The organism is Dactylosporangium sp. NPDC050588 (genome assembly GCF_040654975.1).
GTDB lineage: Bacteria > Actinomycetota > Actinomycetes > Mycobacteriales > Micromonosporaceae > Dactylosporangium > Dactylosporangium maewongense.
The window spans coordinates 1-56,494 of the sequence record NZ_JBFAJA010000036.1; the positions used below are offsets into that span (position 1 = coordinate 1).

General features: G+C 72.0%; 51 protein-coding genes and 1 pseudogene (1 of these 52 cut by a window edge). 33 read left to right on the top strand and 19 right to left on the bottom strand.

Going from position 1 to position 56,494, the window contains the following annotated elements:
- Positions 1-1,643 precede the first annotated feature (1,643 nt).
- Entirely contained in the window at positions 1,644-3,395 is a 1,752-nt protein-coding gene (locus AB0I21_RS24865; RefSeq protein WP_360564552.1) for a biotin carboxylase N-terminal domain-containing protein, read from the bottom strand.
- A 124-nt stretch (positions 3,396-3,519) separates the two neighbouring features.
- On the opposite strand from AB0I21_RS24865, the gene AB0I21_RS24870 reads away from it, so the two are divergent.
- From AB0I21_RS24870 to AB0I21_RS24885, 4 genes are all read left to right on the top strand, one after another.
- Complete coding sequence (locus AB0I21_RS24870) at positions 3,520-4,134, top strand: PadR family transcriptional regulator (RefSeq protein WP_360564554.1); 615 nt, start codon at positions 3,520-3,522, stop codon at positions 4,132-4,134.
- Between the two features lie 84 nt (positions 4,135-4,218).
- Complete coding sequence (locus tag AB0I21_RS24875; RefSeq protein ID WP_360564556.1) at positions 4,219-5,178, top strand: ATP-binding cassette domain-containing protein; 960 nt, start codon at positions 4,219-4,221, stop codon at positions 5,176-5,178.
- A gap of 6 nt (positions 5,179-5,184) precedes the next feature.
- Positions 5,185-5,940, top strand: coding sequence for an ABC transporter permease (locus AB0I21_RS24880; protein ID WP_360564558.1), 756 nt, complete (start codon positions 5,185-5,187; stop codon positions 5,938-5,940).
- A gap of 78 nt (positions 5,941-6,018) precedes the next feature.
- The gene (locus AB0I21_RS24885; protein ID WP_360564560.1) at positions 6,019-7,221 is read left to right on the top strand and encodes an MFS transporter; all 1,203 of its coding nucleotides are present in this window, start codon (positions 6,019-6,021) and stop codon (positions 7,219-7,221) included.
- Here AB0I21_RS24885 and AB0I21_RS24890 read toward each other — a convergent pair.
- Positions 7,199-7,858 carry an O-methyltransferase gene (locus AB0I21_RS24890; RefSeq protein WP_360564562.1) on the bottom strand — a complete coding sequence of 220 codons (660 nt, stop codon included), beginning with the start codon at positions 7,856-7,858 and terminating at the stop codon, positions 7,199-7,201. The two genes, AB0I21_RS24885 and AB0I21_RS24890, sit on opposite strands and share 23 nt — an antisense overlap.
- Positions 7,855-8,469: a nucleoside triphosphate pyrophosphatase gene (locus AB0I21_RS24895; protein ID WP_360564564.1), complete on the bottom strand. Its 615-nt coding sequence runs from the start codon at positions 8,467-8,469 to the stop codon at positions 7,855-7,857. Before AB0I21_RS24895 ends, AB0I21_RS24890 begins: the two co-directional genes overlap by 4 nt.
- A gap of 27 nt (positions 8,470-8,496) precedes the next feature.
- Between AB0I21_RS24895 and mscL the strand changes: the two genes are divergently transcribed.
- Positions 8,497-9,213, top strand: coding sequence for a large conductance mechanosensitive channel protein MscL (gene mscL, locus AB0I21_RS24900; RefSeq protein ID WP_360564566.1), 717 nt, complete (start codon positions 8,497-8,499; stop codon positions 9,211-9,213).
- Here the strand turns inward: mscL and AB0I21_RS24905 are convergent.
- Entirely contained in the window at positions 9,122-9,337 is a 216-nt protein-coding gene (locus AB0I21_RS24905; RefSeq protein WP_360564695.1) for an acyl-CoA carboxylase subunit epsilon, read from the bottom strand. The genes mscL and AB0I21_RS24905 overlap by 92 nt on opposite strands.
- 93 nt (positions 9,338-9,430) lie before the next feature.
- Here AB0I21_RS24905 and AB0I21_RS24910 point away from each other — a divergent pair, with 93 nt between their 5' ends.
- Positions 9,431-11,587 (top strand): hypothetical protein, encoded by a 2,157-nt coding sequence (locus AB0I21_RS24910; protein WP_360564568.1) that lies wholly within the window; start codon positions 9,431-9,433, stop codon positions 11,585-11,587.
- 65 nt (positions 11,588-11,652) lie between these two features.
- Positions 11,653-13,527 carry a serine/threonine-protein kinase gene (locus AB0I21_RS24915; RefSeq protein ID WP_360564570.1) on the top strand — a complete coding sequence of 625 codons (1,875 nt, stop codon included), beginning with the start codon at positions 11,653-11,655 and terminating at the stop codon, positions 13,525-13,527.
- A 1-nt stretch (position 13,528) separates the two neighbouring features.
- On the opposite strand, the gene AB0I21_RS24920 is transcribed toward AB0I21_RS24915, so the two are convergent.
- Entirely contained in the window at positions 13,529-15,109 is a 1,581-nt protein-coding gene (locus tag AB0I21_RS24920) for an acyl-CoA carboxylase subunit beta (RefSeq protein ID WP_360564697.1), read from the bottom strand.
- Between AB0I21_RS24920 and AB0I21_RS24925 the strand changes: the two genes are divergently transcribed.
- Both AB0I21_RS24925 and AB0I21_RS24930 read left to right on the top strand, forming a co-directional pair.
- Positions 15,108-15,971 (top strand): biotin--[acetyl-CoA-carboxylase] ligase, encoded by an 864-nt coding sequence (locus AB0I21_RS24925; protein ID WP_360564572.1) that lies wholly within the window; start codon positions 15,108-15,110, stop codon positions 15,969-15,971. The genes AB0I21_RS24920 and AB0I21_RS24925 overlap by 2 nt on opposite strands.
- 66 nt (positions 15,972-16,037) lie before the next feature.
- On the top strand, positions 16,038-16,586 hold the full coding sequence (locus AB0I21_RS24930) for a PH domain-containing protein (protein ID WP_344503794.1): 549 nt from the start codon (positions 16,038-16,040) through the stop codon (positions 16,584-16,586).
- A 7-nt stretch (positions 16,587-16,593) separates the two neighbouring features.
- Here AB0I21_RS24930 and AB0I21_RS24935 read toward each other — a convergent pair whose 3' ends face one another.
- Both AB0I21_RS24935 and AB0I21_RS24940 read right to left on the bottom strand, forming a co-directional pair.
- Positions 16,594-17,151: a GtrA family protein gene (locus AB0I21_RS24935; protein ID WP_360564574.1), complete on the bottom strand. Its 558-nt coding sequence runs from the start codon at positions 17,149-17,151 to the stop codon at positions 16,594-16,596.
- A 190-nt stretch (positions 17,152-17,341) separates the two neighbouring features.
- Positions 17,342-17,827: a GtrA family protein gene (locus AB0I21_RS24940; RefSeq protein WP_360564576.1), complete on the bottom strand. Its 486-nt coding sequence runs from the start codon at positions 17,825-17,827 to the stop codon at positions 17,342-17,344.
- A gap of 287 nt (positions 17,828-18,114) precedes the next feature.
- Between AB0I21_RS24940 and AB0I21_RS24945 the strand changes: the two genes are divergently transcribed.
- Together AB0I21_RS24945 and AB0I21_RS24950 are read left to right on the top strand one after the other, a co-directional pair.
- On the top strand, positions 18,115-19,941 hold the full coding sequence (locus AB0I21_RS24945; protein ID WP_360564578.1) for a phosphoenolpyruvate carboxykinase (GTP): 1,827 nt from the start codon (positions 18,115-18,117) through the stop codon (positions 19,939-19,941).
- 118 nt (positions 19,942-20,059) lie between these two features.
- Positions 20,060-20,830: an isoprenyl transferase gene (locus tag AB0I21_RS24950; protein WP_344503790.1), complete on the top strand. Its 771-nt coding sequence runs from the start codon at positions 20,060-20,062 to the stop codon at positions 20,828-20,830.
- Positions 20,831-20,991: 161 nt separating this feature from the next.
- On the opposite strand, the gene otsB is transcribed toward AB0I21_RS24950, so the two are convergent.
- Positions 20,992-21,795 carry a trehalose-phosphatase gene (otsB, locus tag AB0I21_RS24955; RefSeq protein WP_360564580.1) on the bottom strand — a complete coding sequence of 268 codons (804 nt, stop codon included), beginning with the start codon at positions 21,793-21,795 and terminating at the stop codon, positions 20,992-20,994.
- A 431-nt stretch (positions 21,796-22,226) separates the two neighbouring features.
- Between otsB and AB0I21_RS24960 the strand changes: the two genes are divergently transcribed.
- From AB0I21_RS24960 to AB0I21_RS24995, 8 genes are all read left to right on the top strand, one after another.
- Positions 22,227-23,507 carry a PhoH family protein gene (locus AB0I21_RS24960; RefSeq protein ID WP_360564698.1) on the top strand — a complete coding sequence of 427 codons (1,281 nt, stop codon included), beginning with the start codon at positions 22,227-22,229 and terminating at the stop codon, positions 23,505-23,507.
- 229 nt (positions 23,508-23,736) lie between these two features.
- Positions 23,737-24,387, top strand: a complete 651-nt coding sequence (locus AB0I21_RS24965; RefSeq protein WP_360564582.1) for a lytic transglycosylase domain-containing protein — start codon at positions 23,737-23,739, stop codon at positions 24,385-24,387.
- Positions 24,388-24,390: 3 nt separating this feature from the next.
- On the top strand, positions 24,391-25,074 hold the full coding sequence (locus AB0I21_RS24970) for a lytic transglycosylase domain-containing protein (protein ID WP_360564584.1): 684 nt from the start codon (positions 24,391-24,393) through the stop codon (positions 25,072-25,074).
- A gap of 26 nt (positions 25,075-25,100) precedes the next feature.
- Positions 25,101-25,754 carry a rhomboid family intramembrane serine protease gene (locus tag AB0I21_RS24975; RefSeq protein ID WP_360564586.1) on the top strand — a complete coding sequence of 218 codons (654 nt, stop codon included), beginning with the start codon at positions 25,101-25,103 and terminating at the stop codon, positions 25,752-25,754.
- A gap of 92 nt (positions 25,755-25,846) precedes the next feature.
- Positions 25,847-26,815, top strand: coding sequence for an NAD(P)/FAD-dependent oxidoreductase (locus AB0I21_RS24980; RefSeq protein WP_360564588.1), 969 nt, complete (start codon positions 25,847-25,849; stop codon positions 26,813-26,815).
- Between the two features lie 45 nt (positions 26,816-26,860).
- Positions 26,861-29,374, top strand: a complete 2,514-nt coding sequence (locus AB0I21_RS24985; RefSeq protein ID WP_360564590.1) for a PAS domain S-box protein — start codon at positions 26,861-26,863, stop codon at positions 29,372-29,374.
- Positions 29,371-29,799, top strand: coding sequence for a response regulator (locus AB0I21_RS24990; RefSeq protein ID WP_344503782.1), 429 nt, complete (start codon positions 29,371-29,373; stop codon positions 29,797-29,799). The genes AB0I21_RS24985 and AB0I21_RS24990 overlap by 4 nt, the downstream gene beginning before the upstream one ends.
- A complete protein-coding gene (locus AB0I21_RS24995) occupies positions 29,796-31,307 on the top strand; it encodes an ATP-binding protein (RefSeq protein ID WP_360564591.1) in 1,512 nt (503 codons plus the stop codon). Before AB0I21_RS24990 ends, AB0I21_RS24995 begins: the two co-directional genes overlap by 4 nt.
- Here the strand turns inward: AB0I21_RS24995 and AB0I21_RS25000 are convergent.
- Positions 31,304-31,990 carry a WHG domain-containing protein gene (locus AB0I21_RS25000; RefSeq protein ID WP_360564592.1) on the bottom strand — a complete coding sequence of 229 codons (687 nt, stop codon included), beginning with the start codon at positions 31,988-31,990 and terminating at the stop codon, positions 31,304-31,306. The genes AB0I21_RS24995 and AB0I21_RS25000 overlap by 4 nt on opposite strands.
- 111 nt (positions 31,991-32,101) lie before the next feature.
- On the opposite strand from AB0I21_RS25000, the gene AB0I21_RS25005 reads away from it, so the two are divergent.
- The gene (locus AB0I21_RS25005; protein WP_360564593.1) at positions 32,102-33,007 is read left to right on the top strand and encodes an NAD-dependent epimerase; all 906 of its coding nucleotides are present in this window, start codon (positions 32,102-32,104) and stop codon (positions 33,005-33,007) included.
- On the opposite strand, the gene glpX is transcribed toward AB0I21_RS25005, so the two are convergent.
- Positions 32,990-34,030 (bottom strand): class II fructose-bisphosphatase, encoded by a 1,041-nt coding sequence (gene glpX, locus AB0I21_RS25010; RefSeq protein WP_360564595.1) that lies wholly within the window; start codon positions 34,028-34,030, stop codon positions 32,990-32,992. The two genes, AB0I21_RS25005 and glpX, sit on opposite strands and share 18 nt — an antisense overlap.
- A 112-nt stretch (positions 34,031-34,142) precedes the next feature.
- On the opposite strand from glpX, the gene AB0I21_RS25015 reads away from it, so the two are divergent.
- Positions 34,143-34,730, top strand: coding sequence for a DUF4245 domain-containing protein (locus tag AB0I21_RS25015; RefSeq protein ID WP_360564596.1), 588 nt, complete (start codon positions 34,143-34,145; stop codon positions 34,728-34,730).
- Between the two features lie 74 nt (positions 34,731-34,804).
- Complete coding sequence (locus AB0I21_RS25020) at positions 34,805-35,194, top strand: hypothetical protein (protein WP_344503775.1); 390 nt, start codon at positions 34,805-34,807, stop codon at positions 35,192-35,194.
- A 461-nt stretch (positions 35,195-35,655) separates the two neighbouring features.
- Here AB0I21_RS25020 and AB0I21_RS25025 read toward each other — a convergent pair whose 3' ends face one another.
- From AB0I21_RS25025 to AB0I21_RS25035, 3 genes are all read right to left on the bottom strand, one after another.
- Complete coding sequence (locus AB0I21_RS25025) at positions 35,656-36,648, bottom strand: 4-hydroxy-3-methylbut-2-enyl diphosphate reductase (protein ID WP_360564599.1); 993 nt, start codon at positions 36,646-36,648, stop codon at positions 35,656-35,658.
- Positions 36,645-38,945, bottom strand: a complete 2,301-nt coding sequence (locus AB0I21_RS25030) for an ABC transporter permease (RefSeq protein WP_360564601.1) — start codon at positions 38,943-38,945, stop codon at positions 36,645-36,647. Before AB0I21_RS25030 ends, AB0I21_RS25025 begins: the two co-directional genes overlap by 4 nt.
- A gap of 85 nt (positions 38,946-39,030) precedes the next feature.
- Positions 39,031-39,774, bottom strand: a complete 744-nt coding sequence (locus AB0I21_RS25035) for an ABC transporter ATP-binding protein (protein ID WP_360564603.1) — start codon at positions 39,772-39,774, stop codon at positions 39,031-39,033.
- Between the two features lie 152 nt (positions 39,775-39,926).
- Between AB0I21_RS25035 and AB0I21_RS25040 the strand changes: the two genes are divergently transcribed.
- From AB0I21_RS25040 to AB0I21_RS25060, 5 genes are read left to right on the top strand one after another with little or no spacing between them, the layout of a single operon-like run.
- The gene (locus AB0I21_RS25040) at positions 39,927-41,120 is read left to right on the top strand and encodes a sensor domain-containing protein (RefSeq protein ID WP_360564605.1); all 1,194 of its coding nucleotides are present in this window, start codon (positions 39,927-39,929) and stop codon (positions 41,118-41,120) included.
- Positions 41,108-41,749, top strand: a complete 642-nt coding sequence (locus AB0I21_RS25045) for a response regulator transcription factor (protein ID WP_360564607.1) — start codon at positions 41,108-41,110, stop codon at positions 41,747-41,749. The genes AB0I21_RS25040 and AB0I21_RS25045 overlap by 13 nt, the downstream gene beginning before the upstream one ends.
- Positions 41,750-41,758: 9 nt before the next feature.
- The gene (gene xseA / locus AB0I21_RS25050) at positions 41,759-43,000 is read left to right on the top strand and encodes an exodeoxyribonuclease VII large subunit (protein ID WP_360564609.1); all 1,242 of its coding nucleotides are present in this window, start codon (positions 41,759-41,761) and stop codon (positions 42,998-43,000) included.
- Between the two features lies 1 nt (position 43,001).
- Positions 43,002-43,730 carry a GNAT family N-acetyltransferase gene (locus tag AB0I21_RS25055; RefSeq protein ID WP_360564611.1) on the top strand — a complete coding sequence of 243 codons (729 nt, stop codon included), beginning with the start codon at positions 43,002-43,004 and terminating at the stop codon, positions 43,728-43,730.
- Positions 43,727-43,909 carry an exodeoxyribonuclease VII small subunit gene (locus AB0I21_RS25060; RefSeq protein WP_344503767.1) on the top strand — a complete coding sequence of 61 codons (183 nt, stop codon included), beginning with the start codon at positions 43,727-43,729 and terminating at the stop codon, positions 43,907-43,909. Before AB0I21_RS25055 ends, AB0I21_RS25060 begins: the two co-directional genes overlap by 4 nt.
- Positions 43,910-45,079: 1,170 nt before the next feature.
- Here the strand turns inward: AB0I21_RS25060 and AB0I21_RS25065 are convergent.
- Positions 45,080-46,210: pseudogene (locus tag AB0I21_RS25065) on the bottom strand (DNA recombination protein RmuC); the annotation flags it as partial.
- A 39-nt stretch (positions 46,211-46,249) separates the two neighbouring features.
- Here AB0I21_RS25065 and AB0I21_RS25070 point away from each other — a divergent pair.
- Positions 46,250-47,014, top strand: coding sequence for a hypothetical protein (locus tag AB0I21_RS25070; RefSeq protein WP_360564613.1), 765 nt, complete (start codon positions 46,250-46,252; stop codon positions 47,012-47,014).
- A 5-nt stretch (positions 47,015-47,019) separates the two neighbouring features.
- On the opposite strand, the gene AB0I21_RS25075 is transcribed toward AB0I21_RS25070, so the two are convergent.
- The 3 genes from AB0I21_RS25075 to AB0I21_RS25085 form a co-directional block, all read right to left on the bottom strand.
- Positions 47,020-48,936 carry a tetratricopeptide repeat protein gene (locus AB0I21_RS25075; RefSeq protein WP_360564615.1) on the bottom strand — a complete coding sequence of 639 codons (1,917 nt, stop codon included), beginning with the start codon at positions 48,934-48,936 and terminating at the stop codon, positions 47,020-47,022.
- A gap of 143 nt (positions 48,937-49,079) precedes the next feature.
- Positions 49,080-49,568 carry a methylated-DNA--[protein]-cysteine S-methyltransferase gene (locus AB0I21_RS25080; RefSeq protein ID WP_360564617.1) on the bottom strand — a complete coding sequence of 163 codons (489 nt, stop codon included), beginning with the start codon at positions 49,566-49,568 and terminating at the stop codon, positions 49,080-49,082.
- A complete protein-coding gene (locus tag AB0I21_RS25085; RefSeq protein ID WP_360564619.1) occupies positions 49,568-50,950 on the bottom strand; it encodes an AlkA N-terminal domain-containing protein in 1,383 nt (460 codons plus the stop codon). Before AB0I21_RS25085 ends, AB0I21_RS25080 begins: the two co-directional genes overlap by 1 nt.
- Positions 50,951-51,145: 195 nt before the next feature.
- Here AB0I21_RS25085 and AB0I21_RS25090 point away from each other — a divergent pair, with 195 nt between their 5' ends.
- Positions 51,146-51,697, top strand: a complete 552-nt coding sequence (locus AB0I21_RS25090) for a hypothetical protein (RefSeq protein ID WP_360564621.1) — start codon at positions 51,146-51,148, stop codon at positions 51,695-51,697.
- Positions 51,698-51,732: 35 nt separating this feature from the next.
- Here the strand turns inward: AB0I21_RS25090 and AB0I21_RS25095 are convergent, their stop codons facing one another.
- Positions 51,733-52,548, bottom strand: a complete 816-nt coding sequence (locus AB0I21_RS25095; protein WP_360564623.1) for an AAC(3) family N-acetyltransferase — start codon at positions 52,546-52,548, stop codon at positions 51,733-51,735.
- A 34-nt stretch (positions 52,549-52,582) separates the two neighbouring features.
- On the opposite strand from AB0I21_RS25095, the gene AB0I21_RS25100 reads away from it, so the two are divergent.
- The 4 genes from AB0I21_RS25100 (at position 52,583) to AB0I21_RS25115 (ending at position 56,237) form a co-directional block, all read left to right on the top strand.
- Positions 52,583-53,413 carry a TIM barrel protein gene (locus AB0I21_RS25100; RefSeq protein ID WP_360564625.1) on the top strand — a complete coding sequence of 277 codons (831 nt, stop codon included), beginning with the start codon at positions 52,583-52,585 and terminating at the stop codon, positions 53,411-53,413.
- Positions 53,414-53,483: 70 nt separating this feature from the next.
- Positions 53,484-54,656: an endonuclease/exonuclease/phosphatase family protein gene (locus AB0I21_RS25105; RefSeq protein WP_360564627.1), complete on the top strand. Its 1,173-nt coding sequence runs from the start codon at positions 53,484-53,486 to the stop codon at positions 54,654-54,656.
- A 9-nt stretch (positions 54,657-54,665) separates the two neighbouring features.
- Entirely contained in the window at positions 54,666-55,751 is a 1,086-nt protein-coding gene (gene ychF, locus AB0I21_RS25110) for a redox-regulated ATPase YchF (protein ID WP_360564628.1), read from the top strand.
- Between the two features lie 9 nt (positions 55,752-55,760).
- A complete protein-coding gene (locus AB0I21_RS25115; RefSeq protein WP_360564630.1) occupies positions 55,761-56,237 on the top strand; it encodes a phage tail protein in 477 nt (158 codons plus the stop codon).
- On the opposite strand, the gene AB0I21_RS25120 is transcribed toward AB0I21_RS25115, so the two are convergent.
- Positions 56,218-56,494: the 3' end of a Uma2 family endonuclease gene (locus tag AB0I21_RS25120; protein WP_360564631.1), read on the bottom strand. The gene runs 311 nt beyond the window's last position; 277 of the gene's 588 nt are visible here — the last part of the coding sequence; the start codon falls outside the window, past its right edge; the stop codon is at positions 56,218-56,220. The two genes, AB0I21_RS25115 and AB0I21_RS25120, sit on opposite strands and share 20 nt — an antisense overlap.

Sequence of the window (56,494 nt, forward strand, 5' to 3'; positions counted from 1 at the left end):
CCCCACCGCTGCGCGGCGGGTCCCGGCGGGGATTCTCACCCGCACCCCAATGCGCCGCTCCGCGACGCACTGCCCGCGCCGAGACGCGAGCCAGGGCAAGCGCCGCATCCGCGCCGCATCCCGTGGCCACCCCAGGCCTACGCCCAGCAGCGCGGCGCCCCGCCCCCGTGATCCAAGGACGGTCCCGGTCGTGCGGGTCGCCACATCCGTCCGTCGATCATGCCGGTAGTTGATTCGCTGTGTCGGGTCGGTGGTGATGGAGGTTTACTCCTGGGGCTTGCCGGGTTCGCCGGCGCTGCCCGTTGTGATCCAAGGACGGTCCCGGTCGTGTGGGTGGCCGGATCCGTCCGTCGATCATGCTGGTGGTTGATCCGCTGTGTCGGGTCGGTGATGGTAGAGGTTTGGTCTTGGGGCTTGCCGGGTTCGCGGCGCTGCCCGTTGTGATCCAAGGACGGTTCTGGTCGTGCGGGTGGCCGGATCCGTCCGTCGATCATCGGTCGGGGGGCCGTGCGGGGTGTGGGTGGTCGGGGCTGCTTGAGTGGACGACTGCGATGCGCCGCCGCGCCCAGCGGTGCGGTGTTCCGCGGTCATGGCCTTGAGGGGTGTGGCCTGCACGGTGATGGGGGATTGATCCGCTTCGTCCGGTCGGCGGTGATGGAGGTTCGCCCTGAGGGCTGCCGGTTTCGGGTCGCCGGCGCTGCCCGTCGTGATCCAAGGATGGTTCTGGTCGTGTGGGTGGCCGGATCCGTCCGTCGATCACGCTGGTGGTTGATCCGCTGTGTCGGGTCGGTGGTGGTGGTGGTGGAGGTTTGGTCTTGGGGCTTGCCGGGTTCGCGGCGCTGCCCGTTGTGATCCAAGGATGGTTCTGGTTGTGCGGGTGGCCGGATCGTCCTTCGATCATCGGTCGGGGAGGTGGGCCGTGCGGGGTGTGGTGGTCGGGGCTGCTTGAGTGGACGACTGCGGTGTACCGCCGCGTCCAGCGGTGGGCCCTGAGGGGTCTGGTGCGCCTGGTGGTGGGGGAATTCTGCTAATTGATCCGCTTCGTCCGGTCGGCGGTGACGGAGGTTCGCCCTGGGCTGCCGGGGTTGCCGGTGCCTCCCCGTGATCCAGGGACGGTTCTGGTCGTGCGGGGTGGCCGCATTCGTCCGTCGATCATCGGTCGGGGAGGTGGGTCGTGCGGGGGTGTGGTGGTCGGGGCTGCTTGAGTGGACAACTGCGGTGTGCTGCCGCGCCCAGCGGTGTGGTGTTCGCGGTCATGGCCCTGAGAAGGTTGTGGCGTGCCCGATAGTGCGGGAATTCCGGTGATTGATCCGCTTCGTCCGGTCGGCGGTGACGGAGGTTCGCCCTGGGCTGCCGGGGTTGCCGGTGCCTCCCGTGATCCGAGGATGGTTCTGGTTGTGCGGGTGGCCGGATTCGTCCGTCGATCATGCTGGTGGGGGCCAGCGAACAGGGTCTCACCAGGACAGATGCGCCTTGGAGTTCCGCTCGGGGAGATCGGTCATGGGGCCGCTGAGTGGTGTCCGCTGGGCCGAGGTGGGTGCGGCAATGCCGCGCAGGTGAGAACGCGAGCGCGCCGCCGGAATCGCGGGGCTTGAGCGGCGGTGCCGGTGTGGGGTGGAGCGGCTGGGTGGTGGTGGAGGCGGCTACTTCAGGGTGGCGATGACGGCGCCGGCGGAGACGACCTCGCCGACGGTGGCTGCGAGGTCGGTGACGACGCCCGCCTTGTGGGCGTTGAGGGGTTGCTCCATCTTCATCGCCTCCAGGACGACGATCAGGTCACCCTCGGCGACTGTGTCGCCCTCGGCCACGGCGATCTTCACGATCGTGCCCTGCATGGGGCTGGCGAGGGCGTCGCCGCTCGCGGCGCCCGACTGCTTCTTCGTGCCCGAGCGGCGGCGCGGGGCCGGCGAGCCGGGGGCGGCGACGGCGGGGCCGGCGCCGAAGCCCGCGGGCAGCGACACCTCCAGCCGCTTCCCGCCGACCTCGACGACCACCGTCGAGCGCTCCTCGGCGGCGGGCAGGTCGCCGGAGGGAGCGGTGAACGGCGGCACCGTGTTGACCCACTCGGTCTCGATCCAGCGGGTGTGCACCCGGAAGGGTGACTCGGTGAAGGCCTCGTCGCGCAGGACGGCGCGGTGGAAGGGCAGGGCGGTGGCCATGCCTTCGACGACCATCTCGTCCAGGGCGCGGCGGGCGCGCTCCAGGGCCTGCTCGCGGGTCTCGCCGGTGATGATGACCTTGGCGAGGAGGGAGTCGAAGTTGCCGCCGATGACGCTGCCGGACTCGATGCCGGTGTCGACGCGGACGCCGGGGCCGGTGGGCAGGCGCAGGGTGGTGACGGTGCCGGGGGCGGGCAGGAAGCCACGGCCCGGGTCCTCGCCGTTGATGCGGAACTCGATGGAGTGGCCGCGCGGGGCGGGGTCCTCGTCGAAGCGGAGCTTCTCGCCGTCGGCGACCCGGAACTGCTCGCGGACCAGGTCGATGCCGGCGGTCTCCTCGCTGACCGGGTGCTCGACCTGGAGGCGGGTGTTGACCTCGAGGAAGGAGATGGTGCCGTCGTTGCCGACGAGATACTCGACGGTGCCGGCGCCGTGGTAGCCCGCCTCGCGGCAGATCGCCTTCGCCGACTCGTGGATCTGGGCGCGCTGGGCGTCGGTGAGGAACGGCGCGGGCGCCTCCTCGACGAGCTTCTGGTGGCGGCGCTGCAGGGAGCAGTCGCGGGTGCCGACGACGATCACGTTGCCGTGCTGGTCGGCGAGGACCTGGGCCTCGACGTGGCGGGGCTGGTCCAGATAGCGCTCGACGAAGCACTCGCCCCGCCCGAAGGCGGCGACCGCCTCGCGGGTCGCGGACTCGAAGAGCGCCGGGATCTCCTCCAGCGTGCGGGCGACCTTCAGGCCGCGGCCGCCGCCGCCGAAGGCGGCCTTGATGGCGACGGGCAGCCCGTGCTCGCGGGCGAACGCGACGATCTCGTCGGCGTCGCGGGCGGGCTCGGCGGTGCCGGGGACGAGGGGCGCGCCGGCGCGCTGGGCGATGTGCCGGGCGGTGACCTTGTCGCCGAGGTCGCGGATCGCCTGCGGGGTCGGGCCGATCCAGGTCAGCCCGGCGTCGATGACGGCCTGGGCGAAGTCCGCGTTCTCGGACAGGAACCCGTAGCCGGGGTGGACGGCGTCGGCGCCCGCGGTGAGGGCGACCTCGACGACCTTCTCGATGCGCAGGTAGGACGCGCCGGGGGTGTCGCCGCCCAGGGCATAGGCCTCGTCGGCGAGGCGGGTGTGCAGCGCGTCGCGGTCGGAGTCGGCGTAGATCGCGACACTGGCCAGACCCGCGTCCTGGCAGGCGCGGATGACGCGGACGGCGATCTCGCCCCGATTGGCAATCAGAACCTTGCGCACGCTGAACGCTCCCTTGGGTAACCCTCAGCCGCAGTCTAAGCGACCTGTACGACAAGTCCCGCTGCCAACAATGTCATAGTCAAACCGGCCCTATTAAACTTATGTCGTGTCTACTACGCGTTTGATGATCATGGGACTGATCTCCTACCTGCAGCCCGTCCACGGTTACGACATCCGCAAGGAGCTGACCAGCTGGAACGTGGAGAGCTGGGCCAATGTCCAGCCGGGATCGATCTATCACGCGTTGCGCAAGCTGACCGAGGAAGGCCTGCTCGAGCCGGTCGACACCGAGCAGGTGGACGGGCGTCCGGCCCGCACGAGGTACCAGCTGACCAAGGCCGGCGAGGTCGAGTATCAGGCCATGCTGCGCCGGTACTGGTGGGAGTACTCGGAGCCGGTCGACCCCTTCCAGGCCGCCTTCGCCTTCCTGCCGTCGCTGCCGCGCCCCGAGGCGGTCGGCGCGCTGCGGGCCCGGGCACGGCTCCTCAACGACTGGGTTGCAACCTATCGCGACAGCATCGACGAGTGGGTCGCCGACAAGCCGCCGCACGTGGGCTGGCAGCTGGAGCTCACGGCGGTGCGCGCCGAGGCGGAGGCCCGCTGGTGCCAGGACGTGGCCGCGCGGGTCGAGGCCGGAGAGGGTGCGCACTTCAACGAGGGTGGGCAGAGCCCCGACGCCTGGCGCGCGGCGATCCGTGAGCAGTTCGGCGACCCGCAGGACGACGAGGACGAGATTTAAAACGCGATATATAACGCGCTTGACTAGTGGTTTATATCGCGTTAGGTTGACCCGCGTAGCACACAGACGACAGGGGAGACCGTCATGATCGAGACGAAGGGTCTGCGGAAGTCGTACCGCTCACGGGCCGGTCGGGAGACCAAGGTCGTCGAGGCGGTCCGGGGGGTCGACCTCTCCGTCCGGGAGGGGGAGATCTACGGGTTCCTCGGCCCCAACGGCGCGGGCAAGACCACGACGCTGCGGATGCTGGCCACGCTCATCACGCCCGACGGCGGCGAGGCGGTCATCGCCGGCGCCGACCTGCTCAAGCACCCGGGCGAGGTGCGCCGCCGGATCGGCTACGTCGCCCAGGGTGGCAGCACCTGGGACGAGAGCACCGCGCGCGAGGAGCTGGTCCTGCAGGCCCGCTTCTACGGCATCCACAAGGCCGAGGCGCTCGAGCGGGCCGACAAGGCCCTCGCGGCGTTCCAGCTCACCGAGTACGCCGACCGCAAGACCAAGACCTACTCCGGCGGCCAGCGCCGGCGGGTCGACATCGCGCTCGGCATCATCCACGGGCCGAAGGTCGTCTTCCTCGACGAGCCGACCACCGGCCTCGACCCGCAGAGCCGCGCCCACATGTGGGACGAGGTGCGCCGCCTGCGCGCCGAGGGCATGACGGTCTTCATTACCACCCACTACCTCGACGAGGCCGACGCGCTCTGCGACCGGATCGCGATCATGGACCACGGCGAGATCGTCACCGAGGGCACGGTCGACGCGCTCAAGCGCGAGGTCGCCGGCGACGTCGTGACCGTCGGCACCGCCGGAGCCTCCGCTGAAACGGCGATCGCGCTGCTCAGGAACCAGGACTACGTCCGCAAGCTCGAAGAACACGCCAACAACGAGCTCCGGCTGTACGTGGACGAGGGCGCCGTCGCGATCCCGCACATCCTCCGCGTGCTCGACCACGCCGGCGTGCAGCTCACCCAGATGGAGCTGCACCGCCCCAGCCTCGACGACGTCTTCCTCACCAAGACCGGCCGTTCACTTCGGGAAAGCTGAGTAGCGATGAAATTCCTCCGTGACACCTGGCTCGTCTTCGCCCGCCAGATGCAGCTCATGCTCCGCCAGCCGGTGTGGCTGATCGTCGGGGTCATCCAGCCGCTCTTCTACCTCCTGCTCTTCGCGCCGCTGCTGAAACCGGCGCTCGGCGTGAAGACCAACGCCGAGGCGTACGAGCTGTTCGTGCCGGGCCTGCTGGTGCTGCTGGCCATGTTCGGCTCGCTGTTCACCGGCTTCGGGCTGATCGCCGAGCTGCGCGCCGGCGTCATCGAGCGGAGCCGGGTCACCCCGGTCAGCCGCCTGGCGCTGCTGGTCGGCCGCTCGCTGCGCGACGTCGTGTCGCTGCTGTTCCAGGCGGCGCTCATCGTCATCGTCGCGGTCGGGTTCGGCCTGAGCGTCGGCATCCTGGACGTGCTCGCCGCGTTCGCGCTGATGGCGGTCATCTCGTTGATGCTGTCGGCGTTCTCCTACGCGATCTCGCTGAAGCTGCGCAGCGAGGACGCCCTCGCGCCGCTGCTGAACACGATCTCGCAGCCGCTGCTGCTGACCGCCGGCATCCTGCTGCCGCTCACGTTCGCCCCGGCGTGGCTCAAGCGCGTCGCCGACTGGAACCCGTTCTCGTGGGCCACCGACGGCGTCCGGGCCCTCTTCGCCGGAAACCCCGGCGCCGACTCGGTCTGGCAGGCGGGCGTCGTCATCGGCGGCCTGACCCTGATCACCGTGGTCTGGGCCTCCCGCGCCTTCGCCAGGGGCGTCCGTTAGGCCGGTCGACTTTACCGGTAACGGCAATCACCGTCACGGCCCCTTCCGCCACGGGAGGGGCCGTGTCACCGTCAGGCGGTGCCCAAACTCGTCCGCGACCGCCTCACCTGGGTGATCTACGTCCAGCTGTCCCTGTGGTGCTACTTCCTCTACGGGTTCGGGCCGGTCGCCCCGCTGCTGCGCGACGAGCTGCACATCAGCAGGACCCTCGCGAGCCTGCACGGGACCGGGTTCGCCGTCGGCGGCATCGTCGGCGGCGCCGTCATTCCGGCGTTGACCCGCCGGTACGGGCGACACCGCCTCATCTGGAGCGGCCTGACGCTGATCTGCGGCGCCGCCGCGGGCATGTTCGCCGCGCACCACCTGGCGCTGACCCTGACGTTCGCCACCCTCGCGAGCTTCGGCGGGTCGTTGCTGGTCAACGGCATCGTCGCGGCGCTCACCGAGCACCACGGGACCGCCGGGCCGGCCGCGATCAGCGAGGCCAACGCCGCCGCGGCCGCCGTCGGCCTGGTCGCGCCGCTGGTCGTCGGGTTCGCCTACGGCACCGGTCTCGGGTGGCGGGCCGGGCTTGTCCTCGTGGTGGTCCCCACCGTCCTGTTGGCGGTGTTCGCCGGTGTACGGGCACCCGAGCCGCTCCAGCACGACACCGCCGGCGGCCGGCGCGCCCGCAGGCTCCCCGCCACGTATTGGCTGGCCGCGACCAGCCTGTTCGCGACCGGTTCGGTGGAGGTCTGCCTGACGCTGTGGGGCAGCGACGTGCTCCGCGACCACGCCCACGTGTCCGCCGGGGTGGCGACGGCGGCCGTGTCGACCATGATCGCCGGGATGGTGACCGGGAGGATCGTCGGCGGGCGGCTGCTGCTGCGGTACCGCCCGACCCGCATGCTCCTGGCGGCGCTCGCCGTGTCCGCCGCCGGGTTCGCGCTGTTCTGGTCGGCGACCGTGCCCTGGCTGGCGATGGCGGGCCTGTTCGGCTGCGGGCTCGGCTGCGGCCTGCACTACCCGCTCGGGATCGGCCTCGCCCTCGCCCACTCCGACGGGCAGCCGGACCTGGCCGCGGCCCGTGCCTCGTTCGCCGTCGGGATCTCCTTCGCGGTGGCGCCGTTCGCGCTGGGCTCGCTCGCCGACCGGGTCGGGCCGCACACCGCGTTTCTGCTCGTCCCGGCGTTCCTGCTGCTGAGCGCCGCGGTGGTGACGCGCCTGGAGAGGCTCACGGGGCGCGCCACCCTCAAGACCGCGCAGACCGCGGCGCCGGTCAGAGCCGCCGAGCCAGTGTGAGCCCGTCGGCGATCGGGATGAGCACCGACTCGACCCGGTCGTCGGCGAGGACCCGCCGGTTGAACTCGACGATCGCGAGGGTGCCGTGGTCGCCCGGGTCCGGGTCGAGCACGTGCCCGTGGCGCAGCACGTTGTCCACCAGGATCAGGCCGCCGGGCCGCGTCCGGGGCACGACCGCCTCCCAGTAGCCCAGGTAGCCGGTCTTGTCCGCGTCGATGAAGGTCAGGTCGAGGTGCGGCTCGGCCGGCAGCGCGCCGAGGGTCTCCGCGGCGGGCCCGATCCGCAGCTCGATGCGGTCGTCGAGGCCGCCGCGCCGCCAGTACCGCCGGGCGATCGACGTGAACTCCTCCGACACGTCCAGGCAGGTCAGCCGGCCGCCCTCGGCGAGGCCGCGGGCGATCGCGATCGACGACAGCCCGGTGAACGTGCCGATCTCCAGGGCCTGCCGGGCGCCGCTGATCCGGGTCAGCATCGTCAGCAGCGCCGCCTGCTCCGGCGCGACCTGCATGCCCGCGTCGCGCGGCAGCGCCGCCGCGGTCTCCTCGATCAGGTCGCGGACCAGGTCGTCGGGCTCGCTGCCGTTGGCGACGACATACGCGTGCAGCGCGTCGGTGAGGGCAAGTGTCTGTCTCGTCATGATTCGATCCTGCCCCGCCAGAAGTCGGTGATGCGGACCCCGAGGATCGACAGCAGCACCCGCAGCGTCGGCAGCGACAGGCCCACGACGTTGCCGTGGTCGCCCTCGATCCGGTCGACGAACACGCCGCCGAGCCCGTCGATGGTGAACGCGCCGGCCACGTGCAGCGGCTCGCCCGTCGCCACGTACGCGGCGATCTCCTCCTCGTCGGGCTCCGCGAAGTGCACGACGGTGCCGACGGTCTTCGACGTGTTGCTGCCGGACTCGGCGTCGATCAGGCAGTGGCCGGTGTACAGCACGCCGGAGCGGCCGCGCATCGCCTTCCAGCGGGCGACCGCCTCGTCGGCGTCGGCCGGCTTGCCGAGCACGTCGCCGTCGAGCTCGAGCACCGAGTCGCACCCCAGCACCAGGGCGTCGGTGCCCGCCACCCCGGCTGACTCGGCGACGGCGAGGGCCTTGAGCTCGGCGAGCGTGCCGGCGAGGGCGGCGCCGCCGGCCGCCTGGATCGCGGACTCGTCGACACCGCTCACGATGACCCGCGGCTCGATTCCGGCGGCCTGCAGCAGCCGGCGGCGGGCGGGGCTGGCAGAGGCGAGGATGAACGTCTTCACGGGACGGACGTTAGTACCATCGCGGCCATGCGGAAGCTCTGGGCTGAGTTCAAGGCGATCGCGATCGGCGGCTCGGTCCTGGACCTGGCCCTCGGCTTCATCATCGGATCGGCCTTCGCCACGCTCGTCCAGTCCTTCGTCACCAACCTGTTCCTGCAGGCGGTCGCCGCCGTGGTCGGTGAGCCCGACTTCCAGCAACTGAAGATCACGCTGCACCGCACGCCGATCAAGTACGGCGTGTTCCTCAACGACCTGCTGCAGTTCCTGCTGCTGGCGGTCGCCCTGTTCGTGATCATCAAGTTCATGACCTGGATCGGCGTGGAGCGGGGCAGGTCGCTGGACCAGCGGCAGTGCCCGTTCTGCTACGACCGGGTGCCGGCCGCGGCGCTGATCTGCCGCTCGTGCGGCCAGCAGCTGGTCGAGGACCTGCCGACGCTCGCCCAGGCGGAGTTCCTGCAGGACGAGCGCGAGGCCCGCCGCTGGCCGACGCTGCCGGCCCTGCCGCCGATCGTCATCCCACGCCGGCGCCCGCCGACCGGCCGGCCACCGGCGAGCGAGCCCCCGGTGGACGAGCCCCCGGTGGACGAGCCCCCGGTGGACGAGCCCCCGGTGAACGATCCCACTGCCGGCGAACCCCCGGCGGGTGGCGGCGCTAGCGCCAGCGGGGACGAGACGCCGGCCGGGCGCTCTGGCGCCAGCGCGACACCGGCTGAGGAGCCACCGCCGCGGCGGCGGGACGGCTGAAGAGCACCCCGACGATCGCCGCGACCTCCTCGGCCGTCGGCGTGCCGCGGACGACCTTGAACAGCGGTTCCTCGGCCACAGGACCTCCCGGAAAGTACGCGAAACGTTGCCGTCCTGCGAGCATACGCATGCATCGGCGGCGCATACTCAAGCGGAACGGGAGTCGATGGCGAGTTTGGGGGGCGCATTGACAAACGTCCCATTCCGGGTCGTATCGATGCTCATCGTCGGCGCGCTCCTCGCGGCACTGCTGCCCGGGGTGTCCGCAGCGCGTGAGGGCGAGCAGCCGGCGTCGGTGTCCGCGTCGCTGCGGTATCAGATCACGTTCGCGGCGCGCTCCTGCGGCTCGTACGACGACGTCATGGCCAACCGGGTCCGCGACGACCGCATCGAGGCGGCGTCCGCCCCCGGCCGCGCCAGCGCGTACAAGGACGGCCAGGCGGTCGACCCGGCCGTCGAGGCGGCCAACGGGGCCGGCTGCACCGCCCTGCCCGGCTGGCACTTCTCGCTGGGGCCCGGGCAGGAGAAGAAGGGCGCGCTGTCGACGGTGACCATGCCGGCGGTCGACTCCGGCGCGACCGCCGCCCAGGTGCCGCTGCTGGACGCGGCCGGCCACAAGACAGACAAGCTCATCGACGGCGCGGTCACCCTGCAGCTGACCCCGGAGCAGGCGAGCGCGTCCTCGCACCGGCAGCTGTGGGTGCAGGGCGGCACGCCGGGCGACCCGCTGCTCACCGCGGCGCTGCCCGGGTACGGGTTCGGCGTCCTGCGCTGCGGCGCCGACGGCCACGCCGGCGGCAACGTCCAGTGGCTCGGCTTCCCCGCCGGGACGCGGCACGTGCTCTGCTTCGCGTACTACGTGAAGTCCGCGCAGGCCCCGGCCACGCTCGTGGTGAAGGCCCGCACGACGGCCCCGGCCGGCTACCAGCAGCGGTTCGCGTTCGACGCCTCCGCCAGCTACGCCGCCGACAAGCGGATCCACGCCGACGCGAAGACCGACGCGACCCTGGTGCGCAGCTCCGGCGGCCAGCCCGGCACGGTCGTGTCGCGGACCCCGGCGGGCTGGACGCTCACCGACCTGAGCTGCGGCAAGAGCGGCGCCGGGCGCAGTCTCACCGCCACCGACCTGCCGACGGGCACCGCCACCGTCACGCTCGCCCCCGGCGAGGTCGTCACCTGCACGTTCACCTACACCCCGCCGGCCGCGCCGCCGGGGCTGACGCTGCGGCTGTTCGGCGACGCGTCCGGCGGCGCGTTCAACCTGTCCGTCGCCTCGGGCGGCGGGGCCGACCCGCCGCGCCTGCTGCAGGCCGCGCCGGCCGGTGACGGCTCCGCCACCGTCGCGACCGGCGCCGACCTGAGCACGCTGCCGCCGGGGGCGTACCCGGTGACGCTCACCGCCCCGGCCGGCGAGACCGACGCGTGGTCGCTGACCGGGGTCGGCTGCGGGGCGACCGAGCTCAAGCCGGAGGGCATGTCCGTCACCGTCATGGTCGCCGCCGGTGCCCCGACCGACTGCACGCTGCGGGTGACCCGCAAGGGCGGCAGCATCCAGCTGCGGTCGGTGACGGTCGGCGGGATCGGCGCGGCGTCGTTCGTGATCGCGCCGCGCGGCGAGGGCTCGCCCGGCTGGTCCGGGGTGGCGACCACGACCGCGTTCGGCGAGGCCGCGATCGCCCAGGGTGTCCCGGCGGCGCTGCCGCTCGGCGACTACGTGGTGACCCCGCTGCCGCCCCTGGCGACGGTCGAGGGCAGCTGGCGGCTGAGCTCGTTCGCCTGCGACCCGGGCGAGTCGCAGGACGTGCCCAACGTCGGCGCCGACGTCGTGCCGCTCACCGCCGCCGTGCCCGCCGCGAAGTGCACCGCGTCCTACCTGTTCGTCGAGGCGCACCAGCTGCAGGTCACCGTCCGCTTCGCGGGCAGCACCAGCGGCCGCGACGGCCCGATCGTGCTGGACGTGGACTGCACCGACGGCTCGACCGGCCGGGTCGTGCTGCCCGGGGACGACAACAGCGAGGCGTCGCTGCCCACGCCGCTGGGCTTCCTGGACCCGGCGAAGTGCACGGTGCAGCGCCCGGCGACACCCGCCGCGGCCGGCGCCGCGGTGTCCGTCGGCGCGACGGTCGACCCCGCGCCGGGCAACGCGCCGCTGCCGATCCCCGGCACCGTCGTCGTCGGCGAGGAGGCCGGCGCCGACGTCGACCTGTACACGGTGACGGTCACGGTGACCTTCACCGCCGATGACAGGGCGCCGACCCAGCAGAAGGTCCTCGACACGTTCCGGGTCCTGCCGGTGGCCCTGATCGGCGCCGGTCTGGTCGGTATCGGCCTCGTCATCCTATTGATCATGGTCTTGCGGTCCCGCACCGACTGAGACGGGTGATCTCGCCCAGGTCCGGGCTGTCTGGAACGTGCGCTCGTTCGGTAGCGTCTGTGGTGATGACGCAGTCCACGTCCCTGATCGCTGAGCGCTATCGATTGATCGAGTCGCTCGGCGCCGGTGGCATGGGCCGGGTGTGGCTCGCCCGCGACGAGATGCTGCGCCGCGACGTCGCGATCAAGGAGGTCATCCCGCCCGAGGGGCTGACCGCCGACGAGCGCGAGGAGCTGCGGCTGCGCACCCTCCGGGAGGCCCGCGCCGCGGCCCGCCTCAACGACGCGAACGTCGTGCGGATCTACGACGTCGTGCAGACCGAGCAGGCACCGTGGATCGTGATGGAGTACGTGCCGTCGCGGTCACTCCATCAGGTGATCACCGACGACGGGCCGCTGCCGCCGGAGCGGGTCGCGCAGATCGGGCTCGCCGTGCTCAACGCGCTGAAGGCCGCGCACGCCGCCGGGGTGCTGCACCGTGACGTGAAGCCCGGCAACGTGCTGCTCGCCGACACGGGCCGGGTGGTGCTCACCGACTTCGGCCTCGCGGTCTTCGAGGGCGGCGACGGCGCCGTCACCCGCCCCGGCCTGATCCTCGGGTCCCCGCAGTACATCTCCCCGGAGCGCGCGAGAGAGGGCACCTCCGGACCGGAGTCCGACCTGTGGTCGCTCGGCGCCACGCTCTACGCCGCCGTCGAGGGCCGCTCGCCGTACGCGCGCTCCACGACGTACGCGACGCTGACGGCCCTCGCCACCGAGGACCCCGACCCGCCGACCCGCGCGGGCGTGCTGAAGCCGGTCCTCAACGCGCTGCTGCGCAAGGACCCGAAGGCGCGCGCGGGCGTCGCCGAGACCGAGCGGCTGCTGCAGCGGGCCGCGTCGGGGGAGGGCCGTGCCTGGTCCTGGACCCTGCCCGCGCTGCCCCGGCCGCGCCGCTCGCGGGAAGGTCAACCTTCGGGCCTGCGCAGCTCCTCCAGCGGCTCGTCGAGAGGCTCGTCGCACCCGCTCGGCGGGGGGTCGGCGCGGCCCGAGGCGCCGGTCAGCTCGCCGCCCGCGGGCCTGGATCAGGACAGCCCGGCGCAGGTCGCGGACGCCACGCCGGCCCGGACCGACTTCCCCGGCAAGGCCCGCGGCAGCGCGCCCGTCGGCGCCGGCCTCTACTCCCGCGGCGGGGTTCCCGCCCCCGAGGTGGTGCCGGTCAGCGACGATGTCGAGACGGTGCCGCCCGGACAGCACCGCGGCCGCTGGATCGCCGCGGTCCTCGTCGCGCTGGCCCTGCTGGTCGGGGCCGTGATCCTGATCGCCGACTCCGGCGACGACCCGCCGCAGACGCTGCCGACCGGCGCGCAGGCCACCGGGCTGGGGGCGGGGCCCGCCACGTCCGGCGCCGCGAGCCCGGCGTCGGGCAGTCCCACCGCGAGCGCGTCGCCAGACGTCCGCGGCACCTTCGGCGGCACCGTGATGGACCTGCCGGCCGGCTTCCACTGGGAGACCGACGCCAAGTACGGCTGGGCGGTCGCGGTGCCGGACGGCTGGGTGCGCACGGTGAAGAAGCCCAGCTACCCGTCGATGATCTCCTTCGTCGACCCGCTCGACGGCCGGTGGGAGGTGGCGATCGACACGTCCTTCAACCCGCCGAAGGGCGACCCGGTCGCCGACTGGCGCGAGCAGGAGGCGGCGCGGCTCAAGGACGGGCTGTACCCGGGCTACGAGCAGGTCAGGATCGACACGGTCAACTTCCGGGACGGCTGGGCCTGCGCGGACTGGCAGTGGCGGTACACGGCCCCCAGCGGCCGCCTGCACATCTCCAACATGGGCTGCCGGGTCAACCCGGGCCGGGGCCACGCCATCTACTGGCAGACCCCGGACGCGCTGTGGGAAGACTCCGCCACCGTCAACAAGTTCAACATCATCAAGGTGTCGTTCAGGGTGACGGCCTGACCTACAGCGGGATGTTGCCGTGCTTCTTCGGCGGCAGGGTCTCCCGCTTGGTGCGCAGCAGCCGCAGCGCCCGCACGATCTCCACCCGCGTCGCCGACGGCGCGATGACCCCGTCGACGTAGCCGCGCTCCGCCGCCACGTACGGGTTGGCGAGGGTGTCCTCGTACTCCTGGATCAGCTCGGCGCGCAGGCCTGCCGGGTCCTTCGCGTCGCGCAGCTCCTGGCGGTACAGGATGTTGACCGCGCCCTGCGCACCCATGACCGCGATCTGCGCGGTCGGCCAGGCGAAGTTGAGGTCGGCGCCGAGGTGCTTGGAGCCCATGACGTCGTAGGCGCCGCCGTACGCCTTCCGGGTGATGACCGTGACCTTCGGGACGGTGGCCTCGGCGTAGGCGTAGATGAGCTTCGCGCCGCGCCGGATGATCCCGTCCCACTCCTGGCTGGCGCCCGGCAGGAAGCCCGGCACGTCGACGAACGTGAGGATCGGGATGTTGAACGCGTCGCAGGTCCGCACGAAGCGGGCCGCCTTCTCCGACGCGTCGATGTCCAGGCAGCCGGCGAAGTGCATCGGCTGGTTGGCCACGACGCCGACCGGGTGGCCCTCGACCCGGCCGAAGCCGATCAGGATGTTCTGCGCGAACAGCGGCTGCACCTCGAGGAAGTCCTCGACGACCGACTCGATGACCGTGTGCATGTCGTACGGCTGGTTCGCCGAGTCGGGGATGACGGTGTCCAGCGCCAGGTCGTCCTCGGAGACGTCCAGCGACGCCGGCAGCGGCACGACCGGCACGTCGTCCATGTTGTTGGACGGCAGGTAGGACAGCAGGGCCTTCACGTACTCGATCGCGTCGTCCTCGTCGGTGGCGAGGTAGTGCGCGTTGCCGGACTTGGTGTTGTGCGTCCGGGCCCCGCCCAGCTCCTCGAACTCGACGTCCTCGCCGGTCACCGTCTTGATCACGTCGGGGCCGGTGATGAACATGTGCGAGGTCTGGTCGACCATCACGGTGAAGTCGGTGACGGCGGGGGAGTACACCGCACCACCCGCGCACGGCCCCATGATCAGTGAGATCTGCGGGATGACACCCGACGCCCGGACGTTGCGGAAGAAGATCTCGCCGTAGAGCCCGAGCGAGACGACGCCCTCCTGGATGCGGGCGCCGCCGGAGTCGTTGATCCCGACCACCGGGCAGCCGATCTTCATCGCCAGGTCCATGACCTTCACGATCTTCTCGCCGAAGACCTCGCCGAGGCTGCCGCCGAAGATCGTGAAGTCCTGCGCGAAGACGCAGATCTGCCGCCCGTCGACGGTGCCGTACCCGGTGACGACGCCATCGCCGTACGGGCGCGCCTGCTCCATCCCGAAGTTGGTCGACCGGTGCCTGGCCAGCTCGTCGAGCTCGACGAACGAGCCGGGGTCCAGCAGCAGCTCGATCCGCTCGCGTGCGGTCTTCTTGCCCCTGGCGTGCTGCTTCTCCACGGCCCGGGCCGACCCCGCGTGCACGGCCTCGTCGGTCCGCCGGCCCAGATCGGCGAGCTTCCCCGCGGTCGTGTGGATGTCAGCGCCGACACCAGCCTGCTCAATGGTCACGTTCGGCATCGTAATCGGGCGGCGATACGGTCGACCTGTGAACATTTACACCGACCTGGAGCGCCCTCCGCTGCATGCGGCCGCGCTCCGCCGCGCGTTGGTCGTCCCCGGCGGGTTCTGGACCGGCCTGCGCGTGGTCGAGGAGACCGGCTCGACCAACGCCGACGCCGGCGACGCCGCGCGGGCCGGTGCCGCCGAAGGCCTGGTGATCGTCGCCGAGCGGCAGACCGCGGGCCGGGGCCGGTTGGGCCGGCAGTGGCAGTCGCCGCCGCGGGCCGGCCTGGCGCTGAGCATCCTGCTGCGCCCGGTGGTGCCGGTGTCGCGCTGGGGCTGGCTGCCGCTCCTGGCCGGGGTCGCGCTGGCCGAGTCGGTGCGCCGGGTCGCCCGCCTCGACGCCTACCTGAAGTGGCCGAACGACCTGCTGCTGCAGGGCGACCGCAAGACCGCCGGCATCCTCGCCGAGGGGGTCGGCGACGGCGCGGTGGTGGTCGGCATCGGGCTCAACACCACGTTGCGCGAGCACGAGCTGCCCCGCCCCGACGCGACGTCCCTCGCCCTCGCCGGTGCCGCCAGCGCCGACCGCGACCCGCTGCTGCGCGCCCTGTTGCGCGGGTTCGAGGAGGTGTACCGGCAGTGGCAGGCCGGCGACGACTCCGGCATCCGCGAGGCGTACCTCTTCCATTGCGGCACCGTCGGCCGGCGGGTCCGGGTCGAGCTTCCCGGCGGCGCCACGCTCGACGGCACGGCCACCGGCGTCGACGTCGACGGCCGGCTGCAGGTCACGGACGTGTTCGGGAAGGAGCACGCGGTCGCCGCCGGGGACGTGGTGCACGTCCGCGCAGAGACGACCGGGTAGGCCAATATCGCACCGGGTCGGGACGGTCTAGCCTCCACCTCGACATTCATGAACGAGGAGGTTGGCGTGGGGTTCCCGGAAAGCGTCCTGACCAAGGACGAGCAGGTGGTGCTGCACCTGCACCCCCACTGGAAGGCACTGTTCCTGCCGGTGCTCTGGTTCGTCCTCACCGCCGCCGCGGTCGTGGCCATTTCCCTGTTCACGGGGGTGGGCATGATCGGCACGCTGATCGCGGCCGGAGTCGGCCTGGTGATCGTGCTCGTCGTCACCGTGTGGCCGTGGATCAAGTGGAAGACCACGCACTACGTCTTCACCAACGAGCGGGTGATCATGCGCAGCGGCGTGTTCTCACGCAGCGGCCGGGACATCCCGCTGGGCCGGGTCAACGACGTGTCGTTCTCGCACTCGCTCTTCGAGCGGATGCTCGGCTGCGGCACGCTGACCATCGAGTCGGCCGGTGAGCGGGGTCAGGTGCAGCTCACCGACATCCCGCAGGTGGAGAAGACCCAGAGCATGCTCTACGAGCTGGTCGACGCGGACCGGCAGAAGCACACCTTCGGCGACGACGACCGGCAGGCCCTCGTCGACGAGATCAAGAACGACGCGGCGTCCTGATTTCTGGTCAACGGTGGCCGGCGGGCTCATTGAGGGTCAGCTCGCCGGCGCCGTCCTCCTCGGAGTGGCGCGGCACCGGCGCGACGGCCACGTCGGTCAGTGCCACCTCCAGGGCCTCGACCTCGGCCTCCAGTTCGGCGTCCGCGATCACCTGAGGGTCGTCGGAGGCCGCCGGCGTCTGGAAGACGAACGTCCGGTACGCCCAGAAGCGGAACACCATCGCGATGCCGATGCCGAGCGCGCTGGCGATGTTGAAGGCCAGCCGGTCGGCGCTGTTGGTCTCGCTGAAGCCCAGCCCGTACTTCGCCACCGCGAGGACCGCGCTCTGGATCAGCAGGCCGACGCCGTTGAGCGCGAAGAACAGCGTGTACTCCCGCCGCATGCTCTGGCGGTCGCTGTGCCGGTAGGTCCACTGCCGGTTGAGGAAGTAGGACGCCGTCGTGGCGACGACGGCCGCGACGATCTTCGCCTTCAGCGGGCCGATCGACAGCAGCAGGTTGAGCACCGCGAAGTCGATGATCGTGTTGATCCCGCCGACCGCCAGGAACTTGAACAGCTCGGTCACGAGCGATCGGTGCCGCTCGGGGACATACCGGTCGCGAAGGTTGCTGGCAAGGCGCACCGTGCAACCTTACGGTAGGTCGCCAAGCATCGCCCTGGGTACGGCGCAGACTGCGGGGCAGCTCACCCGCATCTTGACCCCTGCGCAACCAGGCTGTTACCTGCCGCCGCGTTTGAACCTCAGCTTATGCCGGTCAGGTCGTCTTTCGGAACACGATCTGCCGATAGCTCCAGAAACGGAACAGCGTCCCGAACGCCATGCCGACCACGTTGGCCGCGATGTTGTCGGCGAGCTTGCCCTCGAACCAGGGCCACACCGAGCCGAGCCCGTAGTGGCTCGCCCACAGGCAGAGCAGGCCGATCAGCAGGCCGACCAGGTTGAACAGGAAGTACAGCGTGTATTCGCGGCGCAGGTTGGTGCGCTCGCGGTCCCGCCAGGTCCAGAACCGGTTGCCGATGAAGGCGACGGTCGCCGCCACCACCGTGGAGATCGTCTTCGCCAGAAGGGTCGGCGTGCCACCGAAGAGCAGCACGTTGAAGATGGCGACGTCCACCACGAACGCCACGATCCCGACCGTCCCGAACTTGCCCAGCTCGTGGACGAGGTGCTCGAAGCGTGCGAACAGGCCGCGCAGGCCGCCCGGCCGTGGCTCGGACGCCACCGACTGCAGTTCCGTCACGTGGCAGAGGGTACGGCACCGCCGACCCCAGCGGGCGCACCTGCCACAGACCGCACAGTTTGCGCATTGATGCGCGGTTGACGAAAAGTTCACGCGCGATTCTGCGAACGGCCGCGAGATTCTCCGGGCCTTGTGCAAGGTTTCACAAGCTCTCACGCTGCTCGGCCCGGTCGACCGGTTTAGGCTGAGGGAAATCAGTAGAACGCATTCACGGCCGCTCGCAGCATCGCGCGCCGTGCTTTGGCATTTGCGCCTACAGGTCAACGCCGACCACAGGGAGATTCTCGATGTCAGCACCGGTCACGGTCCCGGGTCTCGACCAGGCACCCACCGCCCATTCCAAGCTCCTCGCCTGGGTCCGCGAAGTCGCCGAGCTCACCACCCCTGACCGGGTGGTCTGGTGTGACGGCTCCGAGGGTGAGTGGCGCCGCATCACCGACGAGCTCGTGGACAAGCAGGTCCTGGTGCGGCTGCGGCAGAAGCCCAACTCGTTCTGGGCCCGCACCGACCCGTCGGACGTCGCCCGGGTCGAGGAGCGCACGTTCATCTGCTCCGCGGACGAGGCCGACGCCGGCCCCACGAACAACTGGATGGCGCCCGCGGAGATGAAGCGGGTGATGACGGAGCTGTACGACGGCTCGATGCGCGGCCGCACGATGTACGTGGTGCCGTTCTGCATGGGCCCGCTGACCGCCGAGCGGCCGATGTTCGGCGTCGAGCTGACCGATTCCCCGTACGTCGTCGCCTCCATGCGGATCATGACCCGGATGGGCGCAGACGTGCTCGACCGGATGGGCGCCGACGCGCCATTCGTGCCCTGCCTGCACTCCGTCGGCGCGCCCCTCGCACCCGGCGAGCAGGACGTCGCGTGGCCGTGCAGCGACACCAAGTACATCTCCCACTTCCCGGAGAGCCGGGAGATCTGGAGCTACGGGTCGGGGTACGGCGGCAACTCGCTGCTGGGCAAGAAGTGCTTCTCGCTGCGCATCGCCAGCGTCATGGGCCGCGACGAGGGCTGGCTCGCCGAGCACATGCTCATCCTCAAGCTGACCGGACCGTCCGGCCAGGTGAAGTACGTGGCCGCCGCGTTCCCCAGCGCCTGCGGCAAGACCAACCTGGCGATGCTGGAGCCGACCATCCCCGGATGGAAGGTCGAGACGCTCGGCGACGACATCGCGTGGATGCGCTTCGGAGCAGATGGGCGGCTGTACGCCGTCAATCCCGAGTTCGGCCTGTTCGGTGTCGCTCCCGGCACCGACTGGAAGACCAACCCCAACGCGATGCGGACCCTCGCGAAGGGCAACTCGGTCTTCACCAACGTCGCGCTGACCGACGACGGAGACATCTGGTGGGAGGGCATGGGCGAGCCGCCCGCGCACCTCACCGACTGGAAGGGCCGCGACTGGACGCCTGACTCGGACGAGCCGTCGTCGCACCCGAACTCGCGCTTCTGCACGCCGATCGAGCAGTGCCCGATCCTCGCCGACGAGTACGCCGACCCGCGCGGCGTGCCGATCGACGCGATCCTCTTCGGCGGCCGGCGCAAGACGACGATCCCGCTGGTCACCGAGGCCCGCGACTGGGTGCACGGCGTCTACCTCGGCGCGACCCTGTCCAGCGAGACCACCGCGGCGGCCACCGGCAAGGTCGGCGTGGTCCGCCGCGACCCGATGGCCATGCTGCCCTTCATCGGCTACAACGCCGGCGACTACTTCGCCCACTGGATCGCGATGGGCAAGGGCGCCTCCTCCGGCACCGCGCAGCTGCCCAGGATCTTCTACGTCAACTGGTTCCGCCGCGGCGACGACGGCCGCTTCCTGTGGCCCGGCTTCGGCGAGAACGCCCGCGTCCTGAAGTGGGTCGTCGAGCGCATCGAGGGCACCGCCGATGCCGTCGAGACCCCCATCGGCCGGGTGCCGGCGCCGGGCGCGCTCGACGTGGACGGCCTCGACCTCACGGCCGAGGACCTCGCCGCGGCCCTGCGGGTCGACGCCGACGAATGGCGGGCGGAGATCCCTCAGGTGACCGAGTGGTTCGAGCGCTTCGGCGACAAACTCCCCGGCGTGCTCTGGGCCGAGCTCGACGCGCTGAAGGCCCGGCTCGACGCCGCATAGTGGCTGGTCGGCGGCCGGTCAGTCAGCAGATCGGCCGCCCACCCACCCGCCGTTCAGCACTGTCCGGTGCACGGCTGACGGTGTCGCTTTGCCCGGTAGGTCGCTACTCTTCTCGACCGTGGGCCTGCGTGACGTGGTGTATTCGTTGTACGAGAAGCGTCTCGCCCGACGGCTGCACGGCAAACCTCAGCCGCGACACGTCGGGGTGATCGTCGACGGCAACCGACGCTGGGCGCGCGAGATGGGCTACGTCGATCCCAACGACGGCCATCGCGTCGGCGCCGAGCGGATCAAGGAGCTCCTGCGCTGGTGCGACGGCGCGACCGTCGCGCACGTCACCCTGTGGCTGTTGTCCACCGACAACCTGTCCCGTCCCGCCGCCGAGCTCGACCCGCTGCTGCAGATCATCGAGAACCTGGCCGCCGAGCTCGCCGACGAGGGCAACCCCTGGCAGCTGCGCATGGTCGGCGCGCTGGACCTGCTGCCCACCGCCAGCGCCCAGTCCCTCAAGGCGGCCGAGGAGCGCACCGTCAGCCGCACCGGCGGCGCCCAGGTCAGCCTCGCCGTCGGCTACGGCGGCCGCCGCGAGATCGCCGACGCCGTGCGCTCCCTCCTCCACGAGCACGCCAAGGCGGGCACGTCGATCGAGGAGCTTGCCGAGATCCTCGACGTCGACCACATCTCCGACCACCTCTACACCCGCGGCCTGCCCGACCCCGACCTGGTGATCAGGACCAGCGGCGAGCAGCGCCTGTCAGGCTTCCTGCTCTGGCAGAGCGCCCACTCCGAGTTCTACTTCTGCGACGTCCACTGGCCCAGCTTCCGCCGCGTCGACTTCCTGCGCGCCCTGCGCTCCTACGCCAACCGCCAACGCCGCTACGGCGTCTGAGCCGGCTGTAACGCTGTAATTCCCCCCCACCGCTGCCGCGGCGGGTCCCGGCGGGGATTCTCACCCGCACCCCGATGCGCCGCTCCGCGACGCGCTGCCTCGCGGAGCGGGGTGGGTGGTGGGCCGCTTGCGGCGTGGTCGGTGGGGAGGTTGGAGTGCGGTCAGGGAAGCTGGGAGATGAGGGTGCGGAGGAGGGCGGGGACGTCCTCGGGGGCGTCGACGTGGATGTCGGCGGCTTCGATCAGGGCGTGGCCGCTCTCGGCGTTGGCCACCGCGACCCGCACCCCCACGAAGTCGGGGTCCGCCGCCTCGCGGGCGGTGAGGGCGTCGAAGGCGCGCAGGTCGGCCACGTCGTCGCCGAAATACCAGGCGCAGCTGTGGCCCTCGGTCTCCTCGCGCAGGACGCTGCCCTTGTCGCGCTGGCCGGGGGGCTTCAGCTCGACGACCATGCGGCCCGCCTGGAGGCGCAGGCCGAGCTCGCCGGCGCGCTCCTTGGCCCACTGCTCGACCTCCGGGGCCAGGTGGGGCGCGTTGCGGTAGTGCACGGCCACGGAGAGGCGCTTGTACTCGACCCGGGTGCCCGCCGGCAGCTCCGACCGGGCGCGGTCGGCCAGGTCGCTCATGACCTGGACGAAAGGGGCCGCTGACGGGTCGGTCTCGACCAGGCCGCCGGGGCGTTGGACCTCCAGCCCGTACAGGCCGAAGACCGCGACATCGGGCAGGTCGGCGAAGCGCTCGCGGAGGAAGCCGGCCGGGCGGGCCGAGACGATGACGACCTTGCCCAGGCGGCGGCTGAGCTCGCCGAGGACCTCGACGATGCCGTCGGCCGGGTGGACCGTCTCGGGGTCTTCCTGGATGGGCGCGAGAGTCCCGTCGAAGTCGAAGAAGAAGGCGCAGTGGCCTGCGCGCTCCGCGGTCAACTGGAGGATGGCCTCGCGCGAGCGTGCAGTGTCAGGGACCGCCATGTGCCAAGCGTACTGAAGAATTCACGCAGCGGCGTACCTCACAAGGCGGGCAATCAAGGACTCGATCTAGTGGATTTTGCTTGCAGCGGTTAGCGTCTGTGCTGTGGCTTGGGGTTTTCCCGGCCATCCGAGGCCCGGACCGAGCGATCACTGTGAAGCCACGGGGCCAAGCACCCGACCCCGTGCGGGCGTCGGAGGACGCGAGTGCGGGCGGCGAGGTGCCCGTCCCCGGAGATCCCGTGACCGTTCGCCGTAGTCCCTCGGAGTCCACCCCTCCCGCTCCACGCGGCCGCGCCACCAAGGCGCAGCCCGCGGAAGCGCCGCAGGAGGTCGTCAAGCCGGTCCGTCGCACCAGGAAGACGGCCCAGGAGAAAGCCCAGGAGAAAGCCCAGGAGAAAGCCCCGGAGCAGACACCGGACAAGCGCACCTTCGTGCTGGACACGTCCGTGCTGCTGGCCGACCCGGGCGCGTTCCTGCGCTTCGGAGAGCACGACGTGGTCCTGCCCCTGGTCGTCATCTCCGAATTGGAGGGCAAGCGGCACCATCCCGAGCTCGGATACTTCGCGCGGCGTTCGCTGCGGTTCCTGGACGACCTGCGGGCCAAGCACGGCCGGCTGGACGTCCCGCTGCCGCTGACGGACTCCGGTGGCACCCTGCGGGTCGAGCTGAACCACGCCAACCAGAACGTGCTGCCGGCCGGCTTCCGGGCCGACACGGACGACGCCCGGATTCTCGCGGTCGCGCTCGCGCTCGCCGCCGAGGGCAAGGACGTCCTGCTGGTCACCAAGGACATGCCGCTGCGGGTCAAGGCCGGCTCGGTGGGCCTGGCCGCGGACGAGTACCAGCCGGGTCCGGCGACCAACCAGAGCTGGACGGGCATGGTCGAGCTCGGCATCGCCGAGGACGAGGTGAAGCGGCTCTACGCGGGTGAGGCGATCGACCTCGACGGCGCCGGCGACCTGCCGGTGCACACGGGTCTGGTGCTCACCTCGCAGAACGGCTCGGCGCTCGGGCGGGTCTGCGCCGACAAGTCGGTGCGGCTCGTGCGGGGCGACCGGGAGGCATTCGGTGTGCGGGGGCGCTCGGCGGAGCAGCGCATCGCGCTGGACCTGCTGCTGGACGAGTCGATCGGCATCGTGTCCATGGGTGGGCGGGCCGGCACCGGCAAGTCCGCGCTCGCGCTCTGCGCGGGCCTGGAGCAGGTCATGGAGCGGCGCAAGCACAAGAAGGTGATCGTCTTCCGGCCGCTGTACGCGGTCGGCGGGCAGGAGCTGGGGTACCTCCCCGGCGACGCCGCCGAGAAGATGTCGCCCTGGGCGCAGGCGGTCTTCGACACGCTCGGCTCGCTGGTGCACGACAACGTGATGGAGGAGGTGGCGGCCCGGGGGATGCTCGAGGTCCTGCCGCTGACCCACATCCGCGGTCGCAGCCTGCACGACGCATTCGTGATCGTCGACGAGGCCCAATCGCTCGAACGTGGCGTCCTGCTCACCGTGCTCTCCCGCATCGGCAGCAACTCGCGGGTCGTGCTGACGCACGACGTCGCTCAGCGTGACAACCTGCGGGTCGGCAGGCACGACGGCATCGCCGCGGTGATCGAGGCGCTGAAGGGCCACCCGATCTTCGCGCACGTGACCCTGACCCGTTCGGAGCGGTCGCCGATCGCCGAGGTCGTTACGGACCTGCTGGAGGACCTCCCGTTCGAAAGGTGAGTTGAGGGAAAGAGTCCCAATTGTCACGTGATTAGGATCACATAACGTACTGTTTGGGTTCTCACCTGCGAATGCACTAGGCGATGGTGGGGAACGAGCGCATGACGCCAGGCGAACCGGCATCAGGCGCTCACGGTGCGTCATCGGCCCGGAGGGCAGGTCCGCTGCAACGCGTGGACCGCCGTCCGGGCCGTGCGCCGCGTCCTGTCCCCGACGAATGGATACGTTCGTGATCCAGCTGTGGCAGCGGATCGGAAAGATCCGTGCCCTGGCGGCCCTCGCGCTCGTCGCGGCCCTCGCGGGCGGCGTCGTGATCGCCAACTGGGACAGCGGCGAGAAGGCTGAGCCGGTCAACACCGCCGCCAACGCCGCCCTCCCGAAGCCGTCGGAGACGAGCGCCGGCGCCGCGCAGTCGCAGGACCCGCAGAGCAAGGCGCAGGACGCCGCCTCTGCGGCCGCCGCGCAGGCCAAGGCCGCCGAGGACGCCGCGCGCAAGAAGAAGGAAGAAGAGGCGAGCCGGTCCAACACCCGCTCCGCCGGCCCGCCGTCCTACCCGGCCCCCGCCTCGTGCGGCGTCTACTCCGGCCACAGGAACACCGGCTGCACGCTGATGGTCGCCGCCGGCTACGGCCTCGACCAGATGCCGTGCCTGGACAAGCTGTGGACCAAGGAGAGCGGCTGGAACCCGGCCGCGCACAACAACGGCAGCGGCGCCCACGGCATCCCGCAGGCGGTCCCCGGCGACAAGATGGCCGCGTACGGCCCGAACTGGAAGACCGACGCCGGCACCCAGATCAAGTGGGGGCTGAGCTACATCAAGGGCCGGTACAAGACGCCGTGCGGCGCATGGGGTCACAGCCAGAGCACGGGGTGGTACTAGGTCATGGACGTCCTGACGCTGCTGTGGCAGCGGGTCGGCAAGATCCGTGTCCTGGCCACCCTCGCGCTGGTCGCGGCCCTCGCGGCGGGTGTCGTGATCGCCAACTGGGACAGCGGTAAGAAGGCCGAGCCGGTCAGTGCCGCCGCCGACGCCACCCTTCCGAAGCCTTCCGACACGAGTGCGAGCGCCAGCGCCGCGCCGGCGTCCCAGGAGGCCCAGAGCAAGGCGCAGGACGCCGCCTCCGCGGCCGCCGCGCAGGCCAAGGCCGCCGAGGACGCCGCGCGCAAGAAGAAGGAAGAGGAGGAGACGAGCCGGTCCACCACGCGGACCCTGGGCCCGCCGACCTACTCGATCCCGGCCGCTTGCGACGTGTACAAGGGCAAGAGCGACAACAAGTGGCGCGGCTGCGGGCTCGTGTTCCAGGCCGGCTTCGGGTTCGACCAGATGTCGCCGTGCCTGGAGAAGCTCTGGGACAAGGAAAGCCACTGGACGACGACGGCGCGGAACAAGAGCTCCGGCGCCTACGGCATCGCCCAGGCGCTCCCGCCGTCGAAGATGGGCTCGATCGCGAGCGACTGGTCCTGGAATCCTGAGACGCAGATCAAGTGGGGCCTGGGCTACATCAAGGGCCGCTACAAGACGCCGTGCGCCGCCTGGTCCCACAGTCAGTCCAGCGGCTGGTATTAGCGAGCGAAACCTGTTACCAACGTGGCGTGACCGTCGATGCCACGAGTCCGTCCGACCCCACGCGATTCGGCACGGAGGCGTTCTACGCCTCCGTGGGCCGAGCCTTCGTCGCCATGTGCGCGTTCGTGCCGGTGCTGTTCGCGATCGAGTTCCTCGACCGGCTCACCGGTGAGCGGCTCGACCAGGACGGCGGCATCAAGCCGCACCATCTCGACGGCCTGGACGGCATCGTCTTCTCGCCGTTCCTGCACGCCGGCTTCGCCCACGTCCTGGCCAACAGCATCCCGCTGATCCTGCTCGGCACGTTCGTCCTCGCCGCCGGCACCACCCGCTTCCTGCTCACGACCGCCTTCATCGCGATCGTGGCCGGGGTCGGCGTGTGGTTCATCGGCGATCCGGACACCGTCGTGGTCGGGGCCAGCGGTGTCATCTTCGGCTATCTCGGCGTGATCCTGATGCGGGGCGCGGTCGAGCGCAGCTGGTGGCACATCGCCGTCGGTGTCCTCATCGGGCTCCTGTACGGCTGGCAGCTCTTCGGCGTCCTCCCCGGCGAGGAGGGGGTGTCCTGGCAGGGGCACCTGTGCGGGTTCATCGGCGGCCTCGTCGCCGCGGTGATCTTCCGGCGCCGCAGGCCACGCCGCTCCGACGACCCCCTGGCCATCGACACCGACACCAAATAGCAAGCCGCGGCGCCGTACAGCAGTCAGAGGACACCGCGGCAAGCTGCGGTGTCCTCTGGTCATCGGCACCGGCGCCGCATAGCGTTCCCCGTATGCGGGATGTCGACCTGGCCATCGTCGGCGCGGGACCGGCGGGTCTCTTCGGTGCCTATTACGCCGGCTTCCGGGGCCTCAGCACCGCCCTGATCGACGCGCTGCCGGAGCCCGGCGGCCAGGTCACGGCGATGTACCCCGAAAAGATGATCTTCGACGTCGCGGGGTTCCCCGGCATCCGCGGCCGCGACCTGGTCGCCAACCTCGTCGAGCAGGCCGGGCAGTTCAACCCCCAGTACCTGCTCGGCGTGCGGGCCGAGGGCCTCACGTACGACGACGGCCGACCCGTGCTGACGATGTCCGACGGCACCGTCCTGCGCTGCGGCGCCGTGCTCATCACCGGCGGGCTCGGCAGCTTCACGGCCCGCCCGCTGCCCGCCGCCGACGGGTTCACCGGCACCGGCCTGCTCTTCTTCGTGCCGCACCTGGCCGACCTGGCCGGGCACGACGTCGTCATCGTCGGCGGTGGCGACTCCGCCTTCGACTGGGCCCTCGCGCTGGAGCCGGTCGCCAGGTCGGTGACGCTCGTGCACCGCCGCGAGAAGTTCCGGGCGCACGCCTCGACCGTCGCCCGAGTGCAGGCCCTGCCGATCGAGATCATCGTCAACGCCGAGGTCACCCGGATTCTCGGGGACGCCAGGTGCACGGGCGTCGACGTCGCCGTCCGCGGCGCGGCACCGCGCACCCTCCCCGCCGACTCCGTCGTCGCCGCGCTGGGCTTCACCGCCGACCTCGGCCCCCTCGCCGACTGGGGCCTCGAGCTGGACAAGCGCCACATCAAGGTCGACTCGACCACCGCGACCAACCTGCCGCGGGTGTTCGCCGCCGGCGACATCAGCGAATACCCGGGCAAGGTCCGGCTCATCGCGGTCGGCTTCGGGGAGGCCGCCACCGCCGTCAACAACGCCGCCGTGATCATCGACCCGGCCGCCCACCTCTTCCCGGGGCACTCGTCCGACAACGGGTGAGCAACTTCTCAGTAACCGCAGCGCACCGCCGATCTGCAGAGCGTGGTGGGCGTCCGTCTCCAGGTCCTCGGGGTGGTGCTGCTCGGCCTGCTGGTCTCCGGCGGGGCGGGCCTGCTGATGCACCGCGTCGAGCTGGACAACGCCGGCCAGACCCTCGACCGGCGGGTCGCCGCCGCGCAGGAGGCGGTGGCGTCCACCGCCCAGCGGTACGTCGACGCGGTGCAGCTCGTCGCCGGCGGCCTGGAGGCGCTGCCGAAGATCGACGCCACCTCGTTCACCTCCGCCACCGCCCCGCTCGGCCGGCTCTGGCTGCCCGGCGCCGCGTCCGCCGACTTCGTCGTCGCCGTGCAGCACTCCGACGTCCAGGCCGCCCAGGACGACTGGCGGGCCCGCGGCGCGGTCGGGCTGACGCTGCGCCCGGCCACCGACGCCGGCCGGCACTACTTCACGGTCCTGCAGCGCAACCTGGCGCAGGACACGAGTGACGGCGTCGGCCAGGACCTCACCACGGCGCCGGAGGCGGCCCGGGCCCTGGAGCGGGCGCTGCGGATCGGGCTGCCGGCGATCTCCGGCCCGTACCTGCTGCCGCGCGACGCCGACCTGCCCGAGCGGGAGCGGCAGCACTCCGTGGTGCTGCTGCAGCGGGTCGTGGACCAGGTCACCGGCGAGCTGCGCGGGTTCGTCGAGCTGACCGTGCGGATGCAGGCCTTCTTCACCGACACGATGCTCCAGCCGTCCCGCGAGCTGGTGGACGTGACCCTGTCCGCGATCGAGGACAACGCGTGGGCGCCGATGGCCCGCACCTCGCGGCAGCACGTCGGCGGGCCCGACCTGCGCCGCAGCGTCATCGTGGAGGTCGCCGACCAGCAGTGGCGGCTGATGGTCGTGACCGACAGCGAGGCCCTGATGGGCGCCGAGAGCCACCTGGACGCGGGCATGGTGTTCAGCGGGCTCGCGCTCACCGTCGTCACCGCCGTGCTCGTCTACACCCTCGCGACCTCGCGCCGCCGGGCCGAGGACCGGGTCGCCCAGGCCACCGCGGACCTGCGGCACCAGGCGACGCTGCTGTCCGCGGTGATGAACACGATCGGCGACGGTGTGGTGCTCATCGGCCCCGACGGTGCCGCGATGTGGCGCAACCCGAGCGCCCGCGAGCTGCTCGGCGACGACGTCGAGCGGCGACCGCCGGCCGAGTGGGCGCGGCTGCTCGACGCGTACGAGAGCGACGGCGTCACCCCGTTCCGGTTCGAGGACCTGGTGAAGCGCCCCCTGGCGGCGCAGGCCGAGATCATCGTGCGGGGCCGCCGGCTGGACGTGCGGCTCCGGCCGCTGGTCCACCAGGACGGTGACGGCGGCGCGGTCGCCGTGCTGCGCGACGTCACCGACCTGCACGACGCCGACGAGAAGGTGCGCGCCTCCGAGGAGCTGCTGCAGCTGCTGCTGGACGGCGCCCGCGACTACGCGATCTACATGCTGGACCCCGACGGGGCCGTGATGAGCTGGTCCGCCAACGCCGAACGGCTCAATGGGTACCGCGAGGACGAGGCCATCGGCCGCTCCTACGCGATGTTCTTCACGCCGGAGGAGGCCGCCGAGGGGGTGCCGCAGCACATCCTCGCGCAGGCGGCGGAGTACGGCCGGGTCGAGATCGACGGCCCGCGGGTGCGGCGCAACGGCAGCCGCTTCTGGGTGCACGGCACGCTCACGGCGGTGCGCGGCCCCGACGGCTCGATCCGCGGCTTCGTCAAGGTCGGCCAGGACGTCACCGAGCGCAAGACGGCCGAGCGGGCGGTCGAGCGGCTCAACGCCGAGCTGGAGCTGCGCGTCGCGGAGCGCACCGCCGACCTGCGCGAGGCCAACGCGGAGCTGGAGTCCTTCTCGTACAGCGTCTCCCACGACCTCCGGGCGCCGCTGCGGGCCGTGGACGGCTTCGCCAAGATGCTCGCCCTCGACCACGGCGACGCGCTCGACGAGCAGGGCCGCCGGTACCTGTCCCGCATCCGCGCCGGCGCGCAGCAGATGGGCGAGCTGATCGACGGGCTGCTCGCGTTCTCCCGGCTGCAACGGCAGGAGATGGCGAGCCTGCGCGTCCACCTCGACCAGCTCGTCGCCGACGTCTGGGACGAGCTGAGCGTCGAGCGCGGCGACCGCGACATCGTCCTGACCGTGGGGGACCTGCCGGACGCCCAGGGCGACCCGCGGCTGATCCGGCACGTGGTGGCCAACCTGGTCGGCAACGCGGTCAAGTACACCCGCGCCGTCTCCCCGGCCCGGATCGAGGTCGGCCACAAGGTCACAGCCGGCGGGGATGCCACCTATTACGTGAAGGACAACGGCGCCGGCTTCGACATGCGGTACGCCGACAAACTGTTCAAGGTCTTCCAGCGGCTGCACCGCGCCGAGGACTACGAGGGCACCGGCATCGGGCTCGCGCTCACCCACCGCATCGTGGTGCGGCACGGCGGCCAGATCTGGGCCGACGCGGCGCCCGGCGAGGGGGCCACCTTCTACTTCACCCTTCCGGCATACGCAGACACGCTGTTGGAGGTGGGCGGATGAAACCGCTGTCGAACAGGGTCCTGCTCGTCGAGGACAATCCCGACGACCTGGAGCTCGCCCGCCTGGCCTTCGAGCGGGGCAGGTTCGCCCGCAACGTCGACGTCGCCCGCGACGGCGCCGAGGCCCTCGACTACCTGTTCGGACGGGCCGCCGCCGACCCGCCGCAGGTCGTGCTGCTGGACATCAAGCTCCCGCTGGTCGACGGCATCGACGTGCTGCGCCGGGTCAAGGCCGACGCGCGCACCCGCCACATCCCGGTCGTCATGCTCACCTCGTCGGCGCAGGACCGCGACCTGCACGCCTGCTACGAGCTGGGCGCCAACAGCTACATCGTCAAGCCCGTCGACATGGAGCAGTTCCTGTCCGCCGTCAACAGCATCGGCCTGTACTGGCTGGGGCTCAACCTGACCGACCAGCACTCATGAGAATCCTGCTCCTCGAGGACAACCCCGACGACGCCGAGATGCTCGTGTTCGAGCTGCGGCGGGCCGGCTTCGCGCCCGCGTGGCGGCGGGTCGAGTCCCGGGCGGAGTTCCAGGCCGCGCTCGACGACCCCGAAGGCCTGCCGCAGGTGATCCTCGCCGACTACTCGCTGCCGCAGTTCACCGCCCTGGAGGCGCTGCACATGCTGCGCGCCGGCGGCTACGACATCCCCGCGATCGTGGTCAGCGGCGCGATGAGCGAGGAGTCGTGCGTGGACGCGCTGCGCCACGGCGCCGTCGACTACCTGCTCAAGGACCGGCTCAGCCGGCTCGGCTCGGCCGTGCAGCACGCCCTGTCGCAGCAGCGGCTCGTCGCCGACCAGCGCCGCGCGGAGGAGACGTTCCGCGCCGCGTTCGACCACGCCCCGGTCGGCATGGCCGTCACCGACCTCGACGGGCACGTGCTGGAGGTCAACCAGGAGCTGGCCCGCATGACCGGGCTGCAGCCCTCGCAGCTGCTGCTGGACATGGTCGCCGAGGAGGACCGGCCGATCGTCGCGGAGAAGATGAAGCGCCTCGTCGCCGGCGAGGCCGAGAAGGTCAGCAAGGAGCTGCGGCTGTGCCGCTCCGACGGCGCGCCGCTGTGGGGGCAGTACTCGGCGTCGCTCATCGGCTCGGGCGGCAGCGCCCACGGCCGGGGCCATCACGGGGCGCACCACGTGGTGCACCAGATCGCCGACGTCACCGACCGCCGGCGCGCGGAGGAGGCCCTGCAGCGGCAGGCGGCGAAGCTCGCCCGCACCAACAGCGACCTGCAGGAGCTCGACCGGCTCAAGAGCGAATTCGTCGCGACCGTCTCCCACGAGCTGCGCACGCCGCTGACCAGCATCCGCGGCTACACCGAGATCCTCGCCGACGCGCACGCCAGCTCCCTCGGCGCGACCGAACGCAAGATCGTCGGCATCATCGACCGCAACGGCCGCCGCCTCCTCGACCTCATCGAGGACCTGCTGACCTTCTCCCGCATCGAGTCCGGCACGCTCACGCTCAGCGTCGGGCCGGTGCAGATGCGGCAGATCATCGACGCCGCGTACGAGGCGATCCGGCCCTCCGTCGAGGCGGCCGGCCTCAGCATCACCCTCGACGTCGACGAGCACATCCCGGTCGTGCAGGGCGACGGCGAGCAGCTCGAACGCGTCGTGCTCAACCTGCTGACCAACGCGGTCAAGTTCTCCGACGCGGGCGGAGCGATCACGGTGACCGGCCGCGAGCGCGACGGCGAGGTCGTCGTCTGGATCCGTGACACCGGGGTCGGCATCCCCGAGCACGAGCAGAGCATGTTGTTCACCCGCTTCTTCCGTACCGCCGACGCGCAGAAACGGGCGATCAAGGGCAGCGGCCTGGGCCTGGCGATCAGCAAGGCGATCGTCGAGGCGCACGGCGGATGGATCGCGCTGGAGTCCATCGAGGGCAGCGGGACCACCGTCGGCTTCGGCATCCCGACCCCCTAGATCCCCACGAACCGGGCCTGCGCCCGCATCTGGTGCTCGAAGAACTCGTCGCGGTGCTCGACGACGTTGTTGAGCTGGCCGAACACCTCGAAGCTGATCAGGCCGAAGAGCGTGACCCAGGCGGACAGGGCGCGGGCCGTCACGGCGTCGGGCACATCCGGGGCGATCACGGCGCCGGCCCGCCGTACATCCTCCGCGACCGCGTCAGGGACGGGCTCCGGCGGCCCGGGCGGCAGGCGGCGCGCCACCGCGGCGTCCTGGATGATCGTGCCCAGCACGGTGACCGCCCTGGTCGCCGCGGCGACGGTGTCCGCGGGCGCCTGGTATCCGGGCACGGGGCTGCCGTAGATCAGCGCGTACTCGTGCGGGCGCTCCAGCGCCCACCCGCGCACCGCGTCGCAGACCGCCATCCAGCGGCCGGTGAGGTCGTCGCGGCCGACCGCGCGCTCCCGGTCCTCGACGGTCTGCCCGAGGGAGTTGTACGCGTCGAGGATCAACGCCGTCAGCAGGTCGTCCCGGCTGGCGAAGTACCGGTAGATCGCCGAGGAGACGACGCCGAGGTCGCGGGCCACGGCGCGCAGCGACAGGTTGGCCCCGTCGGTGGCCAGGTGCCGCCGGGCGATCGCCTTGATCTCCTCGGTCATCTCCGCACGGACCCGCGCCCTGATACCTGTCGCCTTCATGCCGTACATAGTCTCATGCTCTTTTGAGAGAGCACTGCTCTTGTTTTGATGTGCGACGCATGCTCTACTGAGCGAGCAGTGCTCTTGCAATCGTCGTCAGGGGAGGCAGTCATGCAGGTCATCGTCGGTGCCGGCGCCGTCGGCTCGATCATCGCGTCGCGGCTCGCGGAGTTCGGTGAGCCCGTCAAGATCGTCAGTCGCTCCGGCGGCGGGCCCGTCCACCCGCTGATCGAGCGGGTCGCCGCGGACGCCGCCGACGCGGCCGCCCTGCGCCGGATCGCCGCCGGCGCCACCGTCATCTACAACTGCGTCAACCCGCTGTACCACGCCTGGACGACCGACTGGCCGCCGATCAACGACGCGCTGATCCGGGCCGCGGCCGCCAACGACGCCGTCCTCGCGATCACCGGCAACCTGTACGGCTACGGGCCCGTCACCGGCCCGATGACCGAGGACACGCCGCTCGCGGCGACGGGTCGCAAGGGTCGCGTCCGGGTGGCGATGTGGCGCGACGCGCTGGGCGCCGGCATCCGTACGTTCGAGGCCCGCGCGTCGGACTACATCAGCCCCACCTCGTCGATCATCGAGATGGCGCTGCCGGCGATGCGGGCCGGGACGACCGCGTGGCTGCCCGGCGCCCTGGACGCGCCGCACACCTACACGTACATCGGCGACGTCGCCGACACGCTCATCTCGCTCGCGACCGACGAGCGGGCATGGGGCAAGGCGTGGCACGTGCCCTCGCCGCCGCCGATGACGGGCCGGTCACTGCTGGACACCGTGGCCCGCGTCGCCGGCCTGCCCGCCCCGCGCCTGCGCTCCTACCCGGCGGCCGCGGTATGGGCCGCCGGGCTGACCGACAAGTTCGCCAAGGAGTTCCGCGAGGTGCGCCACCAGCACGTCAGGCCGTTCGTCATGGACTCGTCCCGGGTCACCGCGACGTTCGGCCTGACGCACACGCCGGTCGACGAGGCCGTCCGGTCGGTGCTCAGCCTCTCGTCAGCCAGTGCTGGGTAGCGCACCCTCGGGCTCGATCGCCAGCGGCGGCAGGATCCCGTCGAAGTCGACCAGCGAGTAGGCCCGCAGCTTCTCCAGGCGATGGAACGAGTCGACCACCCGGATCGTGCCCGACCGGGACCGCATCACGATCGACTGCGTCTCCGCCCCACCCCTCCGGTAGCGGACGCCCTTGAGCAGGTCGCCGCTGGTCACCCCGGTCGCGCAGAAGAACATGTTGTCGCCGCTGACCAGGTCGTCGGTGTGCAGCACGCGACCGAGATCGTGGCCGGCGGCGACGGCCTTCTCCCGCTCGGCGTCGTCCTGAGGCCACAGCTTGGCCTGGATCGCGCCACCCATGCACTTCAGGGCCACCGCGGCGACGATGCCCTCGGGCGTGCCGCCGATGCCCATCAGCACGTCGGTCTCCGAACCCTCGCGGGCGGCGCTGATCGCGCCGGCGATGTCCCCGTCGGAGATGAACCGGATCCGTGCCCCGGTCCGCCGCACCTCCTGGATCAGCTGCTTGTGCCGGGGCCGGTCCAGGATGCAGACCGTGACCTCGTCCACCCCGGCCCGCTTCACCCGCGCGATGCGCCGCAGGTTCTCCTCGACGCCGGCGTCGATGTTGATCACGTCCGCGTAGTCCGGCCCGACCGCCAGCTTCTCCATGTAGAACACGGCGCTCGGGTCGAACATCGCCCCGCGCTCCGCGACGGCCAGCACCGCCACCGCGTTGGGCATCCCCTTGCTCATCAGCGTCGTCCCGTCGACCGGGTCGACCGCCACGTCCACCTCGGGGCCCGTCCCGTCCCCGACCCGCTCGCCGTTGTACAGCATCGGCGCGTTGTCCTTCTCGCCCTCGCCGATCACCACGACGCCCTGCATCGGCACCGAGTTGATCAGCAGGCGCATCGCGTCGACGGCCGCACCGTCGCCGCCGTTCTTGTCCCCCCGTCCGACCCACCGTCCGGCGGCCATCGCCGCGGCCTCCGTGACTCGTACCAGGTCGAGGGCCAGATTCCGATCCATCTCACGACTCATGTGTGTGCTCTCCTCGCGCGGCGTTGCGTGGGCGGGCGGGCCATCCTCAATCGTGTCAGGCCGACGTGTTCCGCGTCGCTAGTGGCCGGGCGGTTGTGGCAACTTCCATCCGATGGTTCACGATGGGGGTGTGGAAACCGCTGCTCCCGCACCCGCTGGCTCCTCGTCGTCGGCTTCTGCCTCGTCGGCCTCTGCTGCTTCGGAGCGTGCCGGTCGCCGTCCGCGCGACATGGCGCTGTCGATGCTGGTCCTGCTGGTGCCGGTCTTCCTGCTGGTCGGCTTCTACCGCTACCTCGGCCACGAGGACCCGCCGGCCGTCGACACCACCGAGGTGTACGGCTCGGTCGAGCGCGCCGGCCAGTTCACCCCGCTGCGCCCCACCGATCTGCCACCGGGCTGGCGGATCGCCTCGGCCACCTACACCGACGGCATCCTGCGCCTGGGCGTGACCGCCCCCTCCGACGGCGCCATGCAGCTCGCCCAGAGCGCCCAGCCCGCCGCCACCCTCATCCCGTCGATCATCGGCACGGCTGGTGCCGCCGGCGCCCCGGTCTCGATCAACGGCACCGACTGGCAGCGCCACGACGACGCCCGCCCGGGCGAACGCGCCCTCATCCAGTCCACCCCTACCCGCACCGTCATCATCTTCGGCCGCGCCACCGACTCCCAGCTCCAGCGCCTGGCCTCCTCCCTCCGCTGACGGTCGGCCGTCCGATACCGCAGTGTCGGGCACATGATCGCGGCGGCGCGGGCCTGGGGGATACCGTCCCCGGCATGTTCGGATTCGGCCGGAAACCCGGCGCCAAGGCAGTCAGCGCACGTGGCGAGATCGCTCACGTGGACTTCGGCCTGCAGAGCGTCGACCAGCAGGGCCATACCCGGTCGGCGAGCTACACCGTCCGCGTCCAGGTCTTCCCCGACGGCGCGGCCCCGTTCCTGGCCTCGATCAAGGTCAAGCTCCGCGGCACCGCGGGCCCGATGATCGGCGAGGAGACCTGGGTCCGCTACCAGCCGAACGACAAAGAGCGCATCGACTTCGACCGCGACCAGATCAAGCTCCGCGCCTACGACCGCGTCCGAGCCAACCCCGCCCTCCAACTCGTCGTCGACACCCTCTACACCCACGGCGACCCACCCGTCAGCGTCATCGCCACCGCCCGCTGACCCACCCCTCGTGATCCAGAAGACTTTGTGTACCCAGGACTGCACAAAGTCTTCCGGATCATGAGAACGGAACGGCAAGTGTCCCCGCGCGGTGGGGCGGTCATGGCTCAGGCGATCGCCGAGCCTCGTGGTCAGCGTGATCGGCACCCGCTCGGTTCTGCGCTGGCTGGGCCGACTGTGTGCCGTGGCCGGCGTCCCCGTGATCCGGAAGAGTTTGTGTACTCGGGGGTGCACAAGGTCTTCCGGATCATGAGAATTGTGGCCGCCCGGAGTTGCCGTGCGGGTGGCGCGGCCGCCGTGGGGCGCGCACTGTTTACGGGCCGGTCGACGTGCAGTGCAGCGGGCCTGACCTGCCTCGACCACGCCCACCTGGAGCTGGGTGGTGGTGGGGCAGCGGGCATCATCAGCGACGGCGGCAGTGCTGCGGACGGCGGCGGGCCGTCGGCGGTCGGGGGCGGTCGTTACGACAGGGTTTTGGCGACCTCGGCGGCGCGGGCGGCGGCGCTGGCCTTCATGTCGCGCTTGAGCTCCTGGGGCAGGGAGAACACGAGCTTCTCCTGGGCCGTGGTGATCTCGGCGACGTCGGTGAAGTCGCGGGCGGCCAGGAAGTCGAGGACCTCCATGACCAGCTCGTCGGGGACCGAGGCGCCGGAGGTGACGCCGACGGTGGTGGCGCCGGTGAGCCAGTCGTCCTGGATCTCGTGGGCGTAGTCGATGAGGTAGCCCGCGCTGGCGCCCGCGTCGACGGCGACCTCGCGGAGGCGCTGCGAATTGGACGAGTTCTGGGAGCCGACGACCAGCACCACGTCGCAGTTGGGCGCCATGGCCTTCACGGCGTCCTGCCGGTTGGACGTGGCATAGCAGATGTCGTCGCTGGGCGGGGACATCAGCAGGGGGAGCTTGGTCTTGAGGCGGGCGACCGTCTCCAGGGTCTCGTCGACCGAGAGCGTGGTCTGCGAGAGCCACACCACCTTCGACGGGTCGCGGACGGTGACCTTGTCGACGCCGTCGGGGCCGTCGACGAGCTGGATGTGGGCGGGGGCCTCGCCGGCCGTGCCGATGACCTCTTCGTGCCCCTCGTGACCGATGAGCAGGATGTCGTAGTCCTCGGCGGCGAACCGGCGGGCCTCCTGGTGGACCTTGGTGACCAGCGGGCAGGTCGCGTCGATGGCCTTCAGCGAGCGGGCGGCGGCCTGCTCGTGGACCTCGGGGGCGACGCCGTGGGCGGAGAAGACGACGATGGCGCCCTCGGGCACCTCCTCATTCTCCTCCACGAAGATCGCGCCCTTCGCCTGCAGCGTGCCGACGACGTGCTTGTTGTGCACGATCTCCTTGCGGACATAGATCGGCGCGCCGTAGAGCTTCAGCGCCTCCTCGACCGTCTGGACCGCACGGTCGACGCCGGCACAGTAGCCGCGGGGCTTGGCGAGCAAAACGCGCTTCGAACCAGTCACCCCGCCATGGTACGTGCCCCCACCGACAACATCCTCCGCCGGAGAAACGGTACAAGAGAGGCAAACGTCGCAAGCAGCGCGCACGCACCCGCCACGGCGGCCAGCGTGGCCCACGGCATGACCAGGGTCACAGGCGCGCCGACCTCATCCTGCAGCCCGGCCCGCGCCTCGAAGAGGGCCGGCACGGCGACCGCCAGCCCCAGCAGGACGCCGAGCGTGACCGCGAGCAGTGACTCGACGACCACGAAGCGCGCCGTCTGGCCCGTTGTCGCTCCGGTACGGCGCAGCGTCGCCAGCTCCTGCCGCCGGCCGTACGTCGCCATGAGCACGGTGTTGGCCACCGCGAGCCCCGTGTAGCCGACGGAGATGCCGAGCAGCACCGCCAGGAACAGGTTCACCAGGTCGTTCTCGCTCGCGGCCTCCCGCTCGACGTAGGCCCGGGCCGTCATGGCGACGGCGCCCGGCGACGGCACGAACGCGCCGGACAGGTTGACCACCTGCGCCATCGCGGTCGGGTCGTGCTGCCGTACCAGGTCCCGCGGCAGCAGCACCGAGTCGGACGAGCCGGTCACCCGGAGCGGCACCACTACCCCGTCGGCGAACCGCAGCGGCACGACCGAACCCACCTGGAAACCCAGGACCGAAGGAACCGAAAAACCCGAGAAGTCGGGCGCGCCGGAGACGGGGATCGACTCGCCCGAGGGCAGGTACGCGACGGACGGCAGCACGGAACGCCCCGGCTGCGCGGAAACGGCCGCCTCGGAGAGGCCGGGGACACCGGCGGCGCCCGCCGCGACCGAGGAGGAGGGAAGCGCCGAGGCGTCCTCGACGTTCACCGCCTCCGAAGCGGTCTGGAACGTGCCGACCAGCAGCACCGCGAACCCCACCGCCGCGAGCACCGGCGCCGCGACCGAGGCCAGCCGCCGCGCCGACACCGCCGCCGCGCCCCGGACCAGGACGCCGGTCGCACCCCGTCCGGCGGGCGTCAGCCGTACCAGCGGAACAACGACCACGGGAGCCAGCAATGCCGCCGCGACCAGCAGGAACATCGCCGACGCCAGCACCAGGGTCGGCTTGTCCTGCGCCGAGGAGCCCGGCAGGAGCAGCGCCAGCCCGCCGCCGCCGAGGCCGCAGAGGATCCCGGCCGCCCAGCGGGTGCGGGTCATCGGCCGCCGCTCCGCCGCCGCCTCGCGCAGCGCGTCCAGCGGCGACACCCGCCCGGCCCGGCGCGCGGAGAGCCACACCCCGGCCGTGGCCACGACGAGCCCGGCCAGGACGGACCCGCCCAGCGCCCACCACGACACGCCGACGGTGAACCCGGTCGGCTCCAGGCCGACGGCCACGAACGGCCCGGCCAGCAGCGGCGCGGCAAGGGCGCCGAGCAGCGCGCCGGGCACCCCGGCGGCGAGCGCGACGAGGACGGTCTCGGTGAGCAGCAGCCGCCGCACCTGCCCGGGGGTGGCGCCGACGGCGCGCAGCAGCCCGAGCTCCCGCCGCCGCGACGTCACGGCGAACGCGCAGGTCGACGACACCACGAACACCGCGACGAACCCGCCGACGAACACGGTGGCGATGATCAGCTGCGCGCCGAGCCACCGGGTCCGGGTGTCCTGCTCCGGCTCGACCGCGGACCGCGCGTCGCCGGTGAGCACCGTCCCGGCCGCCCCGGCGTCGAGCCGCACCGAGGCACCCGGCTCGAAGCGGACGCCGATCACCCGTACACCACCCGCGAGCTCCGACGCGGTGGCCTCGTCGGCGTAGAAGCCCTCGCCGTCGAAGACCCCCGTCACCGTCCAGCTCGCGGGTCCGGCGGTGGTCAGGACCGGCAGCGTCGCGCCGACCGGGACGCCGGCCGATGCGGGCACCACCACTTCGCCGCGACCGGCCGGCGGTCTGCCGTCTCGGATGGTGTACCCGCCGAGCCCCGCCGACGACCAGGCGCGTCCACTGTGGACCGCGTCGCGGGGGTTCCCCGTCGGCTGCCCGTCGACGAGTCGCTGCACGTAGAAGGTCCGCAACGGCACCGCTTCGAGGACGCCGGGCGTGTCCTGCAACCGCGAGAGCAGCGATGCCGTCTCGTCCGGCGACCACGGGCGGTACACCGGAAAACCGCCCTCGACGGGATCGAACGACGGCGAGGCGACCACCGCGTCCGTGGCCGCGAGCGCGTCGGGGACCCGCGGCTGGGCGGCCGCCCACAGGGCGAGGCTGCCGGAGATGACGGCGACGCCGAGCAGCAGCGCCGCGAACGTGCCGAGGAACCCGGCCCACCTGTGCCGCACGGAGGCCAGCGTCATGCCGTCACCTCCGCTGCGCTCCGGCGCCGGCCTGACTTGGGCCTGCGCTCCTGATGAGCGGTCGCTCCGCTGCGCTCCGGACCGCTCATGACAGCGCCGCCATCCGGGTCGCGATGTGCTCGGCGCCGCGCGGCTCGTGCAGGTCCTCGACGATCGCGCCGTCGGCGAGGAAGAGGACCCGGTCGGCGTACGCGGCGGCGAGGGGGTCGTGGGTCACCATGACCACCGTCTGGGCGTGCCGGTCGACGGCGGCCCGCAGCAGCCGCAGCACCTCCCGGGACGCGGTCGCGTCGAGGGCCCCGGTCGGCTCGTCGGCGAACACCACGACCGGCCTGGTGACGAGGGCCCGGGCGATCGCGACCCGCTGCTGCTGCCCGCCGGACAGCTCACCCGGCCGGTGGGTGGCCCGGTCGGCGAGCCCGACCTCGGCGAGCATCGCGTCCACCTGCCCCGGCTCGGCCCGGCGGCCGGCGAGGCGCAGCGGCAGCTCCACGTTCTGCGCCGCGGTCAGCGACGCGACGAGGTTGAACGCCTGGAACACGAAGCCGATCCGGTCGCGCCGCAGCCGCGTGCGGGCCTTCTCCCGCAGCGGCCCGAGCTCCACCCCGTCGACGAGGACGCGGCCGCCGGTGACCTGGTCGAGGCCGGCCGCGCAGTGCAGCAGCGTGGACTTGCCGGAGCCCGAGGGGCCCATCACGGCGGTGAAGCTGGCCGGGGCGAACCCGACGGAGACCCGGTCGAGGGCGGTCACGGCCTGCTCGCCGGCGCCGTACCGGCGGGTGACCGCGTGCAGCTCGACGGCCTGGCGCAGTTGCAATGTCGTCGTCACGCGGTCGAGCCAACCGTTTCGCCGGCCCCGGCACAGTCGCGCTGCGGCGACAGTCGAAGGTAACGCCAGCCATACCGTGCCCGGGCGACGCGGTCGGTAGCGTCACCTGGGTGCCGGTCCGATCCGCGTTGGAGTCGCTGACGCTGCCACCCATGAGGTTCCTGACGTCCTCGTGGCCATGGCGGTCGCTGCTGTACCTCGGCAGCGGCGGTCTCTTCGGGGTGGTCATGGGGGCGGCGCTGTTCGGCCTGCTCGCGTTCGGGGTGATCCTCACGCTGTTCGTGGTCGGCATCGCGGGGTTCCTCGCGTTCGCGCTGTCCGGCGTCTTCGTCGCCAAGGTCGAACGGTGGCGGCTGCGGCTCGTCGACGCCGTCGACCTGCCCGACCTGCACCGGCCCGTCGAGGAGCCGGGGCTGCGCGCGTGGGTGACGACCCGGCTGCGGGAAGGGGTCACCTGGCGCGAGCTGGGGTACACGATCGTGATCTGCGCGATCCTGGGCTGGCTCGACTCGCTCGTCGTCGCGTTCGTGGTGTGGGCGGTCACGGCGCTGCTCTGCGGCCCGCTCTACATCGACGACACCCCGCTGGGGTGGACGCTCCTGGGCAGCGTCGCCGGTCTCGCGCTCGCGGTGATCGCGTTGTACCCGGTGACGGCCTGGGCGGGCGCGCGCGCCGCGATCACCCGGTCGATCCTGGGGCCCCGCGCCGAGGACGACCCCCGGCTGGTGGAGCTGACCAGGTCCCGGGCGCGGCTGGTCGACGCGTTCGAGGTCGAGCGCCGCCGCATCGAGCGTGACCTGCACGACGGCGCGCAGCAGCGGCTCGTGGCGCTGAGCATGCAGCTCGGCCTGGCCCGCCTGGAGCTGCCCGACGGTTCGCCCGCCGCGGATCCGGTACGGCGCGCGCACGACCTCGCGAAAGAGGCGCTCGCCGAGCTGCGGGAGCTGATCCGCGGCGTACACCCGAAGATCCTGACCGACCGTGGACTCGCCGCGGCGGTCCGCGAGGTCGCCGACCGCGCCCCGCTGTCCGTCGACGTCGACATCGCCCTGCCCGCCCGGCTGCCGGAGCCGGTCGAGGTGACCGCGTACTTCGTCGTCGTCGAGGCCCTCGCCAACGTCGCCAAGCACAGCGGCGCGCGGCGGGCCAGGGTCGTCGCGTCGGTCGTGTTCGACCGCCTCACCGTGCAGATCCGCGACGACGGCCGGGGCGGCGCCGACCCGGCGCGCGGCACCGGACTCGCCGGACTCGTCGACCGGGTCGCGGCCGTCGGCGGGACCGTCGCGCTCGCCAGCCCGCACGGAGGGCCTACGGTGGTGCACGTGGAGCTTCCGTGCGGGTCGTGATCGCCGAGGACGGGATTCTCATCCGGGAGGGGATCGCCGGCCTGTTGCGGCGGTTCGGCCATGAGGTCGTCGCCGCCGTCGGCACCGCCGACGAGCTGGTCGCCGCGGTCCATGCCGCACCACCCGACCTGGTGGTCACCGACGTGCGGATGCCGCCGGGGTTCACCGACGAGGGGCTGCAGGCAGCGATCGCGCTCCGGGCCGCCTTCGCGAACCTGCCGGTGCTGGTGCTCAGCCAGTACGTGGAGCAGACGTACGCGGCCGAGCTGCTGGACTCCGGGCGGAACGGGTACGTCGGATACCTGCTGAAAGACCGCATCGGGGACGTGGCGGAGTTCGTCGACGCGGTGGACCGGGTCGCGGCCGGGCACACCGTGGTCGACCCGGAGGTGGTGATGCAGCTGCTGGGCCGCCGCCGGGACCCGCTGCAGCGGCTCACCCCGCGCGAGCGCGACGTCCTGGCGCTGATGGCCGAGGGGCGGTCCAACGCGGCGATCGCCCGCACGCTCGTGGTGTCGGAGGCGGCCGTCTCGAAGCACATCAACAGTCTGCTGGCCAAGCTGGACCTGCCCCCCGACGAGGACGACCACCGCCGGGTGCGGGCGGTTCTCGCGTACCTGCGCGGCTAGGGTGTCTCAGTGACTACTGACGCTCCGTCGTCGACCTCCGACTCGCCCTGGCCGGTCCGGGTCGTCTCGCAGAAGATCGGCGCGTGGATCGGCAAGCTCGGCTGGATCTGGGTCGACGGCCAGGTCGCGCAGATCACCCGGCGTCCCGGCACCAACACCGTCTTCCTCACGCTGCGCGACCCGTCCGCCGACCTGAGCCTCACCGTCACCACCAACCGCGACGTCGTCGACCTCGGCGCGCCCGGCCTCACCGACGGTGCCCGGATCGTCGTGCACGCCAGGCCCGAGTTCTACGCGGCCCGCGGCTCGCTCAGCCTCCGCGCCGACGAGATCCGCCAGGTCGGCCTCGGCGAGCTGCTCGCCCGGCTCGAGCAGCTCAAGAAGCTCCTCGCCGCCGAAGGCCTGTTCGACCGGGCCCGCAAGCGCCGCCTGCCCTTCCTGCCGTCGAAGGTCGGACTGATCACCGGCCGGGCCAGCGCCGCCGAACGCGACGTCCTCACCAACGCCCGCCGCCGCTGGCCGACCGTCGACTTCCGGGTCATCAACGTCGCCGTGCAGGGGACTTCCGCGGTACCGCAGATCATCGACGCCCTCGCCGTCCTCGACCGCGACGAGACCGTCGAGGTCATCGTCCTCGCCCGCGGCGGCGGCTCCACCGAGGACCTGCTGCCGTTCTCCGACGAGGCGCTGTGCCGGGCCGTGTTCGCGTGCCGGACCCCGGTCGTCTCCGCCGTCGGCCACGAGACCGACGTGCCGCTGGTCGACTTCGTCGCCGACGTGCGCGCCTCCACCCCTACCGACGCGGCCAAGCGCGTCGTGCCCGACCTCGCCGACGAGTTCCGCCTGATCGGCCAGGCCAAGCAGCGCCTGGACCGCGCGATGTCCGGCCTGCTCGACCGCGAGCAGCACCGCCTCGACGCGATCCGCTCCCGCCCCGTCTTCGCCCGTCCGCTCACGATGGTGGAGCACCGCGCGTCGGACGTGACCCAGCTGCGCGACCGGGCCACCCGCAGCCTGAGCCACCGCCTCGACCGGGCGTCGACCGAGCTCGAGCACACCCTCGCCCGCCTGCGGACCCTCTCCCCGCTGGCGACCCTGGAGCGCGGCTACGCCATCGTCCAGCGCCCGGACGGCGCCGTGGTCCGCGCCGCCGCCGACGTCACCCCCGGTGACGAGGTCCGCGTCCGCGTCGCGTCGTCCTCCTTCACCGCCACCGTCTCCGGTCCCGCCTCCGGAAACTCTGAAGGCTGACATGTCGCAACGGATCCAGGACTACCTGATCGCCAGCGCTTCCGCGGGCCGCGAGGTCGTGCCCGCCGGCCCCTTCACGGTGACCATCAGCCCCCACGACCCCCTCGTGTACATCAACTACGCGATCCCGTCCGCCGGCGCCGACCCGACGCCCGCGGACATCGCCGCGCTGGAGGAGGCCTTCGTCTCCCGGTCGCGGACGCCCCGCCTGGAGTACCTGCCGGGCCTGGCCCCGCTGGTCGAGCCCGCCCTGGTCACCGACCGCCTCCCCCTGATGGAGTGCCCGCCCGGCGCCGTCGCCGACCTGCCCCTCCCGCCGGACATCGAGCTCGTCACCCCCGCTACGGACGACGAGCTGCGCGACCTGCTCACCGCCCAGCACGAGGCCTTCGGTGAACCCCCGCCGACCGCCGCCCACCTCGAGAAGGCCCGCACCTCCGGCGGCGTCCGCGTGCTGGCCCGCACCCTGTCCGGCGAGCCCGTCGGCGGCGGCGCGGCGGTCGCGGTGAAGGACGGCATCAGCGAGGTGGCCGGCATCGCCGTCCGCCCCGCGTTCGAACGCCGCGGCATCGGCGCCCCCGTCACCGCCCACCTCACCCGCGCCGCCCACGCGGCAGGCGCAACCCTCGTCTTCCTCACCCCCGGCGGCGACGCCCAGGAACGCGTCTACAGCCGCGTCGGCTACCGCCGCACCGACCCGGTGCTCTTCCTGACCAAGGAGTCCAAGTGACCGACCTGTCGTACGAGCAGGCCAGAGCCGAACTCGCCACCGTCGTCGAAAAGCTCGAGTCCGGCGGCACCACCCTCGAGGAATCCCTGGCACTGTGGGAACGCGGCGAACAACTCGCCACCATCTGCCAACGCTGGCTCGACAACGCCCGCGCCCGCCTCACCACGGACCGCAGCTGAGCTGTACTTCCCGCTGTAGTTCCCCCCACCGCTGCCGCGGCGGGGCCCGGCGGGGATGCTCACCCGCACCCCAATGCGCCGCTTCGCGACGCACTGCCCGCGCCGAGGCGCGAGGCAGGGCAAGCGGCGCGTGCGCGCCGCATCCGGTGGTCGCCCATCGCGGTGGTCCGGGTGAGCCTCCACCCGTCCGTTGATCGAATGGCAGTTCTGGCCGGAGGCAGCGTTCTGTCGCGGCGGTCCTGTGCGGTCGGGCCGGCGGCGCTGGCTGGGGCTTTGGGTTGATGTGGTGGGCTGGTGTCGCGTGGTGGCTGGCGGGCGCGTTCCCGGCGGGCCGCGAGGGCGTCCACACGGAGATCTCGATGCGTGTCTGGGGCGGGCAGGTCGGCCGGCGGGTCCGGGTCGGGAACGTGATGGTCCGGGATATCTGGCCGGAGGCGGGTGTGGCGGTCCGATCGGCGATCGGTCTTGGGCACTCGTGGGTGCGCGCTGCCGGTTGGCTGCAGTCGCCGGTGTGCGACCTGCCGTCGTTGCCGCTGGGGCGGGTCTTCGCGGAGGGCTGCGGGCAGGATTTCGTTTCCGATGCGGGGGTTGCTGGGTCGTTCAGGTCTGGTGGGCGTCGAGCGGCATGCCGCGGGTGAGGACGGCGAGCTGCCAGGGTCATGGGCGGAGCTCGGGTTGGTGGGCGGGTCCGGCAGAGGCCTGCGTGGGCTGCGGCGGATGCGAGGGGTTCGGCAGCTGCACGGTGTCCGGGAGCGCAGCGTTGCCGGCCTGCCGTCGCCGGTGTGCGGCTTGCCGCCGCTGCTACTGGGGTGGGTCTTCGCGGAGGGCGGCGAGCAGGATTTCGTACTCCGACTCGGGGAGTTGCTGGGGGGCGTGCGGGCGTTCAGGTCTGGCGGGTGTCGCGTGGTTGCTGTGCGGCGGGACGAAGGGCTGCCGGGAGTCGTGGAACGAGCTCGGGTCGGTGGGGCCGGGACCGGCAGAGGCCTGCGAGGGGTGCGGCACCTGCGAGGAGTCCCGCAGGTGTGAGGGGTCCCGCAGCGGCGAGGTGTGCGGCAGCTGCGTAGGGCCCGGCAGCTGCGAGGGGGCAGGCAGGTGCGAGGGCGCCGAGGTGTCCGACGGGTGCGAAGGGGCGGGCTGGTCGGAGGAGCCCGGGAAACCCGAGGAGTCGGAGGGGTCCTGGGGTTGGAGGTGGCGGGGGGTGAGCTCGACCTGGGACGGGGCGGGGAGGGGGTCGGCGCTGATGCCGAGCTCGGCCAGGCGGCGGGCGCTGACCAGGACGCGGGCCTCCAGGGAGCCGACGGCCTTGTTGTAGGAGGAGACGGCGGTGCCGAGGGCGGTGCCGACCTTGGCGAAGTGGTCGCCCATGGTGGTGAGGCGGGCATAGAGCTCGCGGCCGGTGCGGTGGACGGCCAGGGCGTTGTGGGCGAGGGACTCCTGGCGCCACGCATAGGCGATGGTGCGCAGCAGGGCGACGAGGGTGGCCGGGGTGGCGAGGACGACGTTGCGGGTGAACGCGTGCTCCAGCAGGGTCGGGTCGTGCTGGAGGGCGGCGTCGAGGAACGTGTCGGCGGGCATGAAGAGGACGACGAACTCGGGGGCGGGCTCGAAGGCGGCCCAGTAGGACTTGGCGGCGAGGGCGTCGACGTGGCCGCGGAGGTGCTTCGCGTGCTGCCGCAGGTGGGCGGTGCGGCCGGCCTCGTCGCGGGCCTCCATGGCGCTGAGATAACCCTCGAACGGGGCCTTGGCGTCGACGACCACCTGGCGGCCGCCGTGCAGGCGGACCACGAGGTCGGGGCGGACGACGCCGCCGTCGGTGGGGGCGGTGACCTGCTCGTCGAAGTCGCAGTGCTCCAGCATGCCGGCGGCCTCGACGATGCGGCGCAGCTGGTGCTCGCCCCAGCGGCCGCGGATCTGCGGCGCGCGCAGGGCGGAGACGAGCTGGCGGGTCTCGGTGCGCAGCTCGCCGGAGACGTCGTGCATGGCGCGGACCTGCTCGCGCAGCGACTCATAGGCGCCGACGCGGTCGCGCTCCAGGTCGGCGACGCGCCGCTCATAGCGCAGCAGGGCGTCGTGCAGCGGGGCGACGGCGTCGGCGACCGCGTCCTGCGTCTGGGCGCGGGCCTCATAGGTGAGGGAGCGCAGCGACGACTCGAGCCGGGCCTCGCCGTCGCGGGTCGCCTGCAGGGTGGCCTCCAGCTTCGCCACGTCGACCGCGGCGCGTGACCGCGCGGCGAACCAGCCGAGCGCGGCGCCGGCGGCGAGCCCGATGACGATCAGCACGAGTTCCACGGCTACCAGCATGCACGAGGGGTACGACAGAAAATGGGTACCGTCGAAGTCATGGGAACGTGGATCGTCCTCGCCGTCCTGCTGGTGGCCGCGGTCGCCGCGGTCGCCGCGTTCGTCGCCGCGGGCAACCGGAAGAAGGCGGACGCCCGTGAGGACGCCCTCCGCTGGTATGAGCGGCTCGGCGGCCAGGTCATGAACCTCTCCGGCGACACCCCCGCGGTGCGGCAGGCGCTCGTCGACGCGGGCGAGCGCTACACCGCCGCCGGCGCGCAGCTGGAGCGTTCGACGTCGGTCCGCCAGTACGAGCTGGCCCGCGAAACCGCGCTCGAAGGCCTCGCGTACGTGCGGGCGGCCCGGGTCGCGCTCGGTATCGACCCCGGACCGGACCTGCCGCCGCTCGCGGGTGCCCGCGCGGGGCAGCTCACCAAGGAGCGCGAGGTCGACGTGCAGGGGCACCGGTTCCGGGCCGGTCCGCACCCGGGCGACGCCACGCCGTACTACTACCCGGGCGGGCAGGTGGCGGGCCGCGGCGTGCCGGCCGGCTGGTATTCCGAGCCGTGGTGGAAGACGGCCCTGGTCGCGGGCGCGTGGGGCATCGGGTCGCTGCTGGTGTTCGACGCGCTGTTCAGCCCGGCGTGGGGCGATTCAGGCTATGACGCGGGCTTCGACGCCGGCTTCGATCAGGGCTACGACGCCGGCGGAGGCCCGGGCTACGACGCCGGCGCAGACCAGGGCTATGACGGCGGGGACCAAGGCTACGACGGCGGGGACGCAGGCGACTTCGGCGGCGGAGACGACCTCGGAGGGGACTTCTGAAAGGCTCAGTACCGGCTTCCCTGAGCGCCCCTGGCCGCCCGCTCCGCGAGCGCCAGATCCGACGCCGCCGCCCGCGCGAACGGGCTGCTCGCCCCCAGCAGCTGCGCGTACACCGACTGCGCCGCCCGGTACTCGGTCACGGCCTCGTCCAGCCGCCCCAGGTCGTGCAGCACGCTGGCGAGCCGGTGCCGCGAGACGGCGGTGTCGAGGTGGACCGGCCCGAGCAGGTGCAGCCGGCTGCCGAGCACGGCCCGATGCTCCTGCTCCGCCTCCTGCAGCCGGCCCGCGTGGTGCAGCGCGGAGGCGAGCAGGCTGCGCGACATGAGCGTGTCGCGGTGCTCCGGCCCGAGCAGCCGCGCCCGCGCCCGCATGACGGTGCTGTGCTCGTCGATCGCCCGGTCGAGCTCGCCCATGTCCTGGTACACCTTGGCGAGGTTGCTCCGGGAGATCAGCGTCTCCTGGTGGTTGCCGCCCAGGACGCGGGTGCGCGCCTCCAGGACCCGCTGGTGCTCGCCCTCGGAGCGGGTCAGGTCGCCGAGCTGGTGGTAGATCGTCGCGAGGTGGCTGCGGCTGGTCAGCGTGTCGGGGTGGTCCTCGCCGAGGATGCGCATCCGCGCGGTGAGCACCTCGTCGCACTCGACGAGCGCCTCGGCCAGGCGGTCCAGGTCGCGCAGCACGGTCGCGTGCTGGTCCCGGGCGGTGAGCGTGTCGGGGTGGTCCCAGCCGAGGGCGTGCGCGCGGGCGTCGACGATCTCCCCGTACGCCTCCTTCGCCTCCTGCAGCTGGCCCCGCCAGTGCAGGTCGGTCGCCCGCTGCCAGGTCGCGGAGTCGTCGTAGACGCGCGGCGCGGGGGAGGGCCGGCGCCGCGGCTCCGGATTGGGCCACTCCGCCGGGTCCGGCTCAGGGGCGGCCGCCGACTGCGACGAGCCGGGGGAGTGCTGCGCGGGGATGGACGGCCCGAACACCGGTGCCGCCGCGCCGAACGTGGGCGCCGGCGGCTGCATCACCGGCGGCCGCGGAGGAGCCGGCGGCCGCGGCGGAGCGGGCGGGGGAGCCGGCGCCCGCGTGGGGATCCGCACCGCCTGCTGCGGCTCGAAGATCTCGTCGTCCACGTACGGATCGGGCTCGGGCTCGAACGAGTCGGGCGAGAACCGCTCGGGCACGAACCTGTCCGCGGGGTGCGACGCCGGCGCGGCCTGCTGCTGCACCACCTCGGGCACCTCGATCGGCGACTCGAGGCCGCGCCGGCGCAGCTCCCGCTTGAGCGAGACGATCGCGTCGGAGATGCCGTCGCTGTGGTCGCCGAGACGCCACGCGACCGCCATGACGGGCCGGTCCAGCGCGATGCTCAGCTGCCGGACCGAGCTCAGGATCGAGTCGTCGGGCGAGGCGTTGACGATGACGAGCGCCGCCCGGAACGCGGCCGTCTGGCCGACCAGCAGCGCCTGGTAGGTGCTCTGCATGCGGGCGATGGAGAACCCGGTGCCGGCCCGGATGTCGACGATGATGTGCGACTCGGACATGGCGATCGGCCCGAGGAAGTAGCCGAAGACGGGCTGCAGCTTCTGCCCCTCGCGCCCGGCCGCCTCGTACAGCGCCGCGTTGGCGCCCTCGTGATAGGCGATCGCCTGCGGGGCGTGACCGCGGATGAGCTGGACGAAGCGGTCGTACGCCCCCTCGGCGTCGCCTTCGAGCTGGGCCTTGCCGGCGGAGGCGACCCGCTCCTCACGGTCCGCGGAGCGGACCACGATCGTGCCGCCGGACAGTCCCGCGAGCCCGACCAGGACGCCGGCCGCCACGAGGGCGGCGGCGCCGGCGGTGCTGCGGAACTGCATCGTGGTGAGCACGCCCAGTGCGACCAGGGCGAGCCCGACGAGCACGACGGTGAATCGGGTCTGGCTACTCCATCGTCCGCCAGTCATCGGCCCTCTTCCAAGCGATCTACGCCCGCAGCAATGGAAAAGATCCGCAGCGTGACGAGAATCTTCCCACGAACGAACCAGTCCACGGTAGATCGCCTACGTGAACCCCGCCATTCACGCAGTTGAGAAGACAAAACTGTCAATTAAGCGACAGAAGCCTCATGATCGAGCAGCCACCGCTTGACCGGCAGCCCCCAGCGGAACCCGCCCAGGGTCCCGTCGGTGCGCAGCACCCGGTGACACGGCACGAAGAGGGCGGCCGCGTTGCGGGCGCAGGCCTGCGCGGCGGCCCGGATCGCCGGCGGCCGGCCGGAGAGTGCCGCGAACTCGCTGTACGTCACGGGCGCGCCCGCCGGCACCGTCCGCAGGACGTCCCAGGCGTGGGTGAGGAACTCGCCGCCGGGACGCTGGCGCACCACGACGTCGTCGATCGCGTGCACGTCACCGTCCAGGTAGGACTGTGCGGCCTTCTGCGCGTCGCCGACGTCGCCGACCTGCCGCAACGAACCCACGTCGACGAACAGCGACAGTTCCCCGAGCGAAGCGGTGAAGCCGCTGGCCAGCACCGCGCCGTCGTCGTCCACCACGATCGTGAGCGGACCGGCCGGGGTGGCTGAAACGGAGTACAACATCAGTGAATCCTCCAGAGTCGGATGACGGCGTAGGAACGCCACGGCCGCCAGCGCTCGGCGTGCGCGGCCAGGGATCGGGGGTCGTCGGGCAGACCGAGGGCCCGCGCGCCGCGCAGCACCCCCAGGTCGGTGGGCAGGAACGCGTCGGGGTCGCCGAGGGCGCGCATCGCCGTGTACGACGCGGTCCAGTCCCCGATGCCGGGGATCTCCTTCAGGCGGGCCACGGTTTCGGCACGGTCGCCGTCCCCGTCCAGGCTCAGCCCGTCCAGCACCGCGGACGCCAGGGCCCGCAGCGTGCGCCGCCGTGCGGCCGGCATGGCGAAGTCGGAGTCCGGCAGCTCCAGCAGCGCCGCGGGGGTCGCGAACGCCAGCCGGCGCAGCACGGTCCGGGCCGCCGCGACCGAGATCTGCTGCCCGACGATCGCGCGGACGGCGATCTCGAACCCGTCGACGGCGCGGGGCACCCGTACACCCGCCTCCTTCAACACCAGAGGCGCCAGGAGCGGGTCGTCGCCCAGCACGGCGTCCACGGCCGCGGGGTCGGCGTCGAGGTCGAAGAGGCGGCGGCAGCGGGCCACCGCCGGGGCCAGGTCGCGCAGGTCCGTGAGGCGCAGCGTGGCCGCGACGTGCCCTTCCTCGGGGCGCAGCTCGGCGGTGCCGGTGCCGTGCGGCAGGCGGAGGTTTCGCCGGTACGAGTCGCCGACCCGCTCGTCGATGCCCTCGATGGCCCGGTCGCCGAGGAACGACAGCAGCGCCTCGGCGTGCACCGGCGCCCGGAACGGCAGCCGTACGGACACCACACCAGGGTCGAGCGACGGCTGCGTGCGCCGCACGCGCAGGTCCGACGGCGTGCGGCCGTAGATCTCGCGGACGGTGTCGTTGAACTGCCGCACGCTGCCGAACCCGGCCGCGAACGCGATCTCCGCCAGCCCGAGCCGGGTCGTCTCGATCAGCACCCGGGCCGTCTGCGCCCGCTGCGCCCTGGCGAGGGCGAGGGGGCCGGCCCCGACCTCCGCGGTCAGCATCCTGTGCAGGTGCCGTTCGGTGTACCCGAGGCGCCCCGCCAGGCCGGGAACCCCGTCCCGGTCGACGACGCCGTCGGCGATCAGGCGCATCGCCCGGCCGACCACGTCGCCGCGCACGTCCCACTCCGGCGAGCCGGGCGCCGCGTCCGGCCGGCAGCGCAGGCACGCCCGGAAACCCTCCCGCTGCGCCGCCGCGGCCGTCGGCAGGAAGCGCACGTTCTCCGCCTTCGGCGTGATCGCCGGGCAGGACGGCCGGCAATAGATCTTCGTCGACTTGACCGCGGTCACGAAGACCCCGTCGAACCGCGCGTCGCGGCTGATCGCCGCCCTGCGACAGGTGTCGAAGTCCAGTTCCATGCCACCTATCCTCCCCCGCAGGTCCGCCGAGCGGCTGGCGGGAATCGGACCTCGGTGTCCGGGCCGGTCGAAGGCGTGTCAGGTTCCGGACCGGCCACTGGCACGTTTGCGGGATTCACCCGTCCCGCGGGTTGTCTAAGTTGATCCCACCACCGAGAAAAACCGACGGCCCCCAGCCGAGATGGAGATAGCACCATGAGCGACTACGAGACCGACCCGGCCACCGGCGAGCTCGGCGAGGCCGGCGACGCGGGCGCCGCCTACGGCGAGCCGGAGATCATCACGCTCGAGGGCCAGGACGGCGCCACGATCTACGCCGTCGACGTGGACCACGACGGCGACGCCGAGGCCGCCGGCTACGACAAGGACAACGACGGCCAGCTCGAGCAGATCGCGCTCGACACCGACGGCGACGGCACGCTCGAGACCAGGATGGTCGACCTCGACGGCGACGGCTCGTTCGACGCGGTGCTCACCGACACCGACGGCGACGGCCGCATCGACGTCGCGGCGCTGGACGCCAACGGCGACGGCCTCGTCGACCGCGTGGTCGCGGACACCGACGGCGACGGCGTCATCGACACCGACGTCAGGGACGAGAACTTCGACGGCGTCGCCGACTCCGTCTCGCAGGACGCCGACGGCGACGGCGACAGCGACGTGACGGTCACCGACACCGACGGCGACGGCACGTTCGAGACCGTCCGCTACGACGACCCCAGCACCAACCCCCTGGCCCAGGCCTGACGCGTGGCACGCAGGGGGTCCGGCCCGCGGTGACCTCAGCCGGACCCCCTGCGTGACAGCCACATCGCGCCGAAGTCGACCAGCGCCCGCTGCCGCATCAGCCGCGCCGTCCCCGACCCGACCGGCCCCACCCGCTCCCCGCCCGTGATCGCGGCGAAGTCCTTGCCGAGCGGCTCGAACAGCGACGTGTCGTCGGCCAGCTCCCGGTACTCGACCCAGCGCCGCACGCCGTCCACCAGGATCGGCGACCCCTGCCGGAGCCACCGCGACGAGGCGGACGCCGCGCGGTACTCCGCAAGATGCAGCGACGTGTTGTTGTCGTGCCCGACGCCCAGCAGCAGCACCCACGCGTCCGCCTCGTAGAGCCGCGCGAGCGGCGAGCCCTCGCCGAGGCCGTCGTCGAGCGTGTGCCCCTCGGTGATCCGTGCGGCGTCCGGGCCGAGCGCGGCGAACGACACCGTCGGATGGTCGCTGCGTCGTACACCTGGAAAATGCCGGAAACACTCGGGCACGGCCCCCATGAAGTTGGTCGGGGTGACGCGCGGGTCGAAGGCCGGCGTCTCCGCCCGGATCACCGCCCACCAGGACTGCGGCACCGGTGGGTTGCCCCAGTCGGCCGGCTCGGTCAGCTGCCGCGAGTGCGTCGGCATGACCAGCGTGCCGTCCGGCCCGATCGCCGCCAGCAGCGCCGTCACGACCGCCTGCGCGCCGCCCGCGACCCAGCCGAGCCGCGACAGCGACGTGTGGACGATGACGGTCGCGCCCGCCGGCAGCCCGAGGGTGGCCAGCTGCCCGACCATGCCCCGCACGGTCCCCGGCACGGCCGCCCTGGCGATGGCGTCCTTCTCCACGTCGAACAATCCTAGTGAGTGAATACTGTTCGGCATGGTCGAGTGGGTGCTGTCCGGGTTCGGTGACGAGATCGACGACGATCCACGCGTGCAGCTGGCGGTGCTGCGGGCGCTCGGCGCGTCGCACATCGAGGTCCGCAGCGCCTGGGGCGTCAACGTGGCCGACTTCGACGACGACCTGACCACGCGCCTCGCCGCCGCGCTGGCGGCCGCCGGGGTGGCGGTGTCGGCGGTCGCGTCGCCCATCGGCAAGACCGACGTCTTCGGCGACCCGGACGCCGAGCTGGCGCGGCTGCGGGCCGTCATCACGCTCACCCGGCGCCTGCGGAGCCGGTACGTGCGGCTCTTCTCCTTCTACCGGCCGCCGGGGGTCGCCGTGGAGGCGACCCGCGACACCGTGCTGCGCCGCCTGCGGGCCTTCGCCGACCTCGCCGAGCGCGAGCAGGTCGTGCTCCTGCACGAGAACGAGAAGGACGTCTACGGCGACGTGCCGGCCCGCGTGCTGGACCTGATCGAGTCGGTCGGCTCGCCCGCACTGCGGGTGGCCTGGGACAACGCCAACTTCGTGCAGGTCGGCGTCCGCCCGTTCAGCGACGGCTACGCGATGTTGCGGCCGCATCTGGAGTACCTCCAGGTCAAGGACGCCCGGTCCGCCGACGGCGCGGTGGTGCCCGCCGGCGAGGGCGACGGCGAGCTGCTCCAGACGGTGACGGCGCTGCGCGACGACGGCTGGACCGGCTTCGCGTCGCTCGAGCCGCACCTCGCCGACGGGCCCGACGCGGCGAAGACCGGCCCCGCGGGGTTCGGCCGGGCGGCGCGCGCCTTCGCCGCCCTCACCGCGGGCGCGGGGATCACGCTGCGGTAACTCCCGGTCGCCGGGGATACGACGGGTTGCCGACTGTGGGTCCGCGAGCGCGTTGCTACGGTCCGTGGTCATGCGCTTGGCGACGTACAACGTGGAGAACCTCTTCGCCCGGGCCCGGGCGCTCGACCCGGCCGACCCGGCGAAGGGCCAGCCGGCGCTGTCGGCGTACGAGACGTTCAACCGGATCGCCGCCCACCCCGTCTACTCCGACGAGGACAAGGCCGCGATGCTCGACGCCCTGGAGACGCTGCGGGTCTTCGTGCGCACCCGGGCCGGCCGGCGGGCCAACCCCGACCTGTTCGGCGACGCGTTCGCGGTGCTGCGGGAGAACCGCGGGGACTTCCTCGCCGCGCCCGCCGACGCCGAGCCGCACGTCGTCGCCGCCGGCCGGTCGTCCTGGAACGGCTGGGTCGACCTCATCGTCGACCCGGTCGACGAGGTCGCCACCCGGATGACCGCCCGGGTCGTCGCCGACGTGGCCGCCGACGTGCTCTGCGTCGTGGAGGCCGAGAGCCGCCCCTCGCTGGTGAAGTTCAACGACGAGCTGCTCGGCGGCCGGTACGGCCACGCCATGCTCGTCGACGGCAACGACCCGCGGGGCATCGACGTCGGCCTGTTCTGCGTCGACGGCATCGAGATCGACTGGGTCCGCAGTCACGTCGACGTGCCCGATCCGGGTTCCGACCGGCGCTTGTTCAGCCGTGATTGTCCGGTGTACCGGTTGCTGCTGCCGAGCGGCGAGGTGTTGTACCTGCTGCTCAACCACCTGAAGAGCCAGTCCTTCACCAGCGGCGACCCGGACCCGCTCCGCACGCGCCAGGCGACCGGGGTCCGGGCCATCTACGACCGCCTCCGGGCCGGGGGCGCGTCGTTCGTCGCGGTCGTCGGCGACTTCAACAAGCGCCCCGACCACCCCTCGCTGCGCCCGCTGCTCGGCCCGGAGTCCCCGCTCGTCGACGCCTACTCGCTGCCGGCCTTCTCGCAGCTGTACGACCCGCTGGACCGCGACCACGAGCGGCCCGGCAGCTTCCAGTCGTGCACGATCGGCAACCGCCTGGACTACATCCTGCTGTCGCCCGAGCTCGCGGCGCGGGTCACCGGCGGCGGGGTCTTCCGGCGCGGGCTGTGGGGCACGCCGTCCAACGTCAAACGGCCGCGGCTGTGGGACGCGTACCCCGAGATCACCAGCGCCCGGCACGCCGCGTCCGACCACGGTGCGGTCTGGGTCGAGGTTGACCTGTAGCTTTTACGCGTGGCACTCAGCATCGGGATCGTCGGCCTGCCCAACGTCGGCAAGAGCACCCTGTTCAACGCGCTCACGAAGGGCGACGCGCTCGCCGCGAACTATCCGTTCGCGACCATCGAGCCCAACGTCGGCGTCGTCGGCCTCCCCGACGCCCGGCTCGGCAAGCTCGCCGAGCTGCACGACTCGCAGAAGATCATCCCGGCGCCGGTCTCGTTCGTCGACATCGCCGGCCTCGTGCGCGGCGCCTCGAAGGGCCAGGGCCGCGGCAACGCGTTCCTCGCCAACATCCGCGACGCCTCCGCGATCTGCCAGGTGGTGCGCGCCTTCGCCGACCCCAACGTGGTCCACGTCGACGGCAAGGTCTCCCCGTCCGACGACATCGAGACGATCAACACCGAGCTGATCCTCGCCGACCTCCAGACGATCGAGAAGGCTCTGCCGCGCCTGGAGAAGGAGGCGAAGGTCCAGAAGCAGCGCGCCGGCGCCGCCGCCGCCGCGAAGGCCGCCGCCGAGCTGCTCAACGGCGGCACCACCCTCTACGCGGGCGCCGCGAAGGCCGGCATCGACGTCGCGGAGCTGCAGGAGCTGCACCTGCTCACCGCCAAGCCCTTCCTGTACGTCTTCAACGTCGACGAGACCGGCCTCGCCGACCCCGCCTTCCTGGACGAGCTGCGCGCCCTGGTCGCCCCCGCCGAGGCGATCTTCCTCGACGCGAAGATCGAGTCGGAGCTCACCGACCTGGACGAGGAGGAGGCCCTGGAGCTCCTGGCGTCGATCGGCCAGCCCGAGCCCGGCCTGCACCAGCTCATCCGGGTCGGCTTCCGCACCCTCGGCCTGCAGACCTACCTCACCGCCGGCCCCAAGGAGACCCGCGCCTGGACGGTCCCGATCGGCGCCACCGCCCCCGAGGCCGCCGGCGTCATCCACTCCGACTTCCAGCGCGGCTTCATCAAGGCCGAGGTGGTCAGCTTCGACGACCTGATGACCGCCGGCTCCCAGAACGCCGCCAAGGCCGCCGGCAAGGTCCGCATCGAAGGCAAGGACTACGTCATGCAGGACGGCGACGTCGTCGAGTTCCGCTTCAACGTCTAGGAGCCGCAGGTGTCGTACGTCGTCGACTTCGAGACCGTCTCCACCACCGGCCTGGAGTCCTCACCGGTCGCCGAGGCCCTCGCCGGCCTGCGCGCCAACGAGGCCCGCTACTTCCGGAACAAGTACGACCACGTGTTCACGGTCTTCGCCGTCGAGCCGGCGTCGGCGGCACAGGAGGCGGTGGCCTACGTGCACCGCATCCTGCTGGAGGAGCGCGACCTCACCATCGGCTCCCGCCCGCTGGAGGCGACGTCCTTCGAGGTCGACGGCGTCCGCTGGACCTACGTCTTCTACGAGTCGGGCCTGTCGGTCAACGTGCTCTACACCCTCGCGGAAGGCGGCAAGCGGGCCGTCGGCTTCAAGCTCTCCGACGGGATGGAGGTCCCCGCCGAGCTCGCCGACCGCTTCAAGTTCGCCCGTCAGCGCTCCAAGCTCGCCGGCACCATCCGCGGCACGTTCTTCGTCATCAAGGGCGAATACGCCTAGCGGGAAGCAGCTTGTCCAGCTCGATTGCCACGTCGAACGGCACCCCGACCCGGAGCGTGCCCCGGTGGATGCCGGTCGCCACGTAGGCACGGGTGGATGCGTCGAGTTCGTATGCGTACACGACCGGCGAGGATGCCTCTTCCTCGATGCGCCAATAGTGGGCAATACCGGCTTCCGCATACTTGCGCAGCTTGACCGTCCGGTCACGGTGCTCGGACTCCGGCGAGACAACCTCGACGACCAGCAAGATCTGGTCC

Bases quoted from the DNA above. Each gene is read 5' to 3' on its own strand.
- AB0I21_RS24995 (WP_360564591.1), top strand. From the start codon at position 29,796: ATGAGAATCCTGCTCCTCGAGGACAACCCCGACGACGCCGAGATGCTC.
- AB0I21_RS24915 (WP_360564570.1), top strand. From the start codon at position 11,653: ATGACGCAGTCCACGTCCCTGATCGCTGAGCGCTATCGATTGATCGAG.
- AB0I21_RS24890 (WP_360564562.1), bottom strand. From the start codon at position 7,858: ATGACGAGACAGACACTTGCCCTCACCGACGCGCTGCACGCGTATGTC.
- AB0I21_RS24990 (WP_344503782.1), top strand. From the start codon at position 29,371: ATGAAACCGCTGTCGAACAGGGTCCTGCTCGTCGAGGACAATCCCGAC.
- AB0I21_RS25030 (WP_360564601.1), bottom strand. From the start codon at position 38,945: ATGACGCTGGCCTCCGTGCGGCACAGGTGGGCCGGGTTCCTCGGCACG.
- AB0I21_RS25055 (WP_360564611.1), top strand. From the start codon at position 43,002: ATGTCGCAACGGATCCAGGACTACCTGATCGCCAGCGCTTCCGCGGGC.
- AB0I21_RS24905 (WP_360564695.1), bottom strand. From the start codon at position 9,337: ATGCTCGCAGGACGGCAACGTTTCGCGTACTTTCCGGGAGGTCCTGTG.
- mscL (WP_360564566.1), top strand. From the start codon at position 8,497: ATGCGGAAGCTCTGGGCTGAGTTCAAGGCGATCGCGATCGGCGGCTCG.
- AB0I21_RS25090 (WP_360564621.1), top strand. From the start codon at position 51,146: ATGAGCGACTACGAGACCGACCCGGCCACCGGCGAGCTCGGCGAGGCC.
- AB0I21_RS25085 (WP_360564619.1), bottom strand. From the start codon at position 50,950: ATGGAACTGGACTTCGACACCTGTCGCAGGGCGGCGATCAGCCGCGAC.
- AB0I21_RS25100 (WP_360564625.1), top strand. From the start codon at position 52,583: ATGGTCGAGTGGGTGCTGTCCGGGTTCGGTGACGAGATCGACGACGAT.
- AB0I21_RS25080 (WP_360564617.1), bottom strand. From the start codon at position 49,568: ATGTTGTACTCCGTTTCAGCCACCCCGGCCGGTCCGCTCACGATCGTG.
- AB0I21_RS25015 (WP_360564596.1), top strand. From the start codon at position 34,143: ATGGTTCACGATGGGGGTGTGGAAACCGCTGCTCCCGCACCCGCTGGC.
- AB0I21_RS24910 (WP_360564568.1), top strand. From the start codon at position 9,431: ATGCTCATCGTCGGCGCGCTCCTCGCGGCACTGCTGCCCGGGGTGTCC.
- AB0I21_RS24970 (WP_360564584.1), top strand. From the start codon at position 24,391: ATGGACGTCCTGACGCTGCTGTGGCAGCGGGTCGGCAAGATCCGTGTC.
- AB0I21_RS24980 (WP_360564588.1), top strand. From the start codon at position 25,847: ATGCGGGATGTCGACCTGGCCATCGTCGGCGCGGGACCGGCGGGTCTC.
- AB0I21_RS24870 (WP_360564554.1), top strand. From the start codon at position 3,520: ATGATCATGGGACTGATCTCCTACCTGCAGCCCGTCCACGGTTACGAC.
- AB0I21_RS25040 (WP_360564605.1), top strand. From the start codon at position 39,927: ATGAGGTTCCTGACGTCCTCGTGGCCATGGCGGTCGCTGCTGTACCTC.
- AB0I21_RS24875 (WP_360564556.1), top strand. From the start codon at position 4,219: ATGATCGAGACGAAGGGTCTGCGGAAGTCGTACCGCTCACGGGCCGGT.
- AB0I21_RS24880 (WP_360564558.1), top strand. From the start codon at position 5,185: ATGAAATTCCTCCGTGACACCTGGCTCGTCTTCGCCCGCCAGATGCAG.
- AB0I21_RS24925 (WP_360564572.1), top strand. From the start codon at position 15,108: ATGGTCACGTTCGGCATCGTAATCGGGCGGCGATACGGTCGACCTGTG.
- AB0I21_RS25020 (WP_344503775.1), top strand. From the start codon at position 34,805: ATGTTCGGATTCGGCCGGAAACCCGGCGCCAAGGCAGTCAGCGCACGT.
- AB0I21_RS25000 (WP_360564592.1), bottom strand. From the start codon at position 31,990: ATGAAGGCGACAGGTATCAGGGCGCGGGTCCGTGCGGAGATGACCGAG.
- AB0I21_RS25075 (WP_360564615.1), bottom strand. From the start codon at position 48,936: ATGACTGGCGGACGATGGAGTAGCCAGACCCGATTCACCGTCGTGCTC.
- otsB (WP_360564580.1), bottom strand. From the start codon at position 21,795: ATGGCGGTCCCTGACACTGCACGCTCGCGCGAGGCCATCCTCCAGTTG.
- glpX (WP_360564595.1), bottom strand. From the start codon at position 34,030: ATGAGTCGTGAGATGGATCGGAATCTGGCCCTCGACCTGGTACGAGTC.
- AB0I21_RS25105 (WP_360564627.1), top strand. From the start codon at position 53,484: ATGCGCTTGGCGACGTACAACGTGGAGAACCTCTTCGCCCGGGCCCGG.
- AB0I21_RS24945 (WP_360564578.1), top strand. From the start codon at position 18,115: ATGTCAGCACCGGTCACGGTCCCGGGTCTCGACCAGGCACCCACCGCC.
- AB0I21_RS25005 (WP_360564593.1), top strand. From the start codon at position 32,102: ATGCAGGTCATCGTCGGTGCCGGCGCCGTCGGCTCGATCATCGCGTCG.
- AB0I21_RS25070 (WP_360564613.1), top strand. From the start codon at position 46,250: ATGGGAACGTGGATCGTCCTCGCCGTCCTGCTGGTGGCCGCGGTCGCC.